Consider the following 57,671-nt stretch of genomic DNA (forward strand, 5'->3'; position numbering starts at 1 on the left):
TTTTCATTGTTACAAATCTAAAAGTTATTGCCTTTCAGGAAAAAGTTCTTTTGCCCACATAATTTTTTCTTGTAGGCGATTTTCTTCCCATTGTTCAGGAGTGAGTTTTATATAAATATGATTTTTACTTGTATATTTAGGAACAAACTTAAAGTAAAAATCATACGAACCTCCCACGATGCCTTTTCCTTCAATATACGCAAAGCGGTCAATACCACGATGTTCGTTGTAATAATCACTGACTTGCCACCCATCAAAAGTCCAAAAACGATATATTTTTTCATTTCCGTGATTTTCAATTTGAGAAAGATAAATATTTCGCAAATGATGAGGGATAAAAAAACTTTCTTTGTCCTTTCCCTCCATAAAATCAATACGTTTGATAGGGTTTTGCCCTAAATTAAGAATGTAATTCTTAATTTGTGAAACATTTATATAACTCTTAAATTCAACAACATAAAACCATTCAAATAATGAAAATTTTGCTACATAATATTTCTCATTTTCCTTTTTTACCAATGAAAATTTATTGAACTCTTTGGATTCTAACATATAATCACTCGCCTCATAAGGACTAATTATGTTTATGATTCTTCGGGTTATTTTTTCAGGAGAAATAATATTATTTTCGATTTCTTGCCATTGTATTTCTTTCCATTGGGGTTGATTATTATATAAATTTGGCAAAACAGAAATTAATAAAATGATTTCTCCTCGTAAAATATTATACATTTCCACTTCTGTATGGACTCCGTAGAGTTTATTTGTGTTAAGTGTATATTTATTTACTTGATATTTTGAAGCAAGGCTATCTAACAAAACATAACTTTTCTCGGATTGTGAAAACCCGAGAAAAGAACATAAAAATAGTATGATTAAAAGTTTTGTTTTCATAACTTAATTACATTTGGTGCCTTTTGTATCAGTACCATTTCGTTGTCCTTGGTTCAGCAGTTTTTCTTCATTCGACATACTCTTTTCATCTACAATTCCCATTTTTGCCATTGCTCTGGCTGTTTTTAAGGGTATTTTAGGGTTAAATGAAATAATTGATTGAGCTAATTTTTCAATAAAGGGAGCAAACCTATTGTGTCCCTGTTCTTGTAACAGTTGATATTTTTTGACTTTGTTTTTATTTCCATACTCTAATTCAACTATTTTAACATCAGGGTATTTATGCTCAAATTCACTGTTATCAAATTTACCATTAGGTAAAATTTTACCTCTCAATCGTGTTTCTTCATAATTTAAAAAAGCGTGAATTACCTCGTGGTACATCGTTACTAAAATATATTCTTGGGTTGCGTTTTCTAATATATCAGGATTTAAATATATATTACTTCTAAAAATGATTTCATCTTCTGAAATTTTGGTCGCATTTGAAGCGTTAGCTTGTCCATCAATCCCTTTTTTTCTTAAATTCTCATCTTCTGTAAAAGTAATGTCATATTTGCTATCTCCTCCAAACGTTTCTTTCAATAATTTAGCAATATCATTTTTAAGATTGGGTAATTGTTTTAAAAGGTCTTTTGCACAGGGGTTAGTAAGGTTGTCAATAATCTCTCTTGGTTTTGGAGGATTTGTTCTGATGATGTGTGCACCTGCTTCTGAAAATGATGAACCTGCATTATTTCCCATTAAACGAAAATTTCTAAAATTCATTTGATGTGAGAATGTATAATTATTGCTAGAATGCCAATGTTCAACGGTAACTCCATATAATTCGTTAACTCCGTCAAACGTAAAGGGATTAGGTCCCCAAGTGTTTTTTTTCCCAGAACCCCAATTATCATTATTACCACTTGTGCAACCTACATCCCAACCAAGCACATCTACTTTTTGTAAAAATCCACATCCTTCCCCTCCTCTACGAGCAGTTAAGCTTCTCTGTTTGTGGATTTTTAATCTTTTAGTTATTCTTTGATTTTCTATTTTGTATGCCTCAACCAATTTTCCGTTTGTTTCGAAAAAATACAATTGAGCATCAAGTACTTCTCCTTGTGTATTTATACTATCTGTACGTGTCATAAACAAGAATTGTTTGATACTATCATTTTGCTTTATAAAGAGAATTTCTCCCTTAATGTCTGTTCCGAAAAGAGTTGTTGTTACTTTTGAATAATTACCATTACCAAAGTCTCTATCTTGTTGAAAGGAGTTCCAGTCAGGATTGATTTTTAGGAAGTATCCATTTTTATTGGCAAGTTTTTGTTTTACTTTTATAGCTTCTTCTTCTTCAAAAAGTGCTTTGGCTTCATTAATACTTACTTTTTCGTGAATTTCGGTTTTTGATGCGATTTGTGTATCTAAATCATTGTCGTGCTGACAGGCAATTGCTATTACCAATAGCAAACCTACAATTACTAAAGATTGAATTTTTCTTTTCATTGTGTTCTAAATTAAGAATTAATGTTCCAAATGTAGTAACTAATTTTTAGAAATAAAAAATATTAATTGTGTAAAAAGCAAAATTTAACATTTATGTGTTAAAGAATATCTGCTTTTATTTTTGATTTTTCAAAATAAAATTGTTAAAAAGATATTTAAAATCAGTTTTCTTAACTTTCCGTAATCGTGGTTTAAAAAGTAAAGGTTAAAAAATATCTTTAAAATAAAAGGAAATATGCTTGTTTTAAAATATAAATATTTAACAATTAGAAAAATACGATATAACATTTTTAGTTTTGTAATGATTTTATAAGTTAGGATAATTTTCTTACTTTTGTGGACATTCAATTTATGTCAGTCAAACTAATATTAATTCAGAATTATATGAAAACGTTAACCAGTTTTTTTAGTTTGTGTTTTTTGATGTTGTCTTTTCAGCAAAATTTGGCACAAAAACCTCATTTGGATAGTATTTTTGAAAATCCTTCTATTCAAGAAATTAACCGAATGCCAATGCGAAGCCATTATTTTCCTTTCGAGACTTCGGAAAAAGCACAAAAAAATGATTACCAACTTTCAAATCGTTACATTAATCTTAATGGGCAATGGAAATTCTTGTGGAAAGAAGATTTTAAAGGGCTTCCAAAGGATTTTTTCAAATCGAATTATGACGATTCACGTTGGGATAAAATTAAAGTGCCTTCGGTTTGGGAACTTAACGGATACGGAATTCCTATTTACGTAAATGAAAAGTTTGAATTTGCTATAAAAAATCCAAATCCGCCCGATGTTCCAGATGATTTAAAACAATCGGTAGGGATTTATCGCAAAGAATTCGAAGTGCCTTCTGATTGGAAGAATCAACAAATTTATTTACATTTAGGAGCCGTTAAATCTGCTTTTAAACTATACGTAAACGGAAAATTTGTGGGAGTAGGGAAAGATAGTAAACTGCCTTCAGAGTTTGATGTAACGCCGTATGTTTCTGCTGGAAAAAATAACATTGCTTTGGAAGTACGCCGATGGTCAGATGGCAGCTTTTTGGAAGCACAAGATATGTGGAGACTTTCTGGAATTACACGTGATTGCTATGTTTATACTCGTCCTAAAGTACATTTGTATGATATAAATGCAAAAGCTGGGCTTTCAAATGGTTATTCCGATGGAGTTTTAAACCTTTTGGTACAAGTTTGGAATCAATCTGAGCAAGGAAAACCGGATTATCGTCTTGAAGCCTCAATTTTTGATGATAAAAACAAAAAGATTTGGGTAGAAACAAAGAATATTTCACAAATAAAACGTAGCAATAGCAAAACTGAGCTTAATTTTTCAGCAAATATTCCTCTTGTGAAGCAATGGAGTGCCGAAATTCCTAATTTGTACAGATTGGAACTTCTGCTGAAAGATGATAAACAGCAAGTAAGTGAAGCTGTAAGTCTTTTTATAGGATTCCGAAGTGTTGAAGTTAAAGGAAGTGATTTGCTTGTTAGTGGGAAACGAATTTTCATAAAAGGAGTTAATCGCCACGAAACCGACCCAACAATGGGGCAAGTTATCAGTCGTGAAAGTATGGAAAAAGACATTTTGTTAATGAAGCAACTTAACGTCAATAGCGTACGTACATCACATTATCCTAACGACCCGTATTTTTATGAACTTTGCGATAAATATGGGCTTTACGTTATGGACGAAGCCAATGTAGAAACACACGGAATGGGATACAATCCTGAAAGAACATTGGCAACAAATCCACTTTGGGAAGAGGCTCACACACTTCGAATAAGAAGAATGATAGAACGCGATAAAAATTATCCAAGTATAATCATTTGGAGTTTAGGAAATGAAGCTGGTAATGGCTGGAATTTTTATCAGGCATACAAAATGGCAAAAGGATTAGATACAACTCGCCCAATCCATCACGAATTAGCTCATTATGATTGGAATACAGATATAGAATCCCGAATGTATCGCAGAATTCCTTTTTTGATAGATTATGGATTATCACACCCTAAAAAGCCTTTCTTACTATGTGAATACGCACACGCAATGGGAAATAGTATCGGGAATTTTCAAGAATATTGGGACGTTTTTGAAAGCTATTCAGGTTTGCAAGGTGGTTACATTTGGGATTGGGTTGACCAAGGATTTTACAAGAAGAATGCTAAAAATCAAACAATTTTAGCCTATGGAGGAGATTATGGAGATGAAAGCACCCCAAGTGATAATAACTTCTTAATTAATGGAGTAATTGCCTCTGACAGAACCTTTCATCCGCATTCTTTTGAGGTGAGAAAAGTATACCAAGAGATAGGATTTACTTATAAAGACCAAAAATTGACGATACAAAACAAACATTTTTTCAAAGATTTATCTAATTTCGAGTTTGTTTGGAAAGTTCTCAAAAATGGAGTTTTTGTAAAAGAAGGAAAAATAAGTGGAGTAGATGTTTTACCACGCTCTAAAGGAGAATTTTCTATAAATTTTGATGAGAATTTATCTAAAAATGCAACTTCTTTAGCTCAAACTATAGCTTCTGATAAAGAAAATGAGTATTATTTACAAATAGAAGCTAAATTGAAAACAAAAGAAGGTATTTTGGAAGGGAATACACCCCTTGCCTTTGCAGAATTTCAGTTAAGTACGTATAAAGTCCCTAATTATAAGCCTAATACAACTCCTATTGCTGTTACGCAATCAGATAAAGAAATCATTCTTCAAAATAGAAACTTTAAAGCAATTGTTTCAACAGAAAAAGGAAAACTTGTGTCATATGAAGCAGGAAAGAACATTTTGCAAGGAGATGGATTATTCCTGAATTTATGGAGACCAGCAACAGATAACGACTTTGGTGCAGGTTTGCCTAAGAAGCTCAAAGATTTGCAGCAAGCCGATGCAAATGCAAAGATTGAAAGTGTGGAAATTTCTGATTTGGAAAATGGGCAAAAGCAAGTGCGTATTACCAAAAAAGTTCTTGAAAGTATTGCATTTACACAAAAATTAACCTTTGATGGTAAAGGAAGCGTTTTGGTTGAAAATGAACTCATTCCGTTAAAAGAAAGTAATCAACTGACTTTTAAAATAGGAAATCACTTGGTTTTAACAAAAGATTTTGTAAACGTAGAATGGTACGGACGTGGTCCTTGGGAAAGCTATGAAGACAGAAAAACTTCTGCTTTCGTTGGGCATTACGAAGGAGCTATTGATGAACAATATCACCCATATGTTCGTCCACAAGAATCAGGTAACAAAACACAAGTTCGTTACGCTAAAATACTCCGTAAAGATGGAAGCGGAATTTTAGTACAATCAGAAAGTAATTTGCTTAATGTGAATGTATTGCCTTATAGTCCACAATCACTTTATCCAGGAGAGGAGAAAAAACAAACTCACTCTGCCGAACTTGAGAAAGACAATTTCATTCATTTAGATGTTGATTATCAGCAATTAGGATTAGGAGGCGATAACAGTTGGGGTAACTTACCTATGGAGCAGTATTTATTGTATCTGCACAAACCATACCAATATTCCTACAGAATCACTCCAATAGAGAAATAAAACAAAGGGAATGCGGAAGAAAGTACTATAAAAATCGTAAAGTACTTTCTTTCGCCCAACCTATTTTTCCGTCAGCTAATTTTATTTTTACCCAATCATTAAGGCTTTCGATAATTTCTACTTTTGTACCTTCGTGAAGTGAGAAAACCTCATTACTATAAGTATTAGGTTCTGAAAAAACACGCACTGTTTTATCAAAAAGAATTGCAAATTTCTCTCCTTCAATATTATTTTTATGGAAATCTGCAATGAAGTAGGTACCAATACTTCCAATTATTGCCACAAGCATTGTTGTAAAAAAGATTCTTTTACAGATGGTTTTGTCCAAAAAGTAGTATAATAAGAAACTGATTACAAAGGCAAAAATCCCTAAAATAGAAATAATAGCCCACATATCTAACGAAAAAAGTGATGTTATAGAATCAGAAAAGTTCTTAAACCACGTTTTCGGAAGAGGAGTAATGGCATCAATAGTCATTTGATTTGCAAAAACCAAATTATTTTTGGCATCTTCATTCTCGGGATTGAGTTTCAAGGCTTTTTCGTAATAGTAAATACTTTCAGGAACGTGATTTAGTTTGTAATGGGCATTTGCCAAATTATAGTACAGCGCTGATGATTCAAATCCTGATTTTAAAATAGACATATAATTTTCCACTGCTTCCTGAAACTTTCCAGAGTTGTAATTCTCAGTAGCTTTTGAAAAAAGAACATCATTATTTTGTGAAAAGCCTGATAACGATATAAATAGAATGGATATGTATAGAATATTTTTCATTTTTTTTCTTTTTGAGATGTAAAATTATTTCCGAATTTGTTTATCCAATTCAGATAATGTTTGAACAGATTTGCGATAATCATTTTCCATTGAAACTCTGTCAATTGGAGAATAACGTGCCATTTCGCAATTTTTGAGTAATCCTAAAAATTCTGAAATAGTTTGTGGATTTACGTTTCGAAGTGAAAGTAATTCTGATATTTTTTCTTTACTCATTTCCGAAGTTTCAATCTTTAGTTTGGCTTTCAGATAATTATGCAAAGCTCGTTCCAATGCCTCGTAGAATGTATTTTTATCGTTTAGTTTTCGTTTAGCTTCACTTAAGTATTTCTTTGCCAGTTTGTTGGCAGCTCTCACTTTATTTCCTTCAATATCACTAGTTCTTTTCTGTTGAACTTTCCACAGAATCAACGCAATAGGGATTAAAAGTAAAGGTAAAAATAACCATAAATAGTAACGTGTTGAGCCAAAAAATAACGATTTTCCGATAGGTTGCAAATCACCATTCAGTTGCAAGAAGCGGAATTGATTGCCCTGTGTTTTAACATCTTGTTTAACAATACTATTTGAGGAATTTTGCCCATTTCCTGTTGGTCCTTCGGTAACATCAATCCAAATTTCATCTGAATTGATGGTTTCATATTTCTCTGTTTTTGGATTAAAATATGAAAAAGAAACACTTGCTATAGGATATTTCCCTTTAAATTGAGGAACTACGGTGTAAAATTCTTCAACTTGTCCTCTCATTCCTGAAATGGATGTAGTTATATTGTCCTTTTTTTCAGGATTATACACTTCTAACGCTGTTGGGAAAGTTAATTTTGGTATATCGAATAATTTTAGGTTTCCATTACCTGAAATTTCAACTTTGGCTTGTAAACTTTCATTGGATTTTAGCTCTTTTTTGGAGGTAGTTACATTAAAAGAGAATTCTCCTACAGCTCCTGAAAAGTTTGCAGGTTTTCCTGCTTCAGGCAAAGCCTTCACATTTATAGTACGATTGCCAGAAGTAACTCTTTTAGCAACTTGATCCATAATGGGTCTTCCAAAGAAATCGCGTTCAGTGGTAGGTACGCTCAAAATAGCTTCCAATGTAAGTGGCTCAAGGGTAATGTTTCCGTCTTTTTGAGGATAGAGAACCACTTTTTTCACAACAATACATCGGAAGGGTTTTCCGTTATAAGTACAATTTTCAACATCATAATCTTGTAATCGAATTTCTTGACTCCAGAAGTTAGGATATTTTGGGGTATCTATTGAACGTAAATCATTAAGTGCCACTTGTCCGCCAACATACAAGCGATACACAACACTCACAGCTTCATTCAAATATGGATTTGGTTTTGAAACTTCTGCTATTAAGAACAAATTATCTTTGGCTACATCGTTGCTAGTTTTGTCAATTGAAGGGTTACTAACAGCTTCTGTAACTGTTATTTGAATAGGAGATGTTTTATATGTTTTTCCATCAATTTCAATAGAGGCTTGTCCGATGGTGAATTTACCTTTAGCAGTAGGTTGCAAGATATATCCGTAAGTTTTTGAAAAACTCCGTTTACCGTTTATCCACGACTCGGAAACGGATTGGGAAGGTCCCATTACCACTGTAAAGTTTTTAAAATTCGGAGGAGTAAAATTATCTCCGTTTTTATTCATTGAAAACTCAATTCGTAAACGTTCGTTTAAGCCTAAGTTTTCTTTGCTTACTTTGGCAGTGAATTCTATGTTTTGTGAATATAATAGATTGACTATGAAACTAATAAAAAATAATATGCGATATCTCATCTCCATTGTGTTTTTAACTTTATCTGCTTGTGCATTAGTATATTATTTCTTTTTACCAGTCTTTTTCTGATTTAGACCGATTTCCTTTTACTTTTTGAGCATTTATTTTCTCTTGTGTTTTTTGGTCTTCATTATTCATTGCCTCTAAAATGCGTTCCATTTGTTGAGGAGATAGCGAAGATGGACGATTTTGTTTTTTCTCACCATTATCCTGATTTCCATCTTTTTCTTCTTGTTTATTATCTTTTGGATCTTTTCCCTGATTTTTGTCCTGATTTTCTTTATTATCGTTTTTGTCTTGTTTATTTTGGTTGTCGTTTTCTTTATTTTTATCGTCTTGTTTGTCTTTTTCGTTCTGTTTGTCCTTATTTTGGTCGTTTTTATTTTGATTATCCTGATTATTTTGGTCGTTTTGTTTGTCTTTGTTGTCTTGATTTTGTTGTTTATCTTTATTATCTTCGTTGTTTTGAGGTTTTGGAGGATTTTTCTTTAGTAAATCTTGAGCAACTGCCAAATTATATCGAGTTTCTTCATCTGAAGGATTGTTGCGAAGTGCTTCTTTGTAGACTTCTACAGCTTTGTCGTACGCTTTTTCTTGCATAAAGATATTTCCCAAATTATGAAATATTCGGTGTCTTTCTTCATTGCTTATTTCGGTTGAAGTTGATGCGTTTTTCAGACGCGAGAAAGCCTCTCCATAGCTTTTCTGTTTGTAGTACATTGTACCCAAATTATATTGAGCTATTCCATTATCTCTATTTTTTGCAATGGCGTTACGATAATCAACTTCGGCTTGAATGGGTTGGTCGTTTTTCAGAGCGTTATTGCCTTTGTGTGTATATTTTTTTGATATTTCTTTTGATTTTATAACGTTTTGAACCTCTTTATTTTGTGCAAAAGAAAGAAATCCTATCAAAAATACTATGTAAAATAAATTTCGTTTCATTTTTAATTTAGAAATATAGCAATTTATTAAAAAGATAACTATAAAATATGATATTACGACTCGTTAAATAAGTTTAACTTTTTAACCCATAGTGTTTTTCTCTCAAAAATAAAAAAATCAAGTATGAGTAGCAGTAATGCTCCCGCCAAAAACCATTGAAATTGGTCTTTGTAATCCACAAATTTTTGAGTTTCAAATTCACTTTTTTCTGTTCTGTCCAGAATTTTTACAATTTCCTCAACAGCTTCTTTGGTATTATCCCCATTGATGTATTTACCACCTGCGTTTTGGGCAATTTGCTCCAGTAATTCTCTATTTAGGTGAGTGATAACCACTTCTCCGTTTCGGTCTCGCTTGTAGGTTTGCGTATTTCCTTCCTTGATGGGTATGGGAGCTCCCTTTTGCGACCCTACACCGACAGTGTAAATAGTAATTCCTTGATTGAGAGCTTCTGTTGCGATTTCAGTTGCTCCCATTTCGTGGTCTTCTCCGTCCGAAATGATAACCAGAATGCGTGATGTAGGCAGATTTTCGTCGAAATAATTACTTCCCATTCGTATGGCTTCCTGAATGGCTGTACCCTGTGATGAAAGCATATCTGTGTTCATACTTTGCAAGAACATCTTTGCCGCTGAGTGGTCAGTGGTTAAAGGTAATTGTGGGTAAGCACTCGCTGCGTATGCAACTATCCCAATTCGGTCGCCTTTTAGTTGGCTCATTGTTTCAAATACCAAACGTTTGGCTTTTTCAAGGCGGTTGGGAGCTACATCTTCCGCCAACATACTTTTTGATACGTCAATGGCAAACACAACATCAACGCCTTCACGCTTTACGGTCTCAATTTTTGTGCCAATTTTCGGGTTCGCCAAAGCAATACATAAGAGTACAATGATGACAGCCAAAAAACTAAACTTTAACCAAGGTTTGAAACTGGAGCGATTTGGTGCTAATCGTTTCAATAGCTTTTCATCAGCAAAATGTTTCTGTTTTCTTCTTTTTCGAATTTGTGAAAACACAAAAACAAGAAACATAAATGCTATAATTGGAATGAACCATAGGTATATCTTTTCGTCAATATGTATCATAATTATTATTTTGAAATAAGATGCTACAATTTTTTGATTGTATTATAGAAAGTATGATGATAGTTTTCAGTATTAGACTTACAATCCGATAAGTCAATTAAATATCATTTCTCAAAATGGTATGTTTGAGTATAAATTCAAGCAATAATAACAATCCGGCTACGATAACTAACAAACGGAACTTTTCATCAACTTGTGTGTATTTGAATTCTTCAATCTTTGTGGTTTCCATCTTGTTAATTTCGGCATATATTTCCTCTAATTTTTTGTTGTCTGTGGCACGAAAGTAACGTCCTTCAGTAGTTTTTGCAATTTTTTTCATTAGTGGCTCATCAATTTCCACTTGTTGCATACGGTACATAATACTTCCGTCGGCGTTAAGGGCATACGGAGAAAGAGCCATACCATTTGTACCGATACCAATAGTATAAACTTTGATGCCATATTCTGCTGCCAGTTCTGCTGCGGTTTGTGGGTCGATAAAACCAGTGTTGTTCACTCCGTCAGTAAGCAGAATTATTACACGGCTTTTGGCTTTACTCTCCTTAAGTCGGTTCACGGCGGTAGCAAGTCCCATTCCAATAGCCGTTCCATCTTCAATCTGACCATAGGTAAGCTCCTTTATTGAATTTAGTATGATAGATTTATCGCTCGTTACGGGCGTTTTAGTATAGCTTTCACCTGAATAGACTACCAATCCTATGCGGTCAGAGGGGCGTTCCTTCACAAATTCTGACGCTACTTTCTTTAAAGCCTCAAACCGATTTGGTTTCAAATCCTGCGAAAGCATACTTGCCGAAACATCAATTGCCATTACAATGTCTATACCATCTGTAATTTTAGTTTTAGCTGATTCTGAACGTGTTTGCGGACGTGCCAAAGCTACAATGATTAAAATTACAGCCAATATTCGCAATACAAACAAGAAATGATATAGTTTATTAGCAAAAGAGTTTGTTTTTTTGAAAGCACTGATTGTTGGTATTGTTAGCGAGGCTCTTGATTTCTTGTTCAAGAAGAAATACAACAAAACCATCACCGGAACAAGTAATAGCAACCATAAAAAAGCTGGATTTGCAAAAGTTATATTGTCAAACATAAGTAATCTTCTTTATCAATCTTGTTTAAAGTTAATAGAAAGCAATATCCGTTGAGCTATTTCTCCTGCTTGTGGAGTATCAACATACGTGATGAGCAGTTGTTGCAAAGCACCATTCTCTGTAAAGCTATATAATTCATAATTTGCTTCAAAAGGATTTTTATTTTTCTCATCAATTAACGTCATTTTACCTGAAACTTTAATCCCTTGCACTCCGTTTGGTGCTGTATATTCCTCTCTTAGGGTTGTAATATTCTTGGCTCCAGCTGCATCTAACTGCGAAAGCACAATTTCATTGACCATTTCGGGGTCTAATTCAAATTGTTGGTCTGAACCTGTTTGTTTGAAAGTGATAACGCTGGTCATCACATACAATTCGGAATTGATACTTCCAAAATCGAATACATATTGCTTATCGATGCGTCCTTCAAAGCCTTTAATATCAATTATCTGCCTGCGAGTTAGTATCTTTGGCGTTGTAAGCTCTGTAACAGGATACCCATAATCACTTGTTACCCATTCACTTTTACTCATTTTCTGGATAGAATTGCCACCAAAGAAGCTATTAACAACATAATATGCCAAAGTTCCTACAAGGATTGCAGCTATTACACTTACAACTATGGTAGTAATTGTTTTATTTCTGTGTTTTTTCTTCTGTAAAATTTCAATTTGTTGGCTGTTAGAGATTTCAATTTCTTCAGAAACTTCAGGAATTGCCTTTTTTGTTTTTACAACCACATCTTCAATAGTGTCTCGGTCGTATTCTGCGATATTATCCGAAGGCTTATTCTTTGCAAATTTAACTAAATCAGCAGTTTGCAATACTCTTTTCAGATTGGAAATAGTTTCAAGTGTTAGGTTAAGTTTCCCACTTTCTTGAAGAATATGTATTTTCTCTAATAATTCATCGCTGGTACTTTCCTTAGCCGAAATATGCACTTCATCTTCTAAGTAGTTTCGGATAATATCGGTTAGTTCTGAGTAATATTCTTTATGCTTTGATTCTATAAGATATTTAGAATTTTGTAATTTCTTGAGTTTTTCAATAGCTTGTTCAAATGGTGGCAGATTTTTTAGTCTTTCTTCTTCTGAAATTCGTTTCTTGCGGAATAAAATTAAGTAAACAGAAAGCAAACCTAAGGCAATCACAGCGAAAAACAAACCAATCCATATCCATAAATTCGTGCTTTTAGTTGAGGATACTTCGGCAATAGGCTTGATGTCATATAAAGGCTGTTTTAACGTGTCCACCGCTACCGAACGTACCTCAATGAGCAATGAATCTGTAAAGAAATCTTTAGAATTGATGTTAATTCTTTGTCGAGGTATGGTATACTTACCAGCATCGAACTGCGTTAAGAAATATTCTTTCTCCAAACGAAGTTTTTCTCCTTTGATAATGGTATCAGTGGGGGAGGTTCTCACCATTTCCAGAGGCATAAAGGTTTGTCCATCAGGAAATAAAACAGGTTCCCCTTCCGATGTTTCTACAGATATCTTGTACTTTATTTGTTCTCCTATCTTTATTTCTTTAGTATCGGCTTCAAATTGAATTTCTTGTGCGTTTAAGCCTACAACTAAAAACAATAGAGCATATAAAAATATATTTTTCATCATTGTTTATCCCTATTCATTGAAAAACTATCCTCTTCGTTTAAAATAACCTAATAACTTCTGTGTATAACTCTCATCGCATCGGCAACTTACAGTACCCGCTCCTGATTTTTGCAATAAACTCTCGAAGTACGATACCGTTTCTTTGTAATGTTTCTCATATTCAAGACGTGTTGCTCTTGAATTGGTATTGACAATCATTAGTTCGCCTGTCTCAGCATCTTGTACCGAGATGTAACCCAAATTAGGTAAAGTGGTTTCTTTTTGGTCATATACCCGAATGCCTGTAACGTCGTGTTTGCGAGAGGCAATCTGAATTGGTTTTTCATAACCTCTGTCCATAAAGTCCGATAAAACGAACACAATTGCCTTTTTCTTCATTACACTACTTAGGAACTGAAATGCTTCGGCAATGTTTGTTTTATAACTTCTCGGTTTGAACTCGATAAGCTCACGAATGATACGAAGAACGTGCGATTTTCCTTTCTTAGGCGGAATGTATAGCTCTATTTGGTCTGAAAACAAAATCAATCCTGTTTTATCATTGTTTTGAAGTGCAGAGAAAGCCAATGTTGCAGCAATTTCGGTAATCATTTCGCTTTTAAATTGCTGAGAAGTTCCAAAAAGCTCACTTCCACTAACATCAACCATTAACATTAGAGTAAGTTCACGTTCTTCTTCAAACACTTTCACGAAAGGTTCGTTATAACGGGCTGTTACATTCCAATCGATATTGCGAATATCATCACCATACTGATAGGGTCGTACTTCGGAAAAAGTCATTCCACGTCCTTTAAAAGTAGAATGATACTCTCCCCCAAATATATTATCGCTAAGCCGACGCGTTTTTATTTCTATTTTTCGTACTTTTTTTAATATCTCTTTGGTGTCCATTGCCAAAATAAATCTTTAAACCTTAAAGTTAGGTATAATATTCGTAAAACTCTTAAGAACTGAGCTGAGCAAAGTCATAATATGCTGTTTTTTAAAAATTTTGACTTTGTTCTTTTCTATAAATTAACATTTTATAGATTATATCACTCTTCGTTTGTATCGGGTGATAAGGTTATTAATGTTATTGATGCAGTTCACGTAGTCATTTTCTCCTTCCACGATAGCAAGAGCATTGATGAGCTTTATCAATTGCCTATATGCATCATCAACCTCCTTACGTGCAGCTTTCATTGAGCCTTTTTTCTCTCCTTTTTTCTCTTCATCACGCTCTGACATTCCTTTTACTACTCTGTCATTGGTTTGTTTTAAGGGATTTACAATCTTGTTCAGTCCTAAAATAGTAACATCATTGGCATATTTAGTTTCTAATTCATCAATAAACTTAACAAGTAGTCCCGTTTGCTCATCAAGTTGCATTGAAGTTTTGATACCATAATCTTTGATGAGTTGTGAAAGTCTTTTTTGAGCTTCCTTTATGCCTTCATCAGGAATAGAACCAAATGCAGCTACTGCACTTTTGAATCCCATATAGAGTTTATCACGTTCTTTATCGGCGATTTTGATTTCATCGGTCTTAAAACTTTTCTGTGATTGGTTCATCGCTTCCTTTTCCTTAGCAAGTGCTATTTTGTAAGGCTCCAATCGCTTCTGAACTTTCTCTGATACAGATGTGTCTGCTTCTACAAAGTTTAAAACTTCACTATGAAAAGCAAAATGTGCTCCATTAGGAATAGTACGTAGGGTTATTTCTTGTATTTCCATATTTTTTAATGTTAGTTATGTTATTATATATGTTCTAAACTATCTTTTTTAGATTGAAAATAGCATACATTTATTGCGTTATAGATTGTTTTATCTTAAAAATAGTTGAGTTATAGGCTATATCTGGTGTGTTTTCAATCAATATGTTTATTTGTGTAATTGTTTATCGTTTGTTTTTGTTGTTTTATATGATATAAAATTTCATTTTTTCTTTTGTCTTAAACGTGATTAAATCAATTATAGTGTGTATTGATTATTTTTTTATTGTAAAATGATATTTTTATAGCCTGTAAAACATTTATTTTTTACGTTGATTGAGTGTTTTCTTAAAAAATATATGCTATTTTAGTGTTTGTTCTTATGGAACTTCAATTGTATTGACAATTTTGTGAATAATTTCAACAGAAGTAATGTTTTCGGCTTCAGCTTCGTAGGTTATTCCAATACGATGACGCAATACATCGAACACAACAGCGCGTACATCTTCTGGAATTACATAACCACGACGCTTAATAAAGGCGTAACATTTCGATGCCATTGCCAGATTGATACTACCACGAGGTGAAGCACCAAAGTTAATGAGTGGTTTTAGCTCCGATAAGCTGTATTTTTCAGGATAACGCGTAGCAAATATGATGTCCAAAATGTATTTTTCGATTTTTTCATCCATATACACCTCACGAACGGCTTGTTGTGCTTTCAGAATTTGCTCGAGCGACACTGTTTGGTTTACGATTGTTTGCGTATTTAGGAGGTTATCGCGCATAATGCGTTGCTCTTCGTCCAATTTCGGATAATCAATGACAGTTTTTAGCATAAAACGGTCAACTTGAGCTTCCGGAAGGGGATATGTACCTTCTTGTTCAACAGGGTTTTGCGTTGCCATTACCATAAATGGAGTATCAAGCTTGAATGTTGAGTCGCCAATGGTTACTTGTCGTTCTTGCATAGCCTCTAACAATGCTGATTGCACTTTGGCTGGAGCTCGGTTTATCTCATCTGCCAGTACGAAATTGGCAAAAATAGGTCCTTTCTTGATAGAAAATTCATTTTGTTTGATGTTGTAAGTCATCGTACCGATAACATCAGCAGGAAGTAAGTCGGGCGTAAACTGAATACGACTGAAACTTCCGTGAACAGCCTTAGCCAAAGTGTTGATGGATAGTGTTTTTGCAAGTCCTGGCACACCTTCAAGCAGAATGTGACCTTTTCCAAGCAGACCTATAAGCAATGCGTTTACCATATGCTTTTGCCCCACAATAACTTTGTTCATTTCATTGGTAAGAGCATCAATAAAAACACTTTCTCTTTCAATTCGCTCGTTGATTTGCCCAATATCAATAGATGTTCTGTGTTCCATAAAAAATAGTATTATGTGAATTTGTTTTAATCAATAATAATTCAGTTGATGTTGATTTCTGCACGCAAGTTATAAATATTTTTTTTCTTTTGTGTTAAAAAAATTTAAAATACGCAATTAGTTAAGAAAAAGAATTGAGTATTTAGTTGTTAAAAATATAAAATGGTGCGTATTTTGTAATCTTTTTTCTCTTTTCAGTGTTGTTAATGAATTAATTATAAATCTTTTGGGTGGCAAAGATAATATTTTATCACTGGCTTAGATAAAGCTTCTAAGTTGAGTTGGTCAGAGGCTTTGATAACATCTGTGATTTTTCCTTTTTTAGTTAAGATATTTATCCTTTGTTGCTCTGAGTTATAAGCCGTGTTGGAGATTTTATCTGAGAAAACGAAATATGTGGCGTCCTCCATTGATATGTTGTAAACAGAAGCAACTTTTTCATATAAAACATTTAGTTTGTCAGAATCAAATTCTGAATTTTGTAATTTTACTTTTGGTAAATCTCTGTACAAAAGCATTTTACTTAATTTAGAAAGTATCAAGTCATTATGGAATTGCCATTCTTTCATTGCTGAGAGAATATCCACATCATCTAATAGAGCAAATTTATCTAAAACATCTTTGCTGAATTGCTCTTTCTCAACCTTATTTTTGATAAAAAATAGCAAAGGACTTGACATAGGTAAATTTTCTCCTTTGTGAATCAGTTGTTTAGCTCGTTTTAAAACTCTAATGAGTAGTTGTTCACCAGCTACACTTGTTTTATGTAGGTACACTTGCCAATACATTAATCTTCGTGCAACTAAAAATTTTTCTACTGAGTAAATTCCCTTTTCTTCTACAACTAATTCATCGTTTCGCACGTTAAGCATTGATATGATGCGTTCAGGGTTGATATTTCCTTCCGCTACACCAGTATAAAAACTATCGCGTTTTAGATAATCCGACCTATCCATATCCAATTGACTTGAAATAAGTTGATGTAAAAACCTACGTGGATAACTTCCTTTGAAGATTTTAATTGCAACATCTAACCTACCTCTAAATTCACGATTAAGTTCCTGCATAAATAGCAATGAAATTTCCTCGTGTGCAATATTGCTGACGATGCTGTGTTCCATTGCGTGTGAAAAAGGTCCGTGACCAATGTCGTGCAGTAAAATGGCAATGTAAAGTCCTTCGGCTTCTTTATCCGAAATTTCAATTCCTTTGTAACGAAGAGTTTCAACGGCTTTTTGCATCAAATGCATACAACCTAAAGCGTGTTGAAATCGTGTATGTCTTGCTCCAGGATACACCAAATAGGAAAGTCCCATTTGTGTGATACGTCTTAAGCGTTGAAAATAAGGGTGTTCAATTAGGTCGAAAATAAGGCTGTTAGGAATGTGTATGAATCCGTGAACGGGGTCGTTAACGATTTTTAGTTTGTTTCTTTTCACAGTTGAAAAATTAGAAACGCAAACTTACGGAAAATCAACCAATTTCACAAATCGAAAACAATATAGAAAGGAGTATTTTATTTCGATTTTTAAATTTTAATTCCAAACAAAAAACTTTGGTGAAATGTAAATTTCACCAAAGTTCGCGTATATAGATTGTTTATATGAGATTACTTTTTCCTTAAGATGGGATTAAGTTCCTCATCATTGTACATCTTCATTTGCTTATACACTTTCATATACTTGTTACCCTTTTCAATGTCTTCTAAAAGTTGATTAAGTGCTTGTGATAAATCTTTCTTTTGTTCCAACAAAACGTTTAGTTTTTCTTGGCAAGTGGCTTTATGTTCAGCTGAAGCATCAGGGCGGTTCACTTCTTCTTGCATATGATATATTTTAAGTGCAAGAATGGATAGCCTATCCACTGCCCAAGCAGGACTTTCGGTGTTAATGGTGGCTTCTGGAAGAGGTTTTACGCTTTTGTAAAGGTTTAGAAAATAACTATCGATGTACTCAACTGTATCGGTACGATCTTGGTTCGAGGCATCAATCTTGCGTTTCAAGTCTAAAGCTGCCACGGGATCAATATTTGGGTCACGAATGATGTCTTCATAATGCCATTGCACAGTGTCAATCCAATTTTTTCGATAGAGTAAATGCTCAATACTTGGCGAAGAGTAAGGATTGGTAAAAGGTTGATTTACATCGTCTAAAATATGATATTTTGCAATACTTTCTTCAAATATTTTAAAGGCTTTTTCGCTAAACATAGTTTAATTATTTTTCACAAAGGTAGAACTTATTTTTGAAAGTTTCAAAAATTCAATAACTATAAAATAGGTTTTCAATAAAAAAGGATAGCTATCTTTTGAACAACTATCCTTTTTCTAATAAAAAATTATTTCTGTGTTTTCACTTTAATTACAGCAGTTTTCAATCCTTTACTTTTAGCTTCCAAAGTAATTTCCCCTGCCTTTTCGCTTGATTGCACGATAGCTACCAATTTTCCGTTGAAAAGATACATTTTTGGCAAATGGAATTGGTCGGTTGAGGTGGCATCGCCATTGGCTGCCGCACGATATGTTCCCGCTCCACTCACTTTAAAAGTAACCAAATCATTTACATTAGGGCACAGATTTCCGTCTTTGTCCACCGCTTCTATGGTAATGAACGAAAGGTCTTTTCCGTCGGCAGTAATTACATTTCTGTCAGCAGTAAGGCGAAGTGAATGTGGTTTTCCTGCGGTTTTTACAATTTTTTCAGCTACGGCTTTTCCGTTTTTGTCATAAGCAATCACTTTTACCTCTCCTGCCTCGTATTTGGTGTCGAGCCACATTAGGCGATAACGTTTCTGACGCTCAAACGATTGCTGCGCTTCTTTGGTGTAACTTCCGCCAAGCGGAATATTCAAATCTTTACTGCGTTTCCCTTGACTTTTTCCATTGATGAAAACCTCCGCCGAAGGATAATTTGTATAAACAAAAATTGGAGTTACCTGTCCTTCACGTCCTTCCCAATTCCAATGTGGTAGAACGTGTAGCGTTTCGGCTTCTTTGTTCCAATGGCTTCTGTAAAGGTAAAATCTATCTTTAGGAAGTCCTGCCAAATCCACCGCACCAAAGTATGAGCTGTGAGCTGGCCATTCTACATAGTATGGAGTAGGTTCGCCCAAATAGTCAAAGCCTGTCCAAATAAATTCGCCAATGGTGTAAGGCAAATCTTCGTGTTGAATCCAATCATCTTCTGGCAAATTTGACCAACCGCAATGTTCTACATCATAGGAAGAGGTTTGTTGGTCTTCGTATTTCGGCATTGATTTTCTTTCCACAGGGAATTTGTAAACGCCTCGTGAACTGATAGTTGAAGCGGTTTCACTTCCCAAGATAATCTGTTGAGGCAACAATTTGTAGGCTTCTTGATAACGGAATGGACGATAGTTGAAACCTGCCACCTGCATAGTTGCCGCCATATTGTTTTTGAAAACGTGGTCGGGTCTGTCCATTCCATTGGAAACAGGTCGTGTACCATCGTGTTTGTGGATAATATCCTGCAACCAACGTGCTACTTTGGCTCCTTCCTGAACGCTTTGTTCTTCTACTTCGTTACCGATGAACCACATCACCACACTCGGGTTGTTACGAAAATGACGTACCAAATTGGTTAAATCCTTTTCTGCCCAATCTTTAAAATAACGATTGTAGCCATTTTCTACCTTCGGAATTGCCCATTCATCAAAACTTTCCAAAGCCAACATCATTCCCATTTCATCGGCAATACGCACATATTCAGGAGCTGGCATATTATGAGCGGTACGAATGGCATTCACGCCCATATCTTGCATAATTCGTATCTGACGACGGATAGCCGCCTCATTGACCGCAGCCCCAATCGCTCCCAAATCGTGGTGCATACACACGCCCTGAAACTTGATTTTTCTTCCGTTGAGGTACAATCCGTCGTTGGGTTTTATTTCGATTTTTCGGATACCAAAAGTGGTTGTTTCGGTGTCTTTCAGCGTTCCGTTTTCATATATTTTTGTAACTGCTTTGTACAAATTAGGTTGCTGGATATCCCACAAAACAGGATTTTTTACGTAAATATCTTGCTGAACTTTATTATTGACAATAAATTCATCGTATTTCTTTCTGTCAGAAGCGATTTTTTCTCCTTTCGGATTAAAAATTTCGGTTTCTACTTCAATGTTAGACAGATTTTGACTTTCTATTTCAGTTTTTAGCTGAATTTTAGCAAAATTCTTTTCAATTTCAGGAGTTGTGAGCTGAATTCCCCAAATAGGAATGTGCGTTTTGTTTTTGGTAATGACGTGTACATTTCGGTAGAGCCCTGCACCTGGGTACCAACGCGATTGCTGGGTCAAATTCTCCAAACGAACCGCCAACGTATTGTTTTTGGCTTTGACAAAAGGAGTAACATCGAGGAAAAAAGTGTTGTATCCGTGATGCCACTGCCCTGCTTTTTGCCCGTTGACGAATACTTCGGCGTTGGACATTGCTCCGTCAAACTTGATGAAAACTTTTTTGTCGGCGTTGAAATCTGCCACATCAAATGAAGTTCGGTACCAACCCACACCTACGAACGGAAGTCCGCCCGTACGCCCCGAATGCTCGATGGGAGCTACCTGTCCGTCTTGCTTGATGGCGGTGCGTTGTACGTCATTTTCAATATCGAACGGACCATAGATAGCCCAATCGTGAGGCACAACTACATTTTGCCATTTTTTGTCATTTACGGAAATTTGCGAGAAATTTTTGTTATCCTCACGCGTGAATTTCCAATTCTTTTCGAGGGTTTGCAAGGTCTGTGCGATACTCAGGGAACTCATTCCCACTAAAATGGTTGATAAAAATATATTTTTCATTGGCTTAAAATTATCGGTTTATCACTTTATCAATTTATTTTTCGACCTCAAAGATAGTAATTTATTTCAAGTTGAAAAATTTTAATTTGTTTAATAATAAGTTGGATAATTATGTGTGGACTATGAAACTTTTTCTGTTTTTTTTTGCTTTCGTTTCTAAAAAAATAGAATTAAAAAATCAGTTTTTAAAACAATTTATATCCACAAAGAAAATCAATAAAAACAACCTTATATGTACGCAACTGAAATAAGCCCGATGTAAAAAGCTATCAACAAGGAAATTATGAAGTACAAAGTAAGTAACAATATTGATTTTAAAACGGTTATAGACTTTCTTTCTTGATACAAAACTCGGTTAGAAATGATAAAATACACGACCAATCCAATAACAAAAAGTATGTACAACACCCAAAACAAAGCATTTAGCCCTGTGATTAAGAATATTCCCATCAAAATACTGGTAAACAGGTATATCGTTGAATGTAAATGCAATGAATGAATCAGGTGTACGTATAGTTTTTTGTGCTTTTTACGAAAGAAAATAAGTAGAAGTAATGATACAAAAGGCATCATTAAAATAATGGTATAAGAAGCGATTGACAAATATTTATTTATTTCTTTATCAACAAATTCAGTCATTTGGGTTACATTTCCGAAAGAAAACACCCCCATTTTATGAATGAGATTTTTAAGTTCAATTTGTTTGAAATATCCTAACTTTTTCCATTTGGTTGTAACTAACGAATCTAATTTTGCTTTGTCGTCATATACCAATTTCAGTTCTTTACGCGTAATTTGATGATTTAATATGAGAATGGTATCAAATTGAGGCTTCTTTTCCAGAAAAATATCGTAGGAAAGGAAACTTTTTTGTGTCCCAATAGAAAAATTATTCTCTGAAATGCCCACTCGGAAATCTGAAAGTACATTTTTATTTACCAAATTGTAGAAATCCTCCTTTTTAGTTCGATTCCATTTTGTTTTGTATGCAAAAACGCTATCAATAAATGATTTTATTACATCAGAATTGGCGTTTTTGAGTCTGTTGTATTCTTTTTCGGAGATATTTAACGTTTCCGAAGCGATGACTTGGTTAATTCGGTTTAATATTTTTCGAGAAAAATCAGAATGTGAGGCTTTCTGAAAAGAAAAACTCATCATTACAAAGAAAATGAACGAAAAAAACAGATACAATTTGAAAGGAGGCACAAATCGAATGCGTTTGCCTTCAACGTATTGTTTAGTGATTTGCCCAGGTTGTAGCAGAATTGTTTTTAAACTATTCCATATTTTGTTATCAAAGTTTATGAACGATGCAAAAAAATCGTTTAATAATTCTTTGATAGAGTGGTTATTGTAATGATTTTCTTGTCCGCAATTGGGGCAAAAATTATCCCTTGCGGAAAGCATTGTTTGGCAATTCGGACATTGGGAGATTCGTTTTCTTTTTCTCATAAAGAAGATTATCTCAAACTTTTATTTATGCTATCAATGTATTGTAAGAGTTCCTCTTTTCCTGTTTTATTTTCAGATGAAGTTACGAAATACAACGGGAATTTTTCCCAAGTTTCGAGCAGAAGATTTTTGTAATTCTCAATATTTCGTTCAATAGCGTTCGGCTTAAGTTTATCAGCTTTAGTGAAGATAATTGCAAATGGAATAGCATTTTCTCCAAGCCATTGCATAAATTCCAAATCAATTTTTTGAGGTTCGTGGCGGATATCGACCAAAACAAAGGCACATACCAATTGTTGGCGTTTTTCAAAATATTGAGTGATAAACTTCTGAAACGTTTTTTTGGTTGTTTTTGATACACGAGCATATCCGTATCCTGGCAAATCTACCAAAAACCAATTGTTATTTATTTTGAAGTGATTGATGAGTTGCGTTTTTCCTGGTCTTCCTGAAGTTTTAGCTAAATTTTTATTATTAGCCAACATATTGATTAGCGATGATTTACCAACATTCGAACGCCCGATAAATGCATATTCAGGAATTCGTTCAGAGGGGCATTTATTTACATCAGAGTTACTTACAATAAATTCGGCTTTGGTGATAATCATTTTTTTCTTAGTGTTTAATGCTTTTTAAAAACGAAAAATCACTAAACGTGTAGTGATTTTTCTTCTATCATATGTTTCGTTTGATGAACCAATCGTTTAAAAGCTCGTTAAATGTATTGGGGTGTTCCATCATTGGTGCGTGTCCGCATTTGTCTATCCAAAATAAATCAGAATCAGGCAATAATTGATGAAATTCTTCTGCAACTCTTGGTGGTGTAACAGTGTCATTTTTTCCCCAGATTAAGCAAGTAGGTGTAAACATTTTAGGTAGGTCTTTCGCCATATTGTGTCGTATTGCACTTTTTGCTATGGCTAAGGTTTTTATTAGTTTGCCTCTGTCGTTTACATTTTGAAATACTTCATCAACGATTTCTTTTGTGGCAACTGCGGGGTCATAAAAGACTTCTTCGCATTTCTTCTTAATGAATTCATAGTCGCCACGACGTGGATAACCATCGCCCATAGCACTTTCATAAAGCCCTGAACTTCCAGTTAAAATAAGGGCTTTTACGTTCTGTGGATGTTTCTTGGTGTAAAGTAAACCAACGTGTCCTCCTAAGGAATTTCCTAACAAGATTACTTGTTCAAACTGCTTGTGTTTGATGAATTTATGCAGAAATTTTGCCAAAGTTTTAACAGAGGTCGTCAGCAAAGGCATAGAAAACAAAGGTAATTCTGGGATAACTACTTTGTAATTTGCTTTTGAAAAAAATGAAAGGACTCCTTCAAAATTACTCAATCCTCCCATAAGTCCGTGCAGAATGATAACTGGAGTTCCTTCTCCTTTTTCTATATATGAAAATTTACCCTCTTTTTTTACTTCTGTTGTCATTAATTTTGGCTGAAAAATCCGTAAGCAAATATACTACTTATATTGAAAAAACATAAGAAAATCATATATTTTTTCTCAAAGAATGTTATTTTTTCTCAAAGAATGGAAAGATGTTTTAGGTAATATGCAGATTTTCAGTTTTTTATTTTTGAGTTGATAAGTAATCCTACAATTAAATTGTAGCTCTCAATACCCTGTTGTTGTTTGTTGGCTTTTAGAAAAACGTCATAACTTGCTTTGAAAATAGGTTCAGCTTTGTTCTCATATTGTTTCCAAAAGCGACGAGTTTCGGCATAATTCTGAAAAATTCCAAAGTGTACTTTATCTTTGATTTGTTTGTACTCTTCTGGAGCAAATTTGTATACTTCACCAAGTAAATAACGCAATGCAAAGATAGACGCACTATATTTAAAATACAGATTATCACTCTTTTCTGTGGCTAAATATCCAATGTAATTAGCTTCTTCTTCAGCAGCATAACCCATTTGGTGAGCAATTTCGTGACAGGCTGTGATAGGAGTGGAGTAACCAATTATTTTTCCATTTACTTGAGCTTCATTAGTAAACGGATTGATATAGCCACTGTATCCCATATACGTTAGAAATAAGCTATAAATCGAAGGTTTGACACTTTTGAATGAAGAAAAATCGGTCAGATTTTCAATTTCCAGAGGAAAACTTTTCCAAGCAATTTCGTAAATTTCACGATGCGACATTTTAAAATCCACTTTAATGCTATCGTTTTCTGCTAATTGCTTATGGTAGTGATTTGCCTGTTCAATATACATTTCAGTAGCTTGTAGAAGCTCTTTTTTAGTATATTTTGTTTCTATTTTTAGTGATTCTGATAGTGGAATTCGGAAATAATTAAATCCCCAGAAAGAAAAAAAACAAAAAAATAGAATAAAAATGAAAGAAAAGGCTTTGTCAGCAAACCAAATAGGTTTTTTCCATATTTTTTTTCTGTTTTTTATTACAAAATAGATTAAAAATACACTCAAGAGCGTATAAAAAACGTCTCCAAATGAAAAAGGAATCCAACCAAAAATGAAGTGAAATGCCTTTGCAATGTAAGGATATATACCTCTGCTATAGACAGATTCAGTTATTTGTGGGAAGTTTCGTAATAAGATCCAAATTCCAATGAAAAAAGTATAGAAAAAATATTTGGGTTTCATTTCATCAAAAATAATTTTGTGTAAGGAGCAAAAATAATAAATTTTATCATTAACTTTGGGCTTTCAACACAAATGAGTTTACTTAAGTTGTTTTAATTTTATTCAATATGAATCAAGATATAAGAAATTTAGAGCCCCAATCCCTTTGGGGAAATTTTGCGGATTTGAATGCGGTGCCTCGTCCGTCAAAAAAGGAAGAAAAAGTAATTGCTTTTATGATGGATTTCGGAAAGAAATTAGGTTTGGAAACCCTAAAAGATGAGGTGGGAAATGTAATTATCCGAAAACCTGCAACAAAAGGAATGGAAAATCGCAAAAAAGTCGTCCTTCAGTCGCATCTGGATATGGTTCATCAAAAAAATAACGATACCATTTTCGATTTTAGTACAGAAGGTATCAAAATGAAAATTGAAGGCGATTGGGTAAAAGCTGAAGGAACCACCCTCGGTGCTGATAACGGAATTGGAGTGGCGGCAATAATGGCTATTTTACAAAGCTCTGATATTGAACACCCTGATATTGAAGCTCTTTTCACCATTGATGAAGAAACTGGAATGACTGGAGCAATGGGACTTAAAGGCGGATTACTCAATGGCGATATTCTTCTGAATTTGGACACTGAAGAAGATGATGAAATTGATATAGGATGTGCTGGAGGTGTTGATGTTACCGCTTTCCGTGAATACGACCAAGAAGAAATTCCGCAAGATGTGGTTGCTTACAAAGTCGTTGTGAAAGGATTACAAGGCGGACACAGCGGAATGGACATTCACAAAGGTTTTGGTAATGCCAATAAAATAATGAATCGTTTGCTTTTCGATGGTTTTGAAAATTTTGGATTACGAATTTCGGAAATAAATGGCGGTGGATTGCGTAATGCAATTCCTCGTGAAAGTACTGCCATTGTGGTAGTTGATAAAATCCAAAATGAAGCGTTTGAATTTGAATTCAAGCAACTTACCGAAGTAATTAAACACGAATTGCAAATAACCGAGCCTAATCTGTCTATCACTTTGGAAAGTACAAATTTGCCCGAAAACGTAATGGAATTGGGCGTTCAAGAAGGGGTTTTGCGTTCCATTTACACGGCACACAATGGCGTTTACGCAATGAGTAAAAGTATTTCGGATTTGGTAGAAACCAGTAATAATATTGCCAGAGTGGTTGTTAAAGACGGAGAAATAAAAATTCATTGTTTGACACGTTCTTCGGTGGAATCGGCAAAATTTGATTTAGCAAATGCGTTGCGTTCTGCTTTTGAACTTTCTGGATTCGAGGTGGAATTTACAGGAAGTTATCCAGGTTGGGAACCTGATGTAAATTCCTCTATATTAAAGGTTTTAAAAGAACAATACGAAAAATTATTCGGAGAGAAACCCAACGTGGTTGCTTGTCACGCAGGATTAGAATGCGGAATTTTAGGGCAAAACTACCCGAATATGGAGATGATTAGCTTTGGTCCTACCATCAAAGGAGCACATTCTCCTGATGAAAAAGTGAATATTAAATCTGTTCAAAAATTCTGGAAATATTTGCTTGAAATTTTGAAGAACATTCCAAGTTAAAAAGGAAGAAAACAAATAAAAAAGGAACTATTTTTAGTAAGATAGTTCCTTTTTTACATTAGTTCTTTTTGTTAATTATCTGAATTACCGATTGATAATTTCTTTGTATATTTTCATTATTCATTCCTAATTGCATTGCCTTTTCAAAATATTTTTTAGCTTGATTATAATCTTTTTCTTCGCTACTTAATAAGGCCATAAAGTAATAAACTTGTGCATTTTCGGGAGCGTAATTTTGAGCTTGATGAAGTATTTGCCACGCTTTATCGTTTTGCCCTTTTCCGTTATAAAGTGTTGCTAAATTCAAACGAACGTGATTCAGGGTTTTATCTTTTTTAATGGCTCTTTCGTAGAATAAAATTGCTTTGTCTGTGTCTCCTAAATGCGTAAAATAGTCAGCGGCGGTGGCACTTCCCACCGGAAAATCAGCTTGTGAGAGTACAAAAGTTTCGTATTCTTTTCTCGCTGATTCAAAAGAAGTTAATAATTTCGATTGTTCCCAGCCTTTTTGTGAAAGGAAAACATATGCTGTGGCTATTCGTACGGCTTTTACTTTATCGCTCAGCAATGAAATTAATTCATTTTCATATAAATGTATTGGAAAATTTCCCAAAGCGATAACTGCTCGGTAACGAGTTTGAGCGTCTGAATTATTCAATTCCTTTTTCACTAATTGAAGGCTTTGTTCCGTGTATATCCCTCCTAAATAATGTACAGCAGTAGCCCGAATAATATCAGGAGTAGCTGAATTTGTGAGCAACTCATTTAGTCGTTCCAAACTTTTTTCATTCTGTAGACTTCCAATAATTAAATTTTCTGCAAAATGTGGTCTTCGTTCTTTTCCATACCATTTTTCAACTGCTTGACTAGCCCATTTAGCAGATTTATCGTTATGACAAGCATTACAAGCGTTCGGAACTCCGTACTTTTCTGACAGGTCTGGACGAGGAACGGCAAAATTATGGTCGTGACGAATATCATTGCCCATATATGTGCGCGTTGGCATATGGCACGATTTACAATCGGAAGCCTCCGTATTTTCTTTATGAAATGTATGTGCTGATGTTGCATAATTTGGCGTGTGACATTGTAAACACAATTGATTTCCTTGCATCCTCAATTTTCCCGAATGAGGCAAATGACAATTTGTACACTTGATTGATACGTGATACATCTTACTTTGAAGGAAAGAGCCATATTTGTAAACTTCATCAAGAGCTTGTCCGTCCGCAAAATAGATATTTGTAATGGGTATTTCAGGAATGTAATTATCCATAATTTCGTCAGAAGCAGTGTGGTGTTGTGTAACTTCACCTCTTCGGGCGTGGCAAGGCATACAGGTATTCAGTTCTGTTTTCTGTGGTGTATTTACTCCCAAAGTTATAAAGAAATTTTTAGAAATACCTTTCTGATAATCGGAACTTCGCATAAAATCATTATGTTTTTTTCCAGGTCCGTGACAACTTTCGCAACCTACAGTTAGTTCGTCATAAGTAGTTTTGTAGGTGTCTTTCAACGGATTATAATTTTTCTGTAGATTGGTACTATGGCAGGTAGAACACATTAGGTTCCAGTTCTGTCCAGCATTCGTCCAATGTAAATAATCACCAGGTGGAATTTTTTCTCCTGCATACTGATGAAACCATTTGTTTTCTCGGCTATCCCAACTTTGTCGAAATACTTGCATTTTTCCTCCGCCAAACTTGGTTAGATATTGTTGTAGTGGATAATGTCCGAAAGTGAAAACAATTTCAAAATCACGATATTTCCCGTTTTCGTCCTCTGTATTTATGTAGAATTTACCATTTTTCTTAAAGAATCGGGAAGTAATTCCATCAGCAGTGTATGTAACGTCGTTAAAATCACCCAAAACGGTTTTGTCATCAGCGTGTTGCATTGCTTTGAAATGATCAGATAATTCCCATTCAGCATACTCCTGTTCGTGGCATTCCTTACAAGAATGTGAACCTGCATAGCCTTGATTGGTTACAATGTCAACTTTTTCAATTTTGGAATAACTATCTTTTTTAGGTAGAAATACGAAAGCCAAAATGGTTAAGATTAAGGCTACAATAATGAAAATCAGTAGATATTTTTTGGTCATTATTTTGTTGTAAGATGCGTACAAAAATAATGAAAAAATGATGACTATTTCTTAGAAACAATCTAAAATTGCCACTTCACTTTTAAGGAGGATATTAAATTTTGGATTAGGAATTACATTTTTAGATAAAAATCTTTGGTAAGCTCTGTGTAGGCTTCTGTGTATACGTTACGTTCTTTTTCTATAATCAACAGGTCAGAAATACAAACTTCACTTTTTTTGTCAAAAGCAATCAAACTACGTTTTAAATCTGCATTGGCGTTGCCTTTCACGCGAGTGATTTTCCTTGCAAACAAGCCTTTCTCTGAAGCTAATCGCACAAAATGCTCCTCTTCCGAAAATGGAATAATAACAGAAAAGATACCCTCATCAGAAAGCAATGAGGCTACACCATCTATCAAAGTACTGAAAGGCAGAGAGTTTTCAAAACGAGCTTTGTTGCGTGAATTACATTCAGTTTGATACTCAGAGGTATAAAAAGGAGGATTTGAAATGATAATGTCGTATTTTTCTCCTTCCATTTCCGTTACAAATTCTTGAAAAGAAGCAAAATAGCAGAAAAGTCTGTCTGCCCAAGGGCTATTTTCAAAGTTTTCTGCACATTCAATGTATGCTTCTTCATCAATTTCCACAGCATCAATAGTTTGTGCATTGGTGCGCTGAGCCAACATCAGAGCAAGAATGCCTGTTCCCGCTCCAATATCCAACACACTTTGAGGGAAATTATCAACCGGCGTCCAAGCTCCCAAAAGTACATTGTCAGTACCTATTTTCATTGCACTTTGTGCCTGAGAAACTGAAAATTGTTTGAATCTGAAGTTCATAGTAGCAAACTAAACATTAGATAAATAGGAAGGCTTCGCCATTAGTTATTTTATTTGCAAAAAAGCAAATGCTGTTTTCACTTAATTGCTTTTTTAGCTCATCTTTAAAGGGCTTAATGGCGTAATGTATTGGGCAAGGCTCTTCCTCAGAGCATCCTTTCAAGCTCATAGAACAAGTCATAAATCTATGTAATTCATCAATATGTTCAATAATGCTTATAAGTGGGGCTTCTTTTTTTTCTTCTGACATCCAAAACCCTCCTCCTGGTCCTTTTGTTGAATTAATGGCTCTTTTTTTGGCTAAAGTCTGAAGTATTTTTGCCAAGAATGGGGTGGGAATGTTCAATTTTTCTGCGATTTCCTTTACACTGATTTTGTTAGATTCAGAAGAATGCACAGCAAGATATATAACAGCATTTATTGCGTATTTACTTGAATTGGAAAACATAATAGTATGGATAAATTGAGGACAAAGGTACGAAAAAAATTTTTTGTGCTGAATATTTTTTCTCTTTGCCTTTAAAAGGCGATGTCATCTGGAATTTTAGAGCTATTTTTGCCACCCTTAATCAAAATTTTTGCTTCAACACAAATGCATACCAATTATTTGCTTTTTTTTGATTTCACTTTTGATGCCGATTTTGCTGTCTTTTTGCCTAATGCTTATATTGCGGAGCAAAAAGGTAGTGTTTGGTATTTTTTTAAGAAAGCAAACAAAGAAATTCTCGAAAGTTTACCTCAAATTGAATTAAACGCAGAGCAAAAAGAGCTTTTGGAACAGGTAAATACACTTCAGAAGCCTATTTTGATTAAAAAGTTTGCTAAAAAGTCCTCCTCAATAGAAGTTCTTTACAAAAATACACAGCAAAAACAAGCGATACTGACCTACATTGAGGAAAAGACAGCCCAAATGCTACAAATGATTTCAGAAAACGATTTTTTCCTGACAATCAATCTCAATACAAAAGATGAAATTACCAAACAGAAAATACAAATTACCCAAAAGATTCTTCAACCTCTCTTGGAATTTGAAAAAACAACCATCGGTATTACATATAGGCTCTCTTTGTTGGAGGACAACAAACCACTTATCCCGAATCAACACCAAATCAAGCTATTAAATAACGAAAAGTCGTGGCTTGTTATCGATAAGAAATTGGTAAAAGTCGCTCATATTAAAGCATTGAATGTAAAGCCTTTCTTAAATAAGGCAGAAGTTTTCATTCCAGAGAAACTCATTAGTGAGTATTTTGATAAGTTTCTCAAAGAAATACTCAAAAAAGTTGAGATAAAAGCAAAAGGTTTTGAAATTATCCATAAAAATCAGATGATTGCAACAAAACTACACCTAATGCACGACTTTTTTGCTAATCATTACAAGATATATTTGGAGTTTGACTACGATGGTTACACATTCAGTAGCAATCAGTCCAAAAAATCACATTCCGTATTGGAAATGAAAGCCGAAGAAGGGCTACAAATCACCAATTATAAAAGAAATTTTCAAGCAGAAGCAGAGAAAAAACAAATAGTAACTGGGTTGGGTTTTTCAGAAAATGAAGGGACTTTCTTCTTGAAAGAAGATAGTCCGTTTGCATCGTATTTTCATCTGTTAGAAAAGGAAAAAGAACTCCTTGAAGCAGGTTTTTCTCTTGAAAATATTGAAATCGACGGAAAAAAAGCTCCCAAAATATTTCCACAATTAATTCTGTCGGAAACAAAAGCCGAAAATGACTGGTTCGACCTCAATATGCAGGTAAAACAAGGAGATTTTATCTTTCATTTTAAAGATTTGATTAAAAATATAAAAGAAAATAACCCCATTTATACGCTTTCGGACGGAAATTTATTCATTATTCCGCAAGAATGGTTCAGTAGGTACGGAACTTTAGTGAAGTTTACCAAAATTTCCGAAGGAAAACTTCAGCTTCCTAAAAATAATTATGCACTTCTTGAAGAATTACCCGAATTAAAAGCCCGAACGCTCGTAAGTAACGTACAATACCTGCCTTCTCCGAACTTAAAAGCGACACTTCGCCCATACCAACAAGAAGGTGTGAAGTGGCTTTTAGAACATCATTATAATGGATTAGGAGCTTGTCTTGCCGACGATATGGGACTTGGTAAAACCCTGCAAACCATTGCGTTATTGGTAGATATTCACGATAAATTACCAGAAGTTGAAGCTATTTCAGCTCCTGATTTGTTTAGTTCTGGACAAAAACAGAAAGAACCCTTGCGAGTTTTGGTAATTCTCCCGTCATCTTTGGTTTTTAACTGGTATGACGAGACAAAACGCTTCGCTCCTCACTTCAAATGTACGCAATATGTGGGCAGTGACCGCAAAGCAAAGGCAAATCGGTTGCAGAATTACGATATGATTTTCACGAGTTATCCGATTGTGACCCGAGATGCGAAAATCTTTCAAAAACAAGAGTTCAGATATATTATTTTAGATGAAAGTCAGCGTATAAAGAATAAAAATTCGCAAACGTTTAAGGCAATTCACGAAATTAAGGCTCAACACAAAATTTCTTTGAGTGGAACGCCTATAGAAAACTCTTTGAGTGATTTATGGTCGCAAATGCAATTCATCAACCCGAATATTTTAGGCAGTTTTTCGCATTTCAGCAAGTATTTTAAGCATAATATTGAGAAGAAAGGCGATGCTGTGGTATTGGAAGAGCTTAAAACCATCATCAGTCCGTTTCTTTTGCGACGAACAAAAGAACAGGTACTTGATGATTTGCCTGAAATGATGGAACAAATCATTTATTGCCAACTTTCTGAAGCTCAGGAAAAGTGGTATGAGCGTGAAAAATCAAAAGCGAGGAATGAATTACTGCAAGTTGATGGGCAAATTTCGCAATTTAGTGCTTTGAATGTATTAATGAAGCTCCGACAAATAAGCAATCACCCTAAATTGATAGACAAACAGAGTGAAATCCCCTCAGGAAAGTATGAAGAGGTTATCAATTATATGGAACTTGTGATACATTCCAATCAAAAAGCACTTGTTTTCAGTAGTTTTGTTACACATTTGGAGATTTTCCAGCAATGGTGCCAACAAGAAGGCATACGATACGTTACACTCACAGGAAATGTCCCTACCGCTCAACGAAAAGCTGAGGTAGAGGCTTTTCAAAACGATAAAAGTGTAAAATTTTTCTTTATTTCCCTCAAAGCTGGAGAGGTGGGACTAAATCTTACGCAGGCCTCTCACGTACTTTTGCTTGACCCTTGGTGGAATCCCTTTTCGGAAAAACAGGCTATCGCTCGAGCTCACAGATTAGGGCAAAAAAACAAGGTGAATGTCGTTCGATTTGTATCTAAAAACACTATTGAAGAGAAAATAATCAGATTACAACAGACTAAAAAGGAACTTTCCCAGAACATTGTGGAAGAAACAGCCTTTGTTTCCGAAGTTATTGAACATATTGAAGATATTTTAGGCTAATATGTTATTTTTTACACTACTTTTAAAACAAAAAGTGTACTTTTCATTGATTATTACCCTTCAGAAATCAATATTTACCGGTCAGAATTCATTTCCTGCTGGTCAGAATTCATTTCCTGCTGGTCAGAATTCATTTCCTGCTGGTCAGAATAGATTTCCTATTGGTCAGAATTTATTTCTTGTTGGTTGGAATTTATTTCTTGTTGGTTGGAATTTATTTCTTGTTGGTTGGGATTGATTTCTTATTGGTTGGGATTGATTTCTTATTGGTTGGGATTGATTTCCTATTGGTCAATATTAATTTCTTTTTAGTCAATATCAATCTATAAAAGGTTAAAATCGAAAAAATAGCGAGAAGAATTAAAAAATAATCAGTCAATCTTCTTTTCTGGATAGTAATTTATAAAAAAGAGAAAGACAAGAGTGAATCTTGTCTTTCGATTGTGTATAATTGGGGTTGATTATGGTCTTTTCGAAGGGATTTATTCTTTTACAGAAGAATTTATTGAGTTTTTAATAAATCAAATATTTTTGTCGTGTCTTTTTGAACTTCTCCAAGTCGGTTTTCCAAGTTTTGCGTATCTCTTCATCGCTTTTTCCTGCAATGATTTGTTGTTTTAGTATGGCATTTCCTGCAATCTTGTTGAAAGAAGAGGTGAAAAACGGTGTTTTTACTCCTTTTGATTGCTCGTGAGCTTTCTTCAGCCAAGTAAAATTGAGCTTAGAAAGGGTAGGATACTGACGCAAGTCCTCCCCATAGCAAATCTTTCCGTTAAATTTTGGGTTTTTATCGCCTTCATTAGGTTTGGGAGTGAAATTGAACGTAGTTTTTTCAAAATAAGGCGAACCATATATCTGAAATTGCCACGAAGTACCACGCCCCATACTTACATTAGTGCCTTCAAAGAAACACAAGCTGGGATAAAGGTTTATCGATGTGTCGTTAGGTAAATTGGGTGAGGGTTTTACGGGCAAACTATAGGGCGTTTGATGTGTATAGTTAGCCAGAGGGATAATCGTTAGGTTGGCGGTTAAGTTATTTTCCAACCATTTTTCGCCATTAATCATTTGTCCGTATTCTCCAATGGTCATTCCGTAAACTACTGGAACAGGGTGCATTCCTATAAAGCTTTTAAACTCAGGTTGTAGCACGGGACCATCAATGTAATGGGCGTTAGGGTTAGGTCGGTCGAGAACTACAACGGGTAATTGCATTTCAGCACAAGCCTCCATAACATAATGAAGCGTTGATATGTACGTATAGAAACGCACCCCAACATCTTGCAAATCAAAAAGGATTACATCAAGATTTGTGAGTTGTTCTTTCGTAGGTTTTTTGTTTTTTCCGTAAAGTGATACGATAGGAAGCCCAGTTTTGGTGTCTTTTCCGTCTTTTACTACTTCTCCAGCGTCGGCTTCGCCACGAAATCCGTGTTCGGGTGCAAAAACTTTCGTAACCTTGATGTCTCTTTTTAAAAGAGTATCTACCAAATGAACGTATTTGCCAGTTTGTGTTTTAACAATCCCCGTTTGGTTGGTAACGATTCCTACTTTTTTATTTTGTAAGAGAGGTAAATACAAATCCATTCGGTTGGCTCCTAAAATAATTTCCTGGGAGGAATTCTGTTGGGTTATAAAGGGTTTATTTTTAATCTTTTGCCCATTATTTTTGCACGAAGCCATCAGAAGTAGCAAAAAAATTGTATTTTTGACGCTCCTAATAAAAAAATTACGATTGAATTTTCCACTTTTCATAGCACGACGAATTATTTTTTCGAAATCGGACAAAAGTACGGTATCCTCTCCAATTATCAAAATGGCGATTGCAGCTATTGCGGTGGGAGTGGTTATGATGCTCATCGCTATTGCTACTGGAATGGGATTGCAACGAAAAATCCGAGAAAAGATAGTGGCATTTCAGGGGCATATTCAAGTTTATAACTATGATAATAATGCTTCGGAAGTTTCGATAAAGCCAATTTCAATTCATCAAAATTTCTATCCCAATTTCCCTAACATTCCTGAAGTTACTCACGTACAAGCAGTAGCAACTAAGGGAGGAATAATCCGAACAGAAAATAGTTACGAGGCAATCTTAGCCAAAGGGGTAGGGAAGGACTACAATTGGCAATTGATGAAGGAATTTATAAAGGAAGGGCGTGTTCCTAATTTTAGCGGAGAAGAAATCAGTAATGAAATTCTTATTTCGGAATATTTTGCGAATCGATTACATTTGAAGCTGGGAGATAAATGTCACGCTATTTTTCTGAAAGATGAAAAATCTCAAGTTCCAAATCAGCGGAATTTTGAGATTGTAGGGATTTACAATAGTGGTTTTCAGGAATTTGATGCCTCGTATATTTTCACAGACATTAGGCAAATACAGCGAATTAATCAATGGAAGCCCGATGAGATAGGAAACTTTGAAGTTTTTATCAATGACTTTGACGCTATAAAAACAATAGGAAATAAAGTTTATAACGAGACGCTTTCAAGCCTTGACTCACAGACTATTATTCAGAAATATCCGTTTATTTTTGAATGGTTAGGAATGTTTGACTTTAATATCTATCTCATCATTGGCATAATGATAATCGTTGGAGGATTTAATATGATAACGGCTATTCTGGTATTAATTCTTGAGAAAACTCCAATGATAGGTATTTTGAAGAGCTTGGGAGCAACTGACAAGAGTATCCGAAATATATTTCTGTTCAATGCAGCTTATATTATTTTTTTAGGACTTCTTTGGGGAAACTTGTTAGGATTGTTTCTACTTTATTTGCAGAAAAAATATAGTTTTATCAAATTAGACCCAAGTACTTACTACGTTACAGAAGTTCCAATTTATGTTGAGCCAATAATTGTTTTGCTTCTAAACATTGGTGTATTAGCTCTCTGTCTGATGATTTTACTTCTACCAACATATGTTATAACTAAAATATCTCCAACAAAATCGATGAAATTTTCGTAAGTATTAATGGTTTTTATTGAAAATTGTTTTATTTTTATCTTAAAATGCAATAAAAGTTGATTTTTAACTAAACTTTATGATTTTATTTTTCATTTTGGAACGATTATTGTATTTTTATTGGTGTATTAACGTAAAATATTTTTAAAAATGAAAAAAGCATTAAAAATTTTAGGAGTTTTTTGTTTAACATTGGTTGTTTTTGCTTGTAGTAAAAATGATGACCCATCAGATAACAATTTGTTTGTAGGGACTTACAAGGGTTCGATTGGCTACAAATCAGCAACTGAGGACAAATCTGTAAAAGATGGAGCAGTAACTGTGGTTAAGGCTGGAAACAATTACTATTTCCGTTTTTCTGATGGAATTAAAGATTTGAAAGGAGTTGAGTTTAAAAAAGATGGAGATAATACTCTGGTAAATGTTGATTTTGAAGAAGGAGTTAAATACATCCGAATCACAGCATCAAGTTTAAGTATTCTTTATATGAAAGATGAGCAAACTTGGACAGCTGATGCAAAAAGATAGTTTAATGACTTAGAAGTTATGAAAAGTCACCTTGCTGAAAAAGCAGGGTGACTTTTTTGTGTAACTTATAGCTACGTTTGATAATTGTTTTTTTGTATATTTGCATTCTTAGTGAAGTTTGAATACCCTCATCGTCTATGAAACAAGTAATTGGAAAGTGGATTTCGCCAGAAAAGCGACAAGAATATCTGGAAGCGTACGAGGAGGTGATGCGTACATTGCCTCAGCCAGAGTCCTCGCAAGTAAAAACTTCATTTGGTAGTGTACAAGTGTATTGCTGGAAAAAAAATTGTCTTAATAATAGAAGTCCTATTCTCCTTTTGCCAGGAAAATCATCAGGCACACCAATGTGGTACGCTAATTTGCCTGATTTTTGTAAAAATAGAGTTGTGTATGCTTTTGATGCATTGGGAGATGCAGGATTAAGTGAACAAGACCACCCAATACAAAATAATTTTGAACAAGCAAGATGGATAGCAGAAACGATAGAAAAGCTTAATGTACCTCAGTTTCACATAATAGGGCATTCTTTTGGAGGTTGGTTATCAGCTAATTTTGCCTCGTTTTATCCAAATAGAGTCGCTTCTTTGGTTTTGATTGAACCTGTTTTTACTTTTCAGATGATAAAATTTAGTATTATTTTAAAGTCAATACCTTACAATATGCGATTTTTGCCTAAAAGATGGCGACAATGCTTGCTGAAAGAAATAAGTGGTTCTCAAAATATTGATATAACAAATCCAGTAGCTAAAATGATTGATAGTGCTGCAAATTACTATATTTCCAAATTGCCCAAGCCAAAAATGATTACTCCTAAGCAGATGTGTGAATGGGAGTTTCCCGTGTATATTGCTTTTGCAGATAATAGCGGTGTACATAACTCTTTTAAAGCATTGGAAGTTGCTAAAAAGAATGTGAGAAGTGCAGTGTGTAAGTTATGGAAAAAAGCAACTCATTCGTTACCAATGGAATATTCAGAAGAACTAAATTATGAAATTATACATTTTATAGAAACTAACGAAACTTGAAGAAGGTTTTATGCTGGTCAAGGTGTTAAAATGTTATTAAATCTTCGGTAATGAACTAAGGTTGTACTAAAAGTTAGTGGGATTAAAAGTATGAAAAGATTATGAACGAAGCCCAAAACATTATTGATAACATAAAAAAAGGTAATATCTCTCCTATCTATTTTTTGATGGGGGAGGAGCCTTATTTTATTGACCTGATTTCAGATTATATTCAGGAAAATATCCTTCCAGAAGATGAAAAAGGGTTCAATCAGATGGTGCTTTACGGGCAAGATGTGTCGGTTGCAGATATCATCAATAATGCAAAACGTTTCCCGATGATGGCTCCTTATCAAGTAATTATTGTAAAAGAAGCTCAGAATTTAGGAAATTCTGTAGAGGATTTGGTTTCGTATGTTGAGAACTATACACAAACAACAATTTTAGTGATTTGTCATAAATATAAAACACTCGACAAGCGTAAGAAACTGGTAAAGGCTCTTGGCAAAAATTGTGTTCTTTTCGAAAGTAAGAAACTTTATGACAGAGATGTGATGAACTGGATTCCAACTATTTTGAAAGAAAAAGGCTACACAATTCACCCACAAGCTACGCAAATGCTGGTAGAGTTTTTAGGAACGGATTTGAGCAGAATTCAGAATGAAATGGATAAACTTACTTTAGTAGTCTCAAAAAATACCGAAATCACTCCCGATATTATTGAAAGAAATATAGGAATTAGTAAAGAGTTTAATAATTTTGAATTACGGAAAGCCATTGGAGAAAAGGACGAATTTAAGGCGGTCAGAATTATCCGATATTTTGCTGATAATCCGAAAGATAATCCTATTGTTGTGACTCTTGGAACGCTTTATAGTTTTTTTCAGCAACTTTTGATGTACCACGGGCTCACTGACCAAACCGATAAAAATGTAGCAAGTGTGCTGAAAATCAATCCGTATTTTGTCAAAGAATATCATATTGCAGCTCGTAATTATCCAATGAAGAGAGTTAGTGCTATCATTGCTGGACTGCGGGAAATAGATATGAAAAGCAAGGGAGTAGGTGCAGCCAATATCTCACAATCTGATTTCTTGAAGGAATTAATCATAAATATTTTGAGAAATTAATTTTCATAGCCTTCACGTCAGTTATAAAAATACATTTTGTAATGATTTTCGTTCAAAAACAATAAAAAATGTCAGAAAATTCAAAAAGTAACAAACATACTTTCAAACAATTATATCATTTTGTAAAGCCTTATCGCTTTGCTTTTTTTGTAGTTGCTTTTTTGTCTGTTTTGGCTTCATTACTCGCGACTTCTCAGCCTTATCTCATCAAGACCGCGATAGACGATTACATCATTCCTAAAGATTATAATGGTCTTTTTCTTATCACATACTTTTTGGTAGGATTGCTTGTGTCGGAAGTGCTTGTACAGTTTTTATTTGTTTATTTTGCAAGTTGGTTAGGACAAACTGTAATCAGAGATATCCGCAAGAAGCTTTTTGCTCATTTACTGCGTTTTAAAATGTCATATTACGATAAATCGTCTGTCGGATTGTTAGTTACACGTGCGGTAAATGATATGGAGCGTATCGGAGAGGTTTTTAGCTCTGGGCTTTTTGAAATTATAAGTGATTTGCTGAAAATGATTGTGATAGCAGTTGTTATGTTCGTTATTGATTGGCGATTGGCTTTAATAAGTTTTATGACGATGCCTTTCATTCTGTATATGACACGATGGTTTCAAAAATCAATGAAATCAGCTTTTGTTGAAGTTCGTAAAGAAGTCGCAAATTTGAATGCCTTTGTACAAGAACGAATCTCAGGAATAAAAATCGTACAGCTTTTCACTCAAGAAGAAGGAGAATATGAAAAGTTTAAAAAAATCAATGAAAAACATAAAAAAGGTTGGCTCAGAACCATTTGGTATAACTCTATTTTTTTCCCCGTAGGAGATTTGTGTGTTTCCATCACAATAGCTGTAATCGTTTGGTATGGAGGTTTTAATGCTACTTCCAAAAATACATTTGATTTAGGAGTTATATTTTTGTTCATTCAACTTACGCAAATGTTGTTTCGCCCTCTCAGACATATTGCAGACAAATTCAATACGTTACAAATGGGTGTGATAGCTTCTCAACGTGTATTTGCCATGTTGAATACAACAACTGACCTTGAAAAAGAAGGAAATAAAGAACTCACAAACGTAAAAGGTAATATCCGATTTGAAAATGTTCGTTTTGAATATGTTGAGGGAGAGGAAGTATTACGAGGAGTTAGTTTTGAGGCAAAACAAGGTGAAACTATTGCTATTGTTGGTGCAACAGGAGCTGGTAAAACAACGATTATCAATTTATTAAATCGATTTTATGATATCAAATCAGGAACGATTTATATTGATGATATAGATATAAAGACGCTCACTTTATCCTCATTGCGTGAGCACATCGCGGTAGTGTTACAAGATGTTTTCTTGTTTGCTGATAGTGTTTTGAATAATATCACATTAAAAAATCCAAATATTAAGGAAGAAGATGTTATTGAAGCGGCAAAAAGCATTGGAGTACACGACTTTTTGATGAAACTTCCTAATGGTTACCATTATAACGTTAAAGAAAGAGGAACGATGCTCTCGGCAGGACAACGCCAGTTGATAGCCTTTTTGCGTGCATATATGAGTAAACCTGAGATACTTATTCTTGATGAAGCTACTTCGTCAATAGATTCGCATTCCGAAAAAATGATTCAAGAAGCTACCGACAAAATAACTAAAGGACGTACCTCAATTATTATTGCTCATCGTTTGGCAACTGTGAAAAAGGCTGATAAAATTATTGTATTAGATAAGGGAAATATTGTTGAAATCGGAACTCACGAGCAACTTCTTCAAATTGAAAATGGTTATTATCGTAATCTGTACGAAGTTCAGTTTGCTACAAATGAGTAAGCTAGTTTTATAGATAAAAAAGGTTATAAATATGAACTATTTATAACCTTTTTTACTTTTTAATTTCAGATGATAAGAAACTTATACTCCTAGTTTGTTAGAAATCATTGTACTAATGTGTGATTCTAATTCAGGGATTTTTACACTTTCCAGCACCGTGTTAGCAAAAGCATAAGTTAACAAAGCTTCGCCTTCCTTTTTAGGAATTCCGCGTGTTTGTAAGTAGAAAAGAGCTTCTTTGTTAAGTTCCCCCACTGTACATCCGTGTGAACATTTTACATCATCAGCAAAGATTTCTAATTGTGGTTTTGTATTAATATTGGCTTTGTCCGAAAGTAAAATGGTATCATTTTGCTGGTAAGCATTCGTTTTTTGGGCAATTTTCTCCACCATAATTTTCCCATTGAAAACTCCTGTACTTTTATCAGATAAAATAGTTTTATAATCCTGATGGCTTTCGCAATTTGGCTCGGCGTGATTAACCAATGTGTAATGATCAACGTGCTGATTTCCTGATAGGATTGTAACGCCTTTCAGAGTTGACTCTAAATGTTCCCCGTGATGGTAGAAATTCAAGTTATTACGCGTTAAATCTCCTCCGAAAGAGAAAGTATGTACCGAAGCGTTGCTGTTTTCTTTTTGTGAAATGTAAGTATTGTCAATCAACGAGGCTTTTGAATTATCGTTTTGAACTTTGTAGTAATCCAAAATTGCATTTTTCCGAACAAAAACCTCAGTTACAGTATTGGTAAGCACGGCATTTTTTGATAAACTCTGGTGGATTTCAATGACTTTTACTTGTGCATTTTCGCCAACTTCAATAACATTTCGAGGCTGATGACAGATTGCCTCATCTGAATTCGTTGTGATGTACAATAGTTGTATTGGCTTTTCAATTGCTTTATTTTTAGGGATATAGATGCAAATTCCTTCACTGGTAAAGGCGGTATTTAACGCTGTAAAAACATCATCTTTCCGAGTTTCTTGATTGAAATGCTTTGTGACAAATTCTTGATTGTCAGAAGATTTTAAAATATCACTCAAAGGAGAGATTAGAAAATCATTAGTTTGATTATCAGATAATTCTGGAGAGTAATATCCATCAACGAAGATAATTTTATAGCTATCACACGCCACCAAAAACGGACGAACCTGCTCTTCCGTAACCTGATTTTTTACCTTTGGCAATAAAGCAAAGTCATTTTTTAACAAGTCTGAGAGCGAGGTGTATTTCCAAGCCTCATCTTTTTTTGTGGGAAATCCTTTCTTTTCAAAAACTGAAATAGCTTCCCTGCGAGTATCTTTTAATATATCTTCCTTATTTTCAAATGTTTCAAAGGAAGAAAGCCAATTTTCTTTTAAGTTCATTTTTTAGTTTAGTAATTTTTTTAAATAAATTTTTTTTCTCTGAAAGAAAGTGTGCAAAGGTATGAAAAAAAATAATCCGACAAGCAAAATATTTACTTCAGAGTAAGAATTCTTTGTGGTTATGAAGAAATTAGTCACCGATTTTGATTTTCCAAAGCCCTCGCAATTCGCCCATTTTGTAATTAGTTGCTTTGTCATTCGGATATTTTTCTGCCAGTATTTGAAAGGTTTCTGGGGCGATATCAGTTTGTGTATTTCCGTGACAGGCAAGGCAAGTAGGCATCGCCAGTGGAATTGCTTTATAATAATATACATCTTCTTTGTCTTGCAAAATCAGGTGCTTTTCTCCAGAAGTTTGCATTAAAGTTGCCATATCATTCCAAGCTTTTTGGTCTAACTCCGAAGAGATAAAATTATTTGGGTTGCGGTTCTTGTCAGAAACTCGCTGAATATGATGTTTATTTGAAAGAGAGTCTGTCAGGAAAACAGCTTTCTCGCTACAAAAATCCACAGCACGAACGGCTCCACCTTCCTTCATCTTTGCCGAAACGTTCATAAGCAAAACTTTCTGTGCTTGGGTGGCAATGCTATCCCCCAACGTCAGGTAATGAGTAATCTCACTTTCTGTTAGTTTTCTTGACTGGTTACAACTTACTAAAAGAAGCCCTACAATGCTAAAAAATATCTGTTTCATTTTGAAAAAATTTAGGTTCAAATTTATGGTAAAATACTGAAAAAGAAAAATTTATTATTCTTTATTTTCTGAAAAATATCCAATGTTTTTACTTAAATAAAACTTGTCAAATTCACAATTTCTCCTGTAGAATCATCTTTAAATACCAATTGAAACCCTTGAAACTCCTTAAGCTTTTGAAGTCGAGGTAGGAAGGCTTCTAAGATTTCTTTCTGACGAGTTGCCCAATCAGAATGTGGTGTGTACTGACTCAGTTTGCGTTGATAAACCAATTTATCCGTTATGTTTTTATCCATACGCCAGTTGAGTTGCTTCAAAAGTTCATATACAGGAGAAGATTCCTCAGGTATGGGAGAAAAATACAACCAAAGCATTCCTTCTATTTTTTGTAACTGAAGAGGAGGAGAGTCCGTATCTTTATCATAATAGTAAGTTTGATTTTGATATTCAAAACCGATTTCTTTCTCCAAAAGCTCCTCTAAATCTTCGCGAGTGATAAGTCCCTGATAGCTATCTACACCTTTGCCATAATTCACTTTATACGTGTGAGTAAACCATTCTCGCTGATAAAGCTCAGAAACAATACGTTGCTTTTCTTCTGACAGATAAGGCAAATGTGTACGAAGCATATTATCAGTATTTTCTTTGAAACTGCCGTCCATTATCAATCCTTCTTCATAAACATCACAAACCGACTTACAAAGCTCAGCAAAGATAAAGTCCTCTAAATTCTTTGCTAATATCTCAAGCTCTACATCATCGTGAGGAAGTAACACAATCAGCGGTTCAGCTGCCTCAATTTCTTCTGGGAAATGATACCAAAAGCAATAATAATCACCTCCACCAGTCCGCCCAAATGGAACAAACAGATAGTCAGGATTTATCTCACGATAGTCATCAGGGTCGCGCATCTCTTCGATGGCAGATTGGATTTCTTCTATGGGTGTTACTTCAAAATCTTGACCATATAGTAATAAAGGCGGGTTAGCTTTCAGCTTTGGATAGGTTAGTTGTAACCAATCGGAAGAATATTCCCCTAAATTAAGCATATTATTTTGATATAATTCTTTGTATAATGCAGGATATTCAAATCTAAATTCTTGTTCTAAGGCTTCTAACTTTTTCATTATTTGTATGTTTATTGTATTCTTTTTAATATGTTAATTTTCAAAATTGCTAAGGTAATTTATTATCCTTGCATACCTCCAAAGGATAATTTTTTCTTGTTATTGATTTCAATAACTAAGGTGTGTCCTCCAAAATAATCAGGTGAAGTTACAAGATTTATATCGATACTTTCAATAGTTCCTTCTTCTAAAAGTACAGAAATCCCTTCAATATAAATGCTTTTGATTAGTTCTTCTTCCGTAATAGGAGTAGTTAAAATAGTGTTATCATACAGGATAGCTTTCCCTTTCTTCTTTATTTCAGTAGTTGCCCAATCGTTGAAATGACTTAAAAAGTCCTCAGCTTCTAAAGCAAAAGTAAGTATCATTTCGCGATTATCTTCTATCCATTGCAAACGATTGCTAATAGCTTTTTTGGAATCATAATTGCCAATAATGTTGATTTCTGTTTCCTTTCCCCAGATAGTTGCAGTAGTTTGGTATTCATCATCACAATCAGTAGGTATAAACTTACCTAAAGTTATTTTATTCCCTACGGAAGAGATGACTTTTTTCTTCATAGGTTTTTTCTGGAATGCTTCAGGAATTGGTTCATTTTTACTTGTGGCTAAAGCTCTTTGATACGAAGCTATGTCTTCTTTTGCATATTTTGTAGGAGCTTCTACACGTTGCTTTTTCAAATAATCAAGCAGATTATTTTGCTCAATAAGAAGTATTTCCATTGCCGAAGTTAGGAAGATTGTTTGCGGAAAACCTAAATATGTTACATCTTTTTCTTCTTCGGGTTTACCAAATTTCTCGTTGATATAAAGGCAAACTAACGTCTGATTTTCTAAAAAGAATCGGTAAATTTCATCAATTGAAAGGTTGGATAACTTACATTGCTCACTAATGATATTGTACAATTGTAATTCCATTGTATTGTAAATATCAATATGATATTCTTGGCTTAACTGCTTTATTAACTCCTGATATTCTGTGGTTTCTACTACTTTCTTTAAATCTTGAATGCTGATACTCATAATGTTTTGTTTTTATTTCATAATTAATTGTATTTAATTGTAAGTAGAAAATAGGGTTTTTGTTGTATATTTTTCTATTAATGATAAGTAACACTAAAAGGCTTTCTAAGTATGTTTTTATAGAAAGCCTGATAGCGTTTGAACAAATTATTGGTAGAAAATTACTTTTTCTTAAAGGTGGCTACCTTAATCATATCGGATAACATCTTTCCTGGGCGGAAAAGAATATGAGCAGACTTCACTTTGGTTCCTGTAACATCTTCTTCCTTTTCTGATGGAGTCCCCGTAATTCCCATCTGAAGCGTAAAATGCTCTCCCACACGAACTATTTTCCCTTCAGATAAATCGTGCGTTACTTTGGTCAAAACGGTTTCGAGTACTGCCAAAATATCTGCTTTTGATACAGTTGAAACCGACGAAGCATACATTGCTAAGTCATTGAGGTTTGTTTCGCCATCTCCCACAGCTTGAGGGTACCACTTAGCAGGTTCGGTAGGTTTCTGCGGGTTTCTTTTCTGTACTGCTTTAATCTTGATTGCCATAAGAATCTTTCTTTTAAAATTAAACAAATAAACATTTTGTTGTATAACTCACTTATAATCCAAGTGATATACAAGACAAATTTAGAAAAACAAACCTAAATTAGCTAATACTTTAACAAATATTTAATGATTTTACTTCTTTCTGTTTTAATAAATTATATATTGAAACAAGGTGTTTTTCATCTATAAAATTTAAGAAAGAAAAATAGGTTTCTTAAAAGTCAAAAAGAAGATAATTTAAAAACATCAGGAGCTTTTCAGTAAAACATCAAGAACTTTTCTTAAAAAGATACTGAGCTTTTTAGCAAAATATCAAGAGCTTTTTTGTAAGAGATATAAATTATTCATTTATAAGCTATTGTGAAGATGATTTTTTGGTCTTTTGTTTTTATAAAAAAGCAAGTAGTTTTTTGTGGAATTTATAAGTATAAACAAAAGAAATTAATGATGTATTTTATTTATCATCTCCTTGTGAAAACATTCTTTTGATTATAGTTTGTATCTCAAAAATATCGCTCATCGAATAAAGTCCTATGGGACTTTTCAGATGGCTATTATCAGGAGGCGTGTCAATGGCACTTGCAATTAATGTAACTTGTCCTGCAGGGTCTGGCAGATATTTTAGTCCTCTGATGCTAAACTTACTGATTTTTGTTGTTCCATCACTATATTTTTCGCCAATAGATCGGGTGTTTTTTAGTTGGTCGAGCGTAGGGATTTCGTCAAAAGTCTTTTCATAAAACTCCACAACTGGGCTTTGATTGATGCCTGTATCCGTATGAATGTAAGCAATGTAAAAGATGTTTTCCAATTCTATTGCGATGATATCCTTCGGACGATAAAAAGTAATTGATTCAGGCAATGCGGGGCGTCGCTTTAATGGCACGGGCGTACTTTGTAAAAGTTCCTTAATTTGTGGCGATTTCCTCTCGAAGTCATCACTCAAAACAACATCTTTGTTAAGTGCATCAATTGCGTCAATGGCTTGAGAGGTAATACTTGGCTGACTAAAACCATATTTGTGAAGCAGTGTAGCCATAGCAACAAGGGCTTTGTTTCTGTAATGTTTTTTGTTCTTTTCTGCGGAAGGTTTCAAAGCACAATCCCAACGTAATAACAATTTCGGAAGGATAGTTGCTAATTGCTTCTGTGGCGTTTCGTTAGCAGAACTGGTCATTGCCAACCAAACAAGCCGAGCTAAATCATCATCTATCGTTTCCACCAGATATTTTGCTGCTAATTTGTCTAAGATTTGTGAATGTTTTATATTCATATTGATACGTTCTTTTTAATGATTTTCTACTGAGGAAAGGCTCAAATGAAGCAAAAGGTTTAAAGCGTTTGCTTTAAACCTTTTGTTATTTGATTTGTTTTTATTTCAGCCAATCATAGCCTTTTTCTTCAAGTTCGAGAGCGAGTTCTTTTCCGCCCGACTTCACGATTTTTCCATCGGCAAGTACGTGAACATAATCCGGAACAATGTACTCTAACAAACGCTGATAGTGTGTGATAACAATTACCGCATTGTTTTGGCTTTTTAGTTTGTTTACTCCGTTTGCCACGATACGAAGAGCGTCGATATCCAATCCGGAGTCTGTTTCGTCCAATATCGCGACTTTTGGCTCAAGCATTGCCATTTGGAAGATTTCGTTACGTTTCTTTTCTCCCCCTGAAAAGCCTTCGTTAAGTGAACGAGATAAGAAATCTTTGTTGATTTCCAAAAGTTCAGCTTTCTCGCGGATTTTCTTTAGAAGCTCAGCCGCAGGCATTTCCTCTTCACCACGAGCTTTTCTCGCTTCGTTTACCGCAGTTTTTATGAAGTTTGTAACGGAAATTCCGGGGATTTCCACAGGATATTGAAAGGACATAAATATTCCCTTGTGGGCTCTTTCTTCGGGAGCGTCTTCCAAAATGCTTTCTCCTTCCAAAATGATGTCTCCCTCAGTAACTTCGAAGTTTTCATTGCCCGAAATCACTGCCGAAAGCGTGGATTTTCCTGCTCCGTTAGGTCCCATAATGGCGTGAACCTCACCTGCTTTTACATTCAGGTTGATGCCTTTTAAAATTTCTTTATCCTCCACAGAGGCGTGTAAGTTCTTTATCTCTAACATTTTATATATTGATTTTTTAATTTATTTTCTATTTTAATTTAGGTGTACTTCCACAGCGGCAGGGAATACTCTTTCAGGGTCAAAGAAAGTAGCACAGCTATTGACAAGGTGTTGAACATCAGGTTGTAGCATTCCTTTGAAAACTTGTTTATTATTCACTACAACAGTAACTTCTTTGCTGAAATCCACCAAATTTTGGTTCAAATAAACAACAAATTTTCCTTTCTGCAAAGGAATATGCGTTTTTTGATATTTCGTGAATAAGTTCCAACGAGGACTTCTTTCAATTCCCTTATAAGTAACTTCATCAACATTGATACTTACTTTGTTATCAACGATGTTCATCGTGTAACGCACACGCTCCGCTCCACGTTCTTTGATAGCAATGTTATAAAATCCTTTTCGGTAGATGCCGTCCATCGGGAAATCCTCCCAAACTACTTTTTTCGGATGCGGATTACGTGTATATTGCTTTAGCCAAGGTGTCGTAGGGCGATAGTCTATTCCGTGTCCTTTGTTAGGAATTAACTCAATATGATGTACAAATCCCTGAGGGTCTTCGGCTTTAAACTTTTCAAATTCTTCTTTAGCATATTGAGTAAATAAATCTCGATGAAACATATTATCGTTTGCCCCTGTTCGCAGTGAAAAAGCAATATTTCGGCAGTTTTCTACCGGAGCGTTTATGAGTGGTTCGCCTCCTGCCATCGGACCTGCCCCCGCCAAATAATCAGCATAAAAAGAAGCTAATCGCTGACTTCCGTAACCTCCTTCAGATATTCCGAAGAAATACACTCTATTAGCGTCTACTTTCCCTGAAAGAAAAGCCAATCGGAGTAGTTTCTCCCAAGCAAATTGTTTTGCCTTTTGCCACCAACGATACAGTTCGCCCGTATTGGGAATTTGCGGAATGAAATAGGCAGATGGAGCATCTTCAAAGTGTCGTGCAAGAGTCTTTCCGTTAGCCCACTCCTGATGTTTATCGCCCGAACCGTGCATATACACAAAAAGCGGATACCCTTTTTCAGGTTGATTGCCTTTGGAAGCCCAATAGAAAGGCATTATAGCATTTGCCTCCAAGTTAGCGGGAAGTTGCCAACGATTGCCTTGAGTAGCATTGGTAAGAGGAGCTAAATCTCCTAACTTCTCTTCAGAAAAACTTTGGTTTGCTTCTTTCCAACTTTGCCAAATTTCTTGTTGCGTATGGGCTATTTCAGTAAGCGACAAGGTTTTCCCTTCTTGAAAAGACGTTGTTTTACCCGATAGGTGTTCTACGAAAAATTGTTTGACCTTTTCTTTGGATATATTCCCTTTTGGGGCTTCTTGCTCCGGCTTAGGGATTTCTTGTTCTTTTGGAGGTTCAGTATGTTCTGCTTTGCTGCAAGATGTACTTGCCAAAGCCCAAAGTGTGATGAATAAAAATGCTTGTTTCATAAATCGTTATGTTTGTAATAGTAGTTATATGTCAGTTATTTTTGGTTTTATTTTATGTGTGATGTTACCTTTCCTTGTTTGGAAAATATTGTGTACGGACAAAATATATTTTGTCTCTACGAAAAAAATACTATCTCTCTTTATTTATTAAGAAAATATATCATTTTCTTTGTCAGAATTCCATACATATTCAATGTGCGTAGCAATTTGCTGTGCTTTCTCTTGTCCAAATCTATCTGCTACAAAAGCTAAAGCCATATCAATCCCTGCGGAAACCCCTGACGAGGTATAAAACTTTCCATCAACCACCCATCGGGCTTTTCGCTTCCAACAAACATCAGGAGCCATTTGTACTGCCCAATCAAAAGCCTTTTTATTGGAGGTTGCTTCACGATTATTGAGCAATCCTGTTTTTGCAAGTAATACGCTACCTGTGCAAATACCTAAACAAAATTCAGCCTTTTTTGCAAAAGAAGAAAGGGTATCTATAAAAATGGAATCATCAACCAATCTTCTTGTTCCTTGTCCGCCCGGAATTAATAGAATACCCGTAGGATTGCTCTCTGTTATTTTATGTGTGATAATTTGCGTTCCCTGTTTGCTTGTTATAATTCCCCCATTGATGGAAAAATATTTCAGATTGAATGTTTCTACTTTTCCAAGAATTTCCACAGGACCAAACAGGTCTAAAGTTTCAAAATCATCAAATAGAAATAAATTTATGTCCGTCATTTTATGTTAAAAATATTATTTATTTTATTCATAACAAAATATAGTTTGTTCAATGGCATATATTTTATTACTTAAATGGATTGTAATTTTCAGCTATTGAAAAAAATAATGTACGAGAGAAACACTTTTCGCCCTTACAGAAAAATATGTTATCCCTATCGTGAAAATGTAATTTTCGGACGAGACACATCGCGTCCCTACAATAAAAACACAATGTACGGGCGAAGCATTTTCCGCCCCTACATTTTTTTGTTTTGTACCACCTTGCGGACTTACCTTTTATCCTCAATACCGAATTCTCGCCACTGACTTTGCTGATAATCCATCTTGGCTCTCTTCCGAGCAACCGATTGTTTGTCGGTAAGCAGCTTGAGTTGCTTGTCAAACTCCTCAGTTTTCGATTTTAAATCGGCTTTGAGCTTCTCTTGTTCGCTGTTTAGGGTTTCGACTTTGTTTTTTAAGGCTTCCAACTCATCGATAAAAGCCTCATCAATCCCTGCGGGTAGATTATCCTTGTGATTTCTAAGCCCGTCAATCATTAACTTTACAGATTTGATGTTTTCTGCATACGATTTCCTTGCCATAATAATTCAATTTTAATGGTTAATATTCCGTTTAAGCCTTCCACCTTTGTTATCCATTAGTTTTTGGGCTATTTCATTAAAAAACAAGCAAATATCGAGCCAAATATTACTTATTATCAGCTTTTTATGAACGTATTTATCAACACTCTTTGTTTTTGTAACGTGGATTGTATTTCTGCTGATGTTAATTTATATCTATATTGCTTAAAAAACACCTTACATCACATTGCTCTACACAATGTACGGAAGAAATATCTTATATCATAATCGCTCTACATAATGTACGGGCGTATTGCAATACGCCCTTACGGGAAATATCTCATATCACATCACTATGCACAATGTAAGGGCAAAAGATGTTTTGCCCCTACGGGGAAATATTTTATATCATATTGTCCTGCATAATGTACGGGCGTATTGCAATACGCCCCTACGGGAAATATCTTATATCACATCACTATGCACAATGTAAGGGCAAAAGATGTTTTGCCCCTACGGGGAAATATTTTATATCATATCGTCCTACACAATGTACGGGCGAAATATTTTTCGCCCCTACAAGGAAATGCCTTGTACTATTAGGGATATTGTCCATCCCTTTAGGGAAACACTCTATCCCTTTAGGGAAATGCCTTGTACCATTAGGGATATTGTTCATCCCTTTAGGGAAATACGTTATCCCTGATGAAAAATGTTCTATCCCTTTAGGGATTTGTCTTATCCCTTATAGAAAAACAAAATATTTTGATGAAATACGCTTTATCTCTATAGGGAAATGTTTTATATTACATTATTTTAAACGATGTAAGGGTGTATTGCAATACACCCCTACTGTATTAACGCCTTGTTATGGTTGTTTTCTGTGAAAAATAGCTTGAAACTTGGCTTTTTCATCTTTCTTTTTGAAAAAGATTATTGGGTGTCGAGCCTCTCGACCTATCCGACGCTTCCTTCCAAAGAGATTTCCAATAATTTCTGAGCTTCTACGGCAAATTCCATTGGGAGTTTGTTTAAAACCTCCTTGCTGAAGCCGTTTACAATTAGGGCGATGGCTTTTTCCGTGTCGATACCGCGTTGGTTGCAGTAGAAAATTTGGTCTTCCCCGATTTTTGAAGTTGTGGCTTCGTGTTCTATTTGAGCGGTCTTGTTTTTCGCTTCGATGTACGGAAAGGTATGAGCTCCGCACTCGTTGCCCATCAAAAGGGAATCACATTGCGAGAAGTTTCGTGCATTCTCGGCGTTCGGACTAACTTTCACCAATCCTCGATAAGAATTCTGCGATTGTCCGGCAGAAATCCCTTTTGAAATAATAGTTGAACGGGTGTTTTTCCCTAAGTGAATCATTTTGGTTCCTGTATCCGCCTGTTGGAAGTGATTGGTTACGGCGATGGAGTAAAATTCCCCAATCGAATTATCTCCTTTTAGCACACACGATGGATATTTCCACGTTACTGCGGAACCTGTCTCAACCTGCGTCCAAGATATTTTAGCGTTTTTTTCACATAGTCCGCGTTTGGTTACAAAATTGAAAACTCCTCCTTTACCATCTTTATCCCCCGGGAACCAATTCTGAACGGTAGAGTATTTTATCTCGGCATCGTCCAAAGCTATGAGCTCCACTACGGCAGCGTGTAATTGGTTTTCGTCACGTTGCGGAGCGGTACATCCTTCAAGATAAGACACGTAGCTACCTTCATCGGCAATGACCAAAGTACGCTCGAACTGCCCTGTACCTGCCTGATTGATTCGGAAATAGGTAGAAAGTTCCATCGGACAACGAACGCCTTTCGGTACATAACAGAAAGACCCATCGGAAAATACCGCCGAGTTCAGGGCAGCATAGAAATTGTCGGTTTTAGGTACGACAGAGCCGATGTATTTTTTCACCAATTCGGGGTGTTCTTGAATGGCTTCGGAGATAGAACAGAAGATGATTCCTTTTTCTGCCAATGTCTTTTTGAAAGTTGTCGCCACCGAAACGGAATCCATCACGATGTCCATCGCAACAGGGGCAACGCCTGTTAAACGTTTCTGTTCTTCAATGGAAATACCTAATTTGTTAAAAGTTTCAAGAAGTTTTGGATCTACTTCATCTAAACTTTCGTATTGAGGTTTCTGCTTGGGTGCGGAATAATACGAAATGTCTTGGAAATTAGGTTTTTCGTATTTTACATTTGCCCACTCAGGTTCTTCCATTTCTTTCCAAATGCGGAAAGCCTCAAGACGCCAATTAGTCATCCACTCAGGTTCGTTTTTCTTTTTGGAAATCGCAATTACAATTTCCTCATTGAGCCCCTTTGGGAATGTTTCGGCTTCGATATCGGTATAAAAACCATAGGCATACTCCTTGGTTTGTAGTTCGTCACGTAAATCGTCTTCTGTGTATTTTGCCATAGTTTTAGTTTTTAAGTTTAAGGTCTAAGGTTCAAAGTTCAAGGTTTAAAGAGTGAACTCTGAATATGTAACCTTAAAATTACTTATATTTTATGCCTTTTAAATTGCTGTTAATTAAATAATTGATAAATATATTTATTTTCTTGCTTAAAATTTCAGTCTGATTTTTTAGTTTGATAAATTCTTCTTCGGAAATGAATCCTCTATCCAAAATTCGATACAATTGCGACCTTGTCTCTCCACAAGAAGCCTTCGCTATTGATAAAAATTGTATAAATTCCTTGTTTCCATTACGTTCAAAGCCTTCTGCGATATTATCCATTATTGATCCTGACGCACCATCAATTTGATTACTTAAACGAAAATTACTTTTAAGTGCTGAATTTTCGATGATTTGATAAACATCATTGCTAAGTATTCTTGCCAATTGCCAAATTTCTAAGTCTTCAAATCTTTTTATCGTAGCCATATTGTGTTTTTAAGATTGAATGTGTAAAGTTTCCGACAAAACCTTGAACATTAAACTTTGAACCTTGAATTATTTACAACGAAAAACTCTCTCCACAGCCGCAAGTTCTGTTGGCGTTGGGATTGTTGAATACAAAGCCTTTTCCGTTAAGTCCGCCTGAATATTCAAGGGTTGTACCTACCAAATAGAGAAAACTCTTTTTGTTTACAGCAATGCGTATTCCGTTGTTTTCAAATATTTTATCGTCGGCGTCAGTAGTTTTGTCGAATTTGAGTTCATAGGAAAGTCCGCTACAACCACCGCTTTTTACGCCCACACGTACAAAATCGGTTGTAGGGTCGAAATTATCATCTTCCATCAAGGAAATTAGTTTCTTTTTTGCTTGTTCAGATACTTGAATCATTGTGTTTTACGTTTTGATTACTTTCTAAAAAAAAGCTAAATATATGATATATATCAGGTTTTGTTGGCAAAAATAGCACATATAATTCAAATACCAACATATATATAATTAAATTATACGTATGTTGGTATAAGATTTTCTTATTATTAATCCGTAAGTGGTTGAAAAATAGTTAGAATTTCATTGAAAGCTATTTTGAAATGGCATCTAACAAACTGCGAACTTTATCACTATTCCAATTTGCAATTCGTTCGCTTTTTGCTCGGACAACTCCGTGTTTGTCAATGATATATCCCGAAGGTATTTTTTCTGCATCAAAAGGCATTTTCTCACCTATGATTAAATAAGTCACTTTAAAGTTATAACCTCTCTTGGACATTAATTCTTCTACCGGAGAAGGTAATTCATTGGTAATTATATAGAAATCAACTTTCTCTTTGTAGTCATTGTAGAGCTTTTGTATGCCAGATAAATCGGCAACACTGGTAACTCTCCACGATGACCAGAAATAAACAAAGGAAGGTTTCTTTCCTTCTGACTGAGAAAAGTTGAACTCTTTGTCATCTCGGTCTTTTAATTTCCAATCAAAGTCAATTTTATATTGTTCATTGGCAGGAAGAACCTCAACAGAGCTGGAAAATATCCGTTGTAAGATTATCTTACTTTCATATCCCAAAGGAGTTACGAAAAAAGCGAGAATAAATAAAATTAATGCGAGATTTAATATAGTTTTTAGTTTCATCTTCAAGTAAGTAAGGGAATTAATTGCCCTAAAAAAGTTTAAAAAAACGATTAAAAGTTTATAAAATTAGATAACTTGCGAAAGCTAATAGAAGATAGAGAACAAAAGCCCAAAAGATACGTTCTTTTGAGCCTTTATTTTCTTATTGAAGTGCTTTTATAATTCTAAAGCTGCTTTAGCATTGCCATTCATTAGGATTTCTACGGGGTTTTCCAACGCTTCTTTCACAGCTACTAAGAAACCAACCGATTCGCGTCCGTCAATAATGCGATGGTCATACGAAAGTGCGACATACATTACCGGAGCTATCGTAATTTGTCCGTTTTTAACCACAGCTCGTTCTACAACATTGTGCATTCCTAAAATTCCTGATTGTGGTGGATTGATAATAGGAGTAGAGAGCATCGAACCGAAGACACCTCCGTTGGTAATAGTGAATGTTCCTCCCGTCATTTCGTCGACAGTAATCTGACCATCACGAGCTCGTACCGCTAAACGCTTAACTTCTGCTTCAACACCGCGGAATGATAAATTTTCAGCGTTGCGAATTACCGGAACCATCAATCCTTTAGGACCAGAAACGGCAATTGAAATATCATAGAAGTTATACGTTACCTTTTCTTGCCCATCAATCATCGAATTTACGTCAGGATACATCTTTAAAGCCCTAACTACTGCCAACGTAAAGAAAGACATAAATCCTAAATTCACATTATGTTTCTCTTTAAAGGCATCTTTGTACTGATTTCGAAGCTGGTAAATCGCACTCATATCTACCTCATTGAAGGTTGTTAGCATTGCTGTTTCATTTTTGGCAGATACTAATCTTTCTGAGACTTTACGGCGGAGCATTGACATTTTAGTTCGCGTTTCACTGCGACTTCCTCCCGTAGGTGTGCCCATAGATGGCTTCGAAGCCTTTAAAGCATCGTCTTTAGTGATACGTCCATCTCTTCCTGTGCCTTTTACAGCCGATACAGGGATTTCTTTTTCTTCTAATATTTTACGAGCTGCCGGACTTGGGGCATTTGTTGCATAAGTTGCCTTTTCGGCTGGTACTTCTGCTACTTTCTTTTCTTCTTTTTTAGGTTCCTCTTTCTTAGTAGGTTCAGATGTAGCGTTTCCTGAAGGTTTTGTAGCTGAAGTATCGATTAAGCATACTACTTGACCTACTTTTACTGCATCACCTTCCTCAGCTTGTAGCGTAATTACGCCACTGGCTTCGGCAGGAAGTTCGAGGGTTGCTTTATCTGAATCAACTTCGGCGATAGCTTGGTCTTTTTCTACATAATCACCCGTCTTTACAAGCCAACGTGCGATTTCTACTTCCGTGATAGATTCTCCCGGTGAGGGAACTTTCATTTCTAACATAGTATTATTAGTTTTAAGTATGAGTTTTTATTTATTGTGTTCTACAAATTACTATCTTGATGTTTCAATTCCGAATTCTCTCCATCTTGCTTTGGGCATTGCTAATTTAGCAACGGCATTTGCTTCCCTCATTTGCTCTTGAATTGCGTTAAGTTTGCTAACAAATTCTTCTGTTTTGGCTTTGAGTTCTGCTTTTAGGCGTTCTTGCTCGTTATTAAGGGTAATTGCTTCTTCACATTGTTTTTCAAGTAGCGAAGTGAAGTCGGAACCAATTCCTCTTTTTTGTACCTCTTGGGCATTGTTTTTTAATCCTGCTACCATTAGCTGAGCTTTTGCGATAAGCTCGGCGTAGCTTACTTTGGGTCTGCTTGATTTAGCCATATTAATTGTTTTTTAGTTATTATGTTTCTATATAAAATTTGTAACTTAGTTTATAGATTTTCTATCTTCGGAATGATTTTTCTGATGTTAGAATTCTTTTTTCTTGCTTTTGGAAAGAGATTTCTGTTGTCTGGCTTTATAAAAACTATGTTTGTCATCTGTTTTCGGATATGAAGCAGATAGTTTCTTACTTGAAGCAACTGATTTCTGAATAAAAGTAGTCTGTTTTTCATCAGAAGTAATCAATTTCTGATGCGAAGCAAACTATTCCAGAAGTGAAGCAATCAATTTCTGATATGAAGCAACTAATTCCTGAGATAAAAAATAATAAAAAGAACGTGTTTTTTGTTTGTTTCTTTATTTAAAAGTATTCTATCTTGCGTACTACAATGGTTTCGGGAGTATCTCCTGTGTAGCCTACCTTTTCAATCCAATTTCCTTTTTTGTCGTACTTGTATTTAAAGGTAACTTTTTTTTGTAGCTTTTCTCCTTGAAAATATTCGGTTTCGGAGCATTCTCCTTTTTCATTGTGTTTAGCGGAAACCTGTAGTATTGATTTACCTTCTTGAGAAAGTCCCCATCCACTCTTACTTTCGTAATCATAGACTCCAAAAAGATTTGTTGGAGAATTTATATCTTTTTTATGATACTTAAAAACTTCTGTTGTTCCTTCGTTGTCTTTTTTTCTTTTAATAAAGGTTTCATACATTAACTCTCCGTTGGAATCATATACTTCTTTTTCGGAAAGAAGATTCTCATTGTATTTATAGATGATTCTTCTGTTTAATGAATTATCCCCATTGTAGATTCTTTCTTCAGTAATGTCTTCACCTTTATACTTATAGGTAATTCTTCTTACTACGATTCCTTTTTGATAAAAAATCTTTTCTATCTTTTTTCCGTTTTTGTCAAATGAAATATCAAAATTGAAGGAAAGCTCGTTCGTGTTTTCTCCCATTTTAATCTCTTTCCCTACTTTTGTAGCCACATATTCGCGTTCAATTATCTTTTTTACGTTTTTAGTGACCTGATATTTTTTCCAATCGCTTTCAGGGTTGTTTTTATTTTCCATATTGTAGGAAAATAATATGATACTTGCTAATAATAAACTGAAAATTTTCATAAAGTAATCTTATTAAATGTTTTTCAAATCATAAGAGTCTTTTTAAAGACCATTGGTTGGTAATTCTATTATTTTGTTAGCTCAATTACTGCTACACCATTTTTATCTTCTTTGCTGTATCTCTTAATAGCTTTTTCTTGTTCCAAAAAAGTTAACTTATTAATTTTATCAGAACTCTGTTTTATCAATTCTAAAAACTATGTTTGTCATCTGTTTTCGGATATGAAGCAGGTAGTTTCTTTCTTAAAGCAATATCGAAACAAAATTACGTATATTATTTCATTATAAGGTATTTATATAACGTATACTTTGCCAAAGCTACGAAAACTTCGGCAAAGTATACCTATTATTATATATTCTTTTTGGCATTGGCGTTGCGGTCGAAAACCATTGCGATAGCCTCTGCGTGACGTTTTCTATCGCGTGTGTAACTTCCGGAAGCTGGTGCCGAATATACCGTGTTTGATGCCAAACGCCAGTTCACAAAGTCGAAAAACATCAACATATATCCGTAAGCTCCCATATTTTTAGGCTCTTCTTGTGCC

51 protein-coding genes (1 of these 51 only partly in view) are annotated in these 57,671 nt (G+C 34.7%); 9 read left to right on the forward strand and 42 right to left on the reverse strand.

Annotated features, from left to right (window positions below; all coding sequences use genetic code 11):
- Positions 1-24: 24 nt before the first annotated feature.
- Positions 25-894 (reverse strand): hypothetical protein, encoded by an 870-nt coding sequence (locus YW9_RS12700; RefSeq protein ID WP_147362930.1) that lies wholly within the window; start codon positions 892-894, stop codon positions 25-27.
- A 3-nt stretch (positions 895-897) separates the two neighbouring features.
- Positions 898-2,388 carry a hypothetical protein gene (locus YW9_RS0107800; RefSeq protein WP_018279619.1) on the reverse strand — a complete coding sequence of 497 codons (1,491 nt, stop codon included), beginning with the start codon at positions 2,386-2,388 and terminating at the stop codon, positions 898-900.
- Between the two features lie 384 nt (positions 2,389-2,772).
- On the opposite strand from YW9_RS0107800, the gene YW9_RS0107805 reads away from it, so the two are divergent.
- Positions 2,773-5,943, forward strand: coding sequence for a glycoside hydrolase family 2 TIM barrel-domain containing protein (locus tag YW9_RS0107805; protein ID WP_231555632.1), 3,171 nt, complete (start codon positions 2,773-2,775; stop codon positions 5,941-5,943).
- A 25-nt stretch (positions 5,944-5,968) separates the two neighbouring features.
- Here the strand turns inward: YW9_RS0107805 and YW9_RS0107810 are convergent, their stop codons facing one another.
- From YW9_RS0107810 to YW9_RS0107885, 16 genes are all read right to left on the reverse strand, one after another.
- A complete protein-coding gene (locus tag YW9_RS0107810; protein WP_018279621.1) occupies positions 5,969-6,721 on the reverse strand; it encodes a tetratricopeptide repeat protein in 753 nt (250 codons plus the stop codon).
- Positions 6,722-6,745: 24 nt separating this feature from the next.
- Positions 6,746-8,506 (reverse strand): BatD family protein, encoded by a 1,761-nt coding sequence (locus YW9_RS0107815; RefSeq protein WP_026193906.1) that lies wholly within the window; start codon positions 8,504-8,506, stop codon positions 6,746-6,748.
- 52 nt (positions 8,507-8,558) lie between these two features.
- Entirely contained in the window at positions 8,559-9,452 is an 894-nt protein-coding gene (locus YW9_RS0107820) for a tetratricopeptide repeat protein (protein ID WP_018279623.1), read from the reverse strand.
- Between the two features lie 53 nt (positions 9,453-9,505).
- A complete protein-coding gene (locus YW9_RS0107825) occupies positions 9,506-10,537 on the reverse strand; it encodes a vWA domain-containing protein (protein WP_018279624.1) in 1,032 nt (343 codons plus the stop codon).
- Positions 10,538-10,634: 97 nt separating this feature from the next.
- On the reverse strand, positions 10,635-11,636 hold the full coding sequence (locus tag YW9_RS0107830) for a vWA domain-containing protein (RefSeq protein ID WP_018279625.1): 1,002 nt from the start codon (positions 11,634-11,636) through the stop codon (positions 10,635-10,637).
- Between the two features lie 15 nt (positions 11,637-11,651).
- On the reverse strand, positions 11,652-13,253 hold the full coding sequence (locus YW9_RS0107835) for a hypothetical protein (protein WP_018279626.1): 1,602 nt from the start codon (positions 13,251-13,253) through the stop codon (positions 11,652-11,654).
- A 27-nt stretch (positions 13,254-13,280) separates the two neighbouring features.
- Positions 13,281-14,147 (reverse strand): DUF58 domain-containing protein, encoded by an 867-nt coding sequence (locus YW9_RS0107840; RefSeq protein ID WP_018279627.1) that lies wholly within the window; start codon positions 14,145-14,147, stop codon positions 13,281-13,283.
- 138 nt (positions 14,148-14,285) lie between these two features.
- Positions 14,286-14,969, reverse strand: a complete 684-nt coding sequence (locus YW9_RS0107845) for a DUF6261 family protein (protein ID WP_018279628.1) — start codon at positions 14,967-14,969, stop codon at positions 14,286-14,288.
- Between the two features lie 358 nt (positions 14,970-15,327).
- Positions 15,328-16,329, reverse strand: coding sequence for an AAA family ATPase (locus YW9_RS0107850; RefSeq protein ID WP_018279629.1), 1,002 nt, complete (start codon positions 16,327-16,329; stop codon positions 15,328-15,330).
- 215 nt (positions 16,330-16,544) lie between these two features.
- Positions 16,545-17,768, reverse strand: coding sequence for an HD domain-containing protein (locus YW9_RS0107855; RefSeq protein ID WP_018279630.1), 1,224 nt, complete (start codon positions 17,766-17,768; stop codon positions 16,545-16,547).
- A 170-nt stretch (positions 17,769-17,938) separates the two neighbouring features.
- Positions 17,939-18,538: a DUF4254 domain-containing protein gene (locus YW9_RS0107860; RefSeq protein WP_018279631.1), complete on the reverse strand. Its 600-nt coding sequence runs from the start codon at positions 18,536-18,538 to the stop codon at positions 17,939-17,941.
- A 128-nt stretch (positions 18,539-18,666) separates the two neighbouring features.
- Positions 18,667-21,147 carry a DUF4982 domain-containing protein gene (locus tag YW9_RS0107865; RefSeq protein ID WP_018279632.1) on the reverse strand — a complete coding sequence of 827 codons (2,481 nt, stop codon included), beginning with the start codon at positions 21,145-21,147 and terminating at the stop codon, positions 18,667-18,669.
- A gap of 228 nt (positions 21,148-21,375) precedes the next feature.
- Complete coding sequence (locus YW9_RS0107870) at positions 21,376-22,602, reverse strand: DUF3667 domain-containing protein (RefSeq protein ID WP_081615900.1); 1,227 nt, start codon at positions 22,600-22,602, stop codon at positions 21,376-21,378.
- A gap of 8 nt (positions 22,603-22,610) precedes the next feature.
- On the reverse strand, positions 22,611-23,207 hold the full coding sequence (gene yihA / locus YW9_RS0107875) for a ribosome biogenesis GTP-binding protein YihA/YsxC (RefSeq protein ID WP_026193908.1): 597 nt from the start codon (positions 23,205-23,207) through the stop codon (positions 22,611-22,613).
- A 70-nt stretch (positions 23,208-23,277) separates the two neighbouring features.
- A complete protein-coding gene (locus tag YW9_RS0107880; protein ID WP_018279635.1) occupies positions 23,278-24,042 on the reverse strand; it encodes an alpha/beta fold hydrolase in 765 nt (254 codons plus the stop codon).
- A gap of 134 nt (positions 24,043-24,176) precedes the next feature.
- A complete protein-coding gene (locus YW9_RS0107885; RefSeq protein WP_018279636.1) occupies positions 24,177-25,220 on the reverse strand; it encodes a DUF3810 domain-containing protein in 1,044 nt (347 codons plus the stop codon).
- A gap of 107 nt (positions 25,221-25,327) precedes the next feature.
- Between YW9_RS0107885 and YW9_RS0107890 the strand changes: the two genes are divergently transcribed.
- Entirely contained in the window at positions 25,328-26,785 is a 1,458-nt protein-coding gene (locus YW9_RS0107890; protein ID WP_018279637.1) for an aminoacyl-histidine dipeptidase, read from the forward strand.
- 58 nt (positions 26,786-26,843) lie between these two features.
- On the opposite strand, the gene YW9_RS13905 is transcribed toward YW9_RS0107890, so the two are convergent.
- The 3 genes from YW9_RS13905 to YW9_RS0107905 all read right to left on the reverse strand — a co-directional run bounded on the left by YW9_RS13905 (position 26,844) and on the right by YW9_RS0107905 (position 30,161).
- A complete protein-coding gene (locus YW9_RS13905) occupies positions 26,844-28,889 on the reverse strand; it encodes a multiheme c-type cytochrome (RefSeq protein ID WP_018279638.1) in 2,046 nt (681 codons plus the stop codon).
- 113 nt (positions 28,890-29,002) lie between these two features.
- Positions 29,003-29,713, reverse strand: coding sequence for a tRNA1(Val) (adenine(37)-N6)-methyltransferase (locus tag YW9_RS0107900; RefSeq protein ID WP_018279639.1), 711 nt, complete (start codon positions 29,711-29,713; stop codon positions 29,003-29,005).
- A 16-nt stretch (positions 29,714-29,729) separates the two neighbouring features.
- Entirely contained in the window at positions 29,730-30,161 is a 432-nt protein-coding gene (locus YW9_RS0107905; RefSeq protein WP_018279640.1) for an RrF2 family transcriptional regulator, read from the reverse strand.
- Between the two features lie 144 nt (positions 30,162-30,305).
- Here YW9_RS0107905 and YW9_RS0107910 point away from each other — a divergent pair, with 144 nt between their 5' ends.
- Complete coding sequence (locus tag YW9_RS0107910) at positions 30,306-33,170, forward strand: DEAD/DEAH box helicase (RefSeq protein WP_026193909.1); 2,865 nt, start codon at positions 30,306-30,308, stop codon at positions 33,168-33,170.
- 34 nt (positions 33,171-33,204) lie between these two features.
- Complete coding sequence (locus YW9_RS0107915; RefSeq protein WP_155848748.1) at positions 33,205-33,408, forward strand: hypothetical protein; 204 nt, start codon at positions 33,205-33,207, stop codon at positions 33,406-33,408.
- A gap of 275 nt (positions 33,409-33,683) precedes the next feature.
- Here the strand turns inward: YW9_RS0107915 and YW9_RS0107920 are convergent, their stop codons facing one another.
- Complete coding sequence (locus tag YW9_RS0107920; RefSeq protein ID WP_018279643.1) at positions 33,684-35,030, reverse strand: exo-beta-N-acetylmuramidase NamZ family protein; 1,347 nt, start codon at positions 35,028-35,030, stop codon at positions 33,684-33,686.
- Here YW9_RS0107920 and YW9_RS0107925 point away from each other — a divergent pair.
- The 5 genes from YW9_RS0107925 (at position 34,987) to YW9_RS0107945 (ending at position 40,629) form a co-directional block, all read left to right on the forward strand.
- Positions 34,987-36,144, forward strand: a complete 1,158-nt coding sequence (locus tag YW9_RS0107925; RefSeq protein ID WP_026193911.1) for an ABC transporter permease — start codon at positions 34,987-34,989, stop codon at positions 36,142-36,144. The two genes, YW9_RS0107920 and YW9_RS0107925, sit on opposite strands and share 44 nt — an antisense overlap.
- Before the next feature lie 147 nt (positions 36,145-36,291).
- Positions 36,292-36,669: a hypothetical protein gene (locus tag YW9_RS0107930; RefSeq protein ID WP_018279645.1), complete on the forward strand. Its 378-nt coding sequence runs from the start codon at positions 36,292-36,294 to the stop codon at positions 36,667-36,669.
- A 137-nt stretch (positions 36,670-36,806) separates the two neighbouring features.
- On the forward strand, positions 36,807-37,697 hold the full coding sequence (locus YW9_RS12705; protein WP_018279646.1) for an alpha/beta fold hydrolase: 891 nt from the start codon (positions 36,807-36,809) through the stop codon (positions 37,695-37,697).
- A 101-nt stretch (positions 37,698-37,798) separates the two neighbouring features.
- Entirely contained in the window at positions 37,799-38,806 is a 1,008-nt protein-coding gene (holA, locus tag YW9_RS0107940) for a DNA polymerase III subunit delta (protein ID WP_018279647.1), read from the forward strand.
- Positions 38,807-38,874: 68 nt separating this feature from the next.
- Positions 38,875-40,629, forward strand: a complete 1,755-nt coding sequence (locus tag YW9_RS0107945; protein WP_018279648.1) for an ABC transporter ATP-binding protein — start codon at positions 38,875-38,877, stop codon at positions 40,627-40,629.
- 81 nt (positions 40,630-40,710) lie between these two features.
- Here YW9_RS0107945 and sufD read toward each other — a convergent pair whose 3' ends face one another.
- The 20 genes from sufD to YW9_RS0108050 all read right to left on the reverse strand — a co-directional run.
- On the reverse strand, positions 40,711-41,997 hold the full coding sequence (sufD, locus tag YW9_RS0107950; RefSeq protein ID WP_018279649.1) for a Fe-S cluster assembly protein SufD: 1,287 nt from the start codon (positions 41,995-41,997) through the stop codon (positions 40,711-40,713).
- A 130-nt stretch (positions 41,998-42,127) separates the two neighbouring features.
- Entirely contained in the window at positions 42,128-42,691 is a 564-nt protein-coding gene (locus tag YW9_RS0107955; RefSeq protein WP_018279650.1) for a Tll0287-like domain-containing protein, read from the reverse strand.
- Between the two features lie 92 nt (positions 42,692-42,783).
- Positions 42,784-43,818: an SMI1/KNR4 family protein gene (locus YW9_RS13130; RefSeq protein ID WP_018279651.1), complete on the reverse strand. Its 1,035-nt coding sequence runs from the start codon at positions 43,816-43,818 to the stop codon at positions 42,784-42,786.
- Positions 43,819-43,880: 62 nt separating this feature from the next.
- Entirely contained in the window at positions 43,881-44,840 is a 960-nt protein-coding gene (locus YW9_RS13135; protein WP_018279652.1) for a DUF2262 domain-containing protein, read from the reverse strand.
- 161 nt (positions 44,841-45,001) lie between these two features.
- Entirely contained in the window at positions 45,002-45,382 is a 381-nt protein-coding gene (locus YW9_RS0107970; RefSeq protein ID WP_018279653.1) for an HU family DNA-binding protein, read from the reverse strand.
- A 454-nt stretch (positions 45,383-45,836) separates the two neighbouring features.
- Entirely contained in the window at positions 45,837-46,655 is an 819-nt protein-coding gene (locus YW9_RS0107975; RefSeq protein WP_018279654.1) for a hypothetical protein, read from the reverse strand.
- Between the two features lie 100 nt (positions 46,656-46,755).
- Positions 46,756-47,493 carry a Fe-S cluster assembly ATPase SufC gene (gene sufC / locus YW9_RS0107980; protein ID WP_013998035.1) on the reverse strand — a complete coding sequence of 246 codons (738 nt, stop codon included), beginning with the start codon at positions 47,491-47,493 and terminating at the stop codon, positions 46,756-46,758.
- Between the two features lie 33 nt (positions 47,494-47,526).
- Entirely contained in the window at positions 47,527-48,927 is a 1,401-nt protein-coding gene (locus YW9_RS0107985; protein WP_018279655.1) for a carboxylesterase family protein, read from the reverse strand.
- A gap of 147 nt (positions 48,928-49,074) precedes the next feature.
- The gene (locus YW9_RS0107990; RefSeq protein ID WP_018279656.1) at positions 49,075-49,659 is read right to left on the reverse strand and encodes a DJ-1/PfpI family protein; all 585 of its coding nucleotides are present in this window, start codon (positions 49,657-49,659) and stop codon (positions 49,075-49,077) included.
- A gap of 272 nt (positions 49,660-49,931) precedes the next feature.
- A complete protein-coding gene (locus YW9_RS0107995; RefSeq protein WP_013998037.1) occupies positions 49,932-50,243 on the reverse strand; it encodes a hypothetical protein in 312 nt (103 codons plus the stop codon).
- Between the two features lie 457 nt (positions 50,244-50,700).
- Entirely contained in the window at positions 50,701-50,901 is a 201-nt protein-coding gene (locus YW9_RS0108000; protein ID WP_018279657.1) for a hypothetical protein, read from the reverse strand.
- A gap of 278 nt (positions 50,902-51,179) precedes the next feature.
- Positions 51,180-52,637 (reverse strand): Fe-S cluster assembly protein SufB, encoded by a 1,458-nt coding sequence (gene sufB, locus YW9_RS0108005; RefSeq protein WP_018279658.1) that lies wholly within the window; start codon positions 52,635-52,637, stop codon positions 51,180-51,182.
- 79 nt (positions 52,638-52,716) lie between these two features.
- Positions 52,717-53,106, reverse strand: a complete 390-nt coding sequence (locus tag YW9_RS0108010) for a four helix bundle protein (protein WP_018279659.1) — start codon at positions 53,104-53,106, stop codon at positions 52,717-52,719.
- Between the two features lie 73 nt (positions 53,107-53,179).
- Positions 53,180-53,509 carry a HesB/IscA family protein gene (locus YW9_RS0108015; protein ID WP_018279660.1) on the reverse strand — a complete coding sequence of 110 codons (330 nt, stop codon included), beginning with the start codon at positions 53,507-53,509 and terminating at the stop codon, positions 53,180-53,182.
- Between the two features lie 190 nt (positions 53,510-53,699).
- A complete protein-coding gene (locus YW9_RS0108020; protein WP_018279661.1) occupies positions 53,700-54,251 on the reverse strand; it encodes a TlpA family protein disulfide reductase in 552 nt (183 codons plus the stop codon).
- Between the two features lie 156 nt (positions 54,252-54,407).
- Positions 54,408-55,622: a 2-oxoglutarate dehydrogenase complex dihydrolipoyllysine-residue succinyltransferase gene (gene odhB, locus YW9_RS0108025; protein WP_018279662.1), complete on the reverse strand. Its 1,215-nt coding sequence runs from the start codon at positions 55,620-55,622 to the stop codon at positions 54,408-54,410.
- 51 nt (positions 55,623-55,673) lie between these two features.
- Positions 55,674-56,003, reverse strand: coding sequence for a hypothetical protein (locus tag YW9_RS0108030; protein ID WP_018279663.1), 330 nt, complete (start codon positions 56,001-56,003; stop codon positions 55,674-55,676).
- 50 nt (positions 56,004-56,053) lie between these two features.
- Positions 56,054-56,236, reverse strand: coding sequence for a hypothetical protein (locus YW9_RS13475; RefSeq protein ID WP_155848749.1), 183 nt, complete (start codon positions 56,234-56,236; stop codon positions 56,054-56,056).
- 128 nt (positions 56,237-56,364) lie between these two features.
- On the reverse strand, positions 56,365-57,075 hold the full coding sequence (locus YW9_RS0108040) for a hypothetical protein (protein ID WP_155848750.1): 711 nt from the start codon (positions 57,073-57,075) through the stop codon (positions 56,365-56,367).
- Positions 57,076-57,475: 400 nt separating this feature from the next.
- On the reverse strand, positions 57,476-57,671 hold the 3' portion of the coding sequence (locus tag YW9_RS0108050) for a 2-oxoglutarate dehydrogenase E1 component (RefSeq protein ID WP_018279667.1). 2,606 nt of this gene lie beyond the right edge of the window; the window shows 196 of its 2,802 coding nt (coding positions 2,607-2,802); the start codon falls outside the window, past its right edge; its stop codon occupies positions 57,476-57,478.

This window comes from Capnocytophaga cynodegmi DSM 19736 (genome assembly GCF_000379185.1).
GTDB classification, from domain to species: domain Bacteria; phylum Bacteroidota; class Bacteroidia; order Flavobacteriales; family Flavobacteriaceae; genus Capnocytophaga; species Capnocytophaga cynodegmi.

Excerpts from the sequence above, each read along its gene's own strand:
- YW9_RS12700 (WP_147362930.1), bottom strand. The coding sequence starts at position 894 with ATGAAAACAAAACTTTTAATCATACTATTTTTATGTTCTTTTCTCGGG.
- YW9_RS0107800 (WP_018279619.1), bottom strand. The coding sequence starts at position 2,388 with ATGAAAAGAAAAATTCAATCTTTAGTAATTGTAGGTTTGCTATTGGTA.
- YW9_RS0107805 (WP_231555632.1), top strand. The coding sequence starts at position 2,773 with ATGAAAACGTTAACCAGTTTTTTTAGTTTGTGTTTTTTGATGTTGTCT.
- YW9_RS0107810 (WP_018279621.1), bottom strand. The coding sequence starts at position 6,721 with ATGAAAAATATTCTATACATATCCATTCTATTTATATCGTTATCAGGC.
- YW9_RS0107815 (WP_026193906.1), bottom strand. The coding sequence starts at position 8,506 with ATGAGATATCGCATATTATTTTTTATTAGTTTCATAGTCAATCTATTA.
- YW9_RS0107820 (WP_018279623.1), bottom strand. The coding sequence starts at position 9,452 with ATGAAACGAAATTTATTTTACATAGTATTTTTGATAGGATTTCTTTCT.
- YW9_RS0107825 (WP_018279624.1), bottom strand. The coding sequence starts at position 10,537 with ATGATACATATTGACGAAAAGATATACCTATGGTTCATTCCAATTATA.
- YW9_RS0107830 (WP_018279625.1), bottom strand. The coding sequence starts at position 11,636 with ATGTTTGACAATATAACTTTTGCAAATCCAGCTTTTTTATGGTTGCTA.
- YW9_RS0107835 (WP_018279626.1), bottom strand. The coding sequence starts at position 13,253 with ATGAAAAATATATTTTTATATGCTCTATTGTTTTTAGTTGTAGGCTTA.
- YW9_RS0107840 (WP_018279627.1), bottom strand. The coding sequence starts at position 14,147 with ATGGACACCAAAGAGATATTAAAAAAAGTACGAAAAATAGAAATAAAA.
- YW9_RS0107845 (WP_018279628.1), bottom strand. The coding sequence starts at position 14,969 with ATGGAAATACAAGAAATAACCCTACGTACTATTCCTAATGGAGCACAT.
- YW9_RS0107850 (WP_018279629.1), bottom strand. The coding sequence starts at position 16,329 with ATGGAACACAGAACATCTATTGATATTGGGCAAATCAACGAGCGAATT.
- YW9_RS0107860 (WP_018279631.1), bottom strand. The coding sequence starts at position 18,538 with ATGTTTAGCGAAAAAGCCTTTAAAATATTTGAAGAAAGTATTGCAAAA.
- YW9_RS0107865 (WP_018279632.1), bottom strand. The coding sequence starts at position 21,147 with ATGAAAAATATATTTTTATCAACCATTTTAGTGGGAATGAGTTCCCTG.
- YW9_RS0107870 (WP_081615900.1), bottom strand. The coding sequence starts at position 22,602 with ATGAGAAAAAGAAAACGAATCTCCCAATGTCCGAATTGCCAAACAATG.
- YW9_RS0107880 (WP_018279635.1), bottom strand. The coding sequence starts at position 24,042 with ATGACAACAGAAGTAAAAAAAGAGGGTAAATTTTCATATATAGAAAAA.
- YW9_RS0107885 (WP_018279636.1), bottom strand. The coding sequence starts at position 25,220 with ATGAAACCCAAATATTTTTTCTATACTTTTTTCATTGGAATTTGGATC.
- YW9_RS0107890 (WP_018279637.1), top strand. The coding sequence starts at position 25,328 with ATGAATCAAGATATAAGAAATTTAGAGCCCCAATCCCTTTGGGGAAAT.
- YW9_RS13905 (WP_018279638.1), bottom strand. The coding sequence starts at position 28,889 with ATGACCAAAAAATATCTACTGATTTTCATTATTGTAGCCTTAATCTTA.
- YW9_RS0107900 (WP_018279639.1), bottom strand. The coding sequence starts at position 29,713 with ATGAACTTCAGATTCAAACAATTTTCAGTTTCTCAGGCACAAAGTGCA.
- YW9_RS0107905 (WP_018279640.1), bottom strand. The coding sequence starts at position 30,161 with ATGTTTTCCAATTCAAGTAAATACGCAATAAATGCTGTTATATATCTT.
- YW9_RS0107910 (WP_026193909.1), top strand. The coding sequence starts at position 30,306 with ATGCATACCAATTATTTGCTTTTTTTTGATTTCACTTTTGATGCCGAT.
- YW9_RS0107925 (WP_026193911.1), top strand. The coding sequence starts at position 34,987 with ATGGCGATTGCAGCTATTGCGGTGGGAGTGGTTATGATGCTCATCGCT.
- YW9_RS0107920 (WP_018279643.1), bottom strand. The coding sequence starts at position 35,030 with ATGAGCATCATAACCACTCCCACCGCAATAGCTGCAATCGCCATTTTG.
- YW9_RS0107930 (WP_018279645.1), top strand. The coding sequence starts at position 36,292 with ATGAAAAAAGCATTAAAAATTTTAGGAGTTTTTTGTTTAACATTGGTT.
- YW9_RS12705 (WP_018279646.1), top strand. The coding sequence starts at position 36,807 with ATGAAACAAGTAATTGGAAAGTGGATTTCGCCAGAAAAGCGACAAGAA.
- holA (WP_018279647.1), top strand. The coding sequence starts at position 37,799 with ATGAACGAAGCCCAAAACATTATTGATAACATAAAAAAAGGTAATATC.
- YW9_RS0107945 (WP_018279648.1), top strand. The coding sequence starts at position 38,875 with ATGTCAGAAAATTCAAAAAGTAACAAACATACTTTCAAACAATTATAT.
- sufD (WP_018279649.1), bottom strand. The coding sequence starts at position 41,997 with ATGAACTTAAAAGAAAATTGGCTTTCTTCCTTTGAAACATTTGAAAAT.
- YW9_RS0107955 (WP_018279650.1), bottom strand. The coding sequence starts at position 42,691 with ATGAAACAGATATTTTTTAGCATTGTAGGGCTTCTTTTAGTAAGTTGT.
- YW9_RS13130 (WP_018279651.1), bottom strand. The coding sequence starts at position 43,818 with ATGAAAAAGTTAGAAGCCTTAGAACAAGAATTTAGATTTGAATATCCT.
- YW9_RS13135 (WP_018279652.1), bottom strand. The coding sequence starts at position 44,840 with ATGAGTATCAGCATTCAAGATTTAAAGAAAGTAGTAGAAACCACAGAA.
- YW9_RS0107970 (WP_018279653.1), bottom strand. The coding sequence starts at position 45,382 with ATGGCAATCAAGATTAAAGCAGTACAGAAAAGAAACCCGCAGAAACCT.
- YW9_RS0107975 (WP_018279654.1), bottom strand. The coding sequence starts at position 46,655 with ATGAATATAAAACATTCACAAATCTTAGACAAATTAGCAGCAAAATAT.
- sufC (WP_013998035.1), bottom strand. The coding sequence starts at position 47,493 with ATGTTAGAGATAAAGAACTTACACGCCTCTGTGGAGGATAAAGAAATT.
- YW9_RS0107985 (WP_018279655.1), bottom strand. The coding sequence starts at position 48,927 with ATGAAACAAGCATTTTTATTCATCACACTTTGGGCTTTGGCAAGTACA.
- YW9_RS0107990 (WP_018279656.1), bottom strand. The coding sequence starts at position 49,659 with ATGACGGACATAAATTTATTTCTATTTGATGATTTTGAAACTTTAGAC.
- YW9_RS0107995 (WP_013998037.1), bottom strand. The coding sequence starts at position 50,243 with ATGGCAAGGAAATCGTATGCAGAAAACATCAAATCTGTAAAGTTAATG.
- YW9_RS0108000 (WP_018279657.1), bottom strand. The coding sequence starts at position 50,901 with ATGAACAATATCCCTAATGGTACAAGGCATTTCCCTAAAGGGATAGAG.
- sufB (WP_018279658.1), bottom strand. The coding sequence starts at position 52,637 with ATGGCAAAATACACAGAAGACGATTTACGTGACGAACTACAAACCAAG.
- YW9_RS0108010 (WP_018279659.1), bottom strand. The coding sequence starts at position 53,106 with ATGGCTACGATAAAAAGATTTGAAGACTTAGAAATTTGGCAATTGGCA.
- YW9_RS0108015 (WP_018279660.1), bottom strand. The coding sequence starts at position 53,509 with ATGATTCAAGTATCTGAACAAGCAAAAAAGAAACTAATTTCCTTGATG.
- YW9_RS0108020 (WP_018279661.1), bottom strand. The coding sequence starts at position 54,251 with ATGAAACTAAAAACTATATTAAATCTCGCATTAATTTTATTTATTCTC.
- odhB (WP_018279662.1), bottom strand. The coding sequence starts at position 55,622 with ATGTTAGAAATGAAAGTTCCCTCACCGGGAGAATCTATCACGGAAGTA.
- YW9_RS0108030 (WP_018279663.1), bottom strand. The coding sequence starts at position 56,003 with ATGGCTAAATCAAGCAGACCCAAAGTAAGCTACGCCGAGCTTATCGCA.
- YW9_RS13475 (WP_155848749.1), bottom strand. The coding sequence starts at position 56,236 with ATGAAAAACAGACTACTTTTATTCAGAAATCAGTTGCTTCAAGTAAGA.
- YW9_RS0108040 (WP_155848750.1), bottom strand. The coding sequence starts at position 57,075 with ATGGAAAATAAAAACAACCCTGAAAGCGATTGGAAAAAATATCAGGTC.